Origin of the sequence: Desulfallas thermosapovorans DSM 6562, assembly GCF_008124625.1 — a bacterium.
Classification (GTDB): Bacteria; Bacillota; Desulfotomaculia; order Desulfotomaculales; family Desulfallaceae; genus Sporotomaculum; species Sporotomaculum thermosapovorans.
Genome location: NZ_VNHM01000003.1, coordinates 115,343 through 173,013, shown reverse-complemented (window position 1 = coordinate 173,013; position 57,671 = coordinate 115,343). Strand labels below are relative to the sequence as shown.

Annotated in this window: 61 protein-coding genes (1 of these 61 cut by a window edge); 55 read left to right on the top strand and 6 right to left on the bottom strand. The window is 51.0% G+C overall.

Annotation, left to right across the window (positions count from 1 at the left end; genetic code table 11):
* The 5 genes from LX24_RS04025 to LX24_RS04005 all read left to right on the top strand — a co-directional run.
* A protein-coding gene (locus tag LX24_RS04025; protein WP_166510857.1) for a TatD family hydrolase crosses the window boundary here: on the top strand, positions 1–705 show its 3' portion. The gene continues 120 nt to the left of window position 1, outside the view; only the last 705 of its 825 coding nucleotides appear in the window; its start codon lies off the left edge, out of view; the stop codon is at positions 703–705.
* 198 nt (positions 706–903) lie between these two features.
* Positions 904–1,449 carry a cob(I)yrinic acid a,c-diamide adenosyltransferase gene (gene cobO, locus LX24_RS04020; protein WP_166510856.1) on the top strand — a complete coding sequence of 182 codons (546 nt, stop codon included), beginning with the start codon at positions 904–906 and terminating at the stop codon, positions 1,447–1,449.
* A 433-nt stretch (positions 1,450–1,882) separates the two neighbouring features.
* Positions 1,883–2,800 (top strand): 3D domain-containing protein, encoded by a 918-nt coding sequence (locus LX24_RS04015; RefSeq protein WP_166510855.1) that lies wholly within the window; start codon positions 1,883–1,885, stop codon positions 2,798–2,800.
* Between the two features lie 98 nt (positions 2,801–2,898).
* Positions 2,899–3,768, top strand: coding sequence for a 16S rRNA (adenine(1518)-N(6)/adenine(1519)-N(6))-dimethyltransferase RsmA (rsmA, locus tag LX24_RS04010; RefSeq protein ID WP_166510854.1), 870 nt, complete (start codon positions 2,899–2,901; stop codon positions 3,766–3,768).
* Positions 3,769–3,788: 20 nt separating this feature from the next.
* Positions 3,789–4,259, top strand: a complete 471-nt coding sequence (locus LX24_RS04005) for a ribonuclease H-like YkuK family protein (RefSeq protein ID WP_166510853.1) — start codon at positions 3,789–3,791, stop codon at positions 4,257–4,259.
* A 60-nt stretch (positions 4,260–4,319) separates the two neighbouring features.
* On the opposite strand, the gene LX24_RS04000 is transcribed toward LX24_RS04005, so the two are convergent.
* The gene (locus tag LX24_RS04000; protein ID WP_166510852.1) at positions 4,320–5,102 is read right to left on the bottom strand and encodes a glycosyltransferase; all 783 of its coding nucleotides are present in this window, start codon (positions 5,100–5,102) and stop codon (positions 4,320–4,322) included.
* A 289-nt stretch (positions 5,103–5,391) separates the two neighbouring features.
* Between LX24_RS04000 and yabG the strand changes: the two genes are divergently transcribed.
* The 11 genes from yabG (at position 5,392) to LX24_RS03945 (ending at position 14,852) form a co-directional block, all read left to right on the top strand.
* Entirely contained in the window at positions 5,392–6,267 is an 876-nt protein-coding gene (gene yabG, locus LX24_RS03995; protein ID WP_166510851.1) for a sporulation peptidase YabG, read from the top strand.
* Between the two features lie 57 nt (positions 6,268–6,324).
* Complete coding sequence (locus tag LX24_RS03990) at positions 6,325–7,326, top strand: chymotrypsin family serine protease (protein ID WP_166510850.1); 1,002 nt, start codon at positions 6,325–6,327, stop codon at positions 7,324–7,326.
* 48 nt (positions 7,327–7,374) lie between these two features.
* Complete coding sequence (locus LX24_RS03985) at positions 7,375–7,767, top strand: hypothetical protein (protein WP_166510849.1); 393 nt, start codon at positions 7,375–7,377, stop codon at positions 7,765–7,767.
* Positions 7,768–8,241: 474 nt separating this feature from the next.
* Positions 8,242–9,762 (top strand): CAP domain-containing protein, encoded by a 1,521-nt coding sequence (locus LX24_RS03980; RefSeq protein WP_166510848.1) that lies wholly within the window; start codon positions 8,242–8,244, stop codon positions 9,760–9,762.
* Positions 9,763–9,939: 177 nt separating this feature from the next.
* Positions 9,940–11,496 (top strand): DUF3794 and LysM peptidoglycan-binding domain-containing protein, encoded by a 1,557-nt coding sequence (locus LX24_RS03975; protein ID WP_166510847.1) that lies wholly within the window; start codon positions 9,940–9,942, stop codon positions 11,494–11,496.
* Positions 11,497–11,524: 28 nt separating this feature from the next.
* Entirely contained in the window at positions 11,525–12,643 is a 1,119-nt protein-coding gene (locus tag LX24_RS03970) for an SPOCS domain-containing protein (RefSeq protein ID WP_166510846.1), read from the top strand.
* A 160-nt stretch (positions 12,644–12,803) separates the two neighbouring features.
* The gene (locus LX24_RS03965) at positions 12,804–13,100 is read left to right on the top strand and encodes a YbaB/EbfC family nucleoid-associated protein (RefSeq protein ID WP_166510845.1); all 297 of its coding nucleotides are present in this window, start codon (positions 12,804–12,806) and stop codon (positions 13,098–13,100) included.
* A 19-nt stretch (positions 13,101–13,119) separates the two neighbouring features.
* Complete coding sequence (locus tag LX24_RS03960) at positions 13,120–13,380, top strand: hypothetical protein (protein WP_166510844.1); 261 nt, start codon at positions 13,120–13,122, stop codon at positions 13,378–13,380.
* 84 nt (positions 13,381–13,464) lie between these two features.
* The gene (locus LX24_RS03955) at positions 13,465–14,067 is read left to right on the top strand and encodes a hypothetical protein (protein WP_166510843.1); all 603 of its coding nucleotides are present in this window, start codon (positions 13,465–13,467) and stop codon (positions 14,065–14,067) included.
* A gap of 31 nt (positions 14,068–14,098) precedes the next feature.
* Complete coding sequence (locus LX24_RS03950) at positions 14,099–14,332, top strand: heavy-metal-associated domain-containing protein (protein WP_166510842.1); 234 nt, start codon at positions 14,099–14,101, stop codon at positions 14,330–14,332.
* 73 nt (positions 14,333–14,405) lie between these two features.
* Positions 14,406–14,852, top strand: coding sequence for a DMT family transporter (locus LX24_RS03945; RefSeq protein ID WP_166510841.1), 447 nt, complete (start codon positions 14,406–14,408; stop codon positions 14,850–14,852).
* On the opposite strand, the gene LX24_RS03940 is transcribed toward LX24_RS03945, so the two are convergent.
* Entirely contained in the window at positions 14,841–15,560 is a 720-nt protein-coding gene (locus LX24_RS03940; RefSeq protein ID WP_166510840.1) for a ZIP family metal transporter, read from the bottom strand. The two genes, LX24_RS03945 and LX24_RS03940, sit on opposite strands and share 12 nt — an antisense overlap.
* Before the next feature lie 16 nt (positions 15,561–15,576).
* The gene (locus tag LX24_RS03935) at positions 15,577–16,146 is read right to left on the bottom strand and encodes a L,D-transpeptidase family protein (RefSeq protein ID WP_243131610.1); all 570 of its coding nucleotides are present in this window, start codon (positions 16,144–16,146) and stop codon (positions 15,577–15,579) included.
* A 265-nt stretch (positions 16,147–16,411) separates the two neighbouring features.
* Between LX24_RS03935 and ispE the strand changes: the two genes are divergently transcribed.
* From ispE to LX24_RS03905, 6 genes are all read left to right on the top strand, one after another.
* On the top strand, positions 16,412–17,263 hold the full coding sequence (ispE, locus tag LX24_RS03930) for a 4-(cytidine 5'-diphospho)-2-C-methyl-D-erythritol kinase (RefSeq protein ID WP_166510839.1): 852 nt from the start codon (positions 16,412–16,414) through the stop codon (positions 17,261–17,263).
* A gap of 75 nt (positions 17,264–17,338) precedes the next feature.
* Complete coding sequence (locus LX24_RS03925) at positions 17,339–18,025, top strand: GntR family transcriptional regulator (protein WP_166510838.1); 687 nt, start codon at positions 17,339–17,341, stop codon at positions 18,023–18,025.
* On the top strand, positions 18,018–18,776 hold the full coding sequence (locus LX24_RS03920) for a nucleotidyltransferase family protein (RefSeq protein WP_166510837.1): 759 nt from the start codon (positions 18,018–18,020) through the stop codon (positions 18,774–18,776). Before LX24_RS03925 ends, LX24_RS03920 begins: the two co-directional genes overlap by 8 nt.
* A gap of 166 nt (positions 18,777–18,942) precedes the next feature.
* The gene (gene spoVG, locus LX24_RS03915; RefSeq protein ID WP_166510836.1) at positions 18,943–19,197 is read left to right on the top strand and encodes a septation regulator SpoVG; all 255 of its coding nucleotides are present in this window, start codon (positions 18,943–18,945) and stop codon (positions 19,195–19,197) included.
* A gap of 178 nt (positions 19,198–19,375) precedes the next feature.
* The gene (gene glmU, locus LX24_RS03910) at positions 19,376–20,752 is read left to right on the top strand and encodes a bifunctional UDP-N-acetylglucosamine diphosphorylase/glucosamine-1-phosphate N-acetyltransferase GlmU (RefSeq protein WP_166510835.1); all 1,377 of its coding nucleotides are present in this window, start codon (positions 19,376–19,378) and stop codon (positions 20,750–20,752) included.
* A 28-nt stretch (positions 20,753–20,780) separates the two neighbouring features.
* On the top strand, positions 20,781–21,725 hold the full coding sequence (locus LX24_RS03905) for a ribose-phosphate diphosphokinase (protein ID WP_166510834.1): 945 nt from the start codon (positions 20,781–20,783) through the stop codon (positions 21,723–21,725).
* An 82-nt stretch (positions 21,726–21,807) separates the two neighbouring features.
* Here LX24_RS03905 and LX24_RS03900 read toward each other — a convergent pair whose 3' ends face one another.
* The gene (locus LX24_RS03900) at positions 21,808–22,569 is read right to left on the bottom strand and encodes a PRC-barrel domain-containing protein (RefSeq protein WP_166510833.1); all 762 of its coding nucleotides are present in this window, start codon (positions 22,567–22,569) and stop codon (positions 21,808–21,810) included.
* A gap of 107 nt (positions 22,570–22,676) precedes the next feature.
* Here LX24_RS03900 and LX24_RS03895 point away from each other — a divergent pair, with 107 nt between their 5' ends.
* The 4 genes from LX24_RS03895 to dtd all read left to right on the top strand — a co-directional run bounded on the left by LX24_RS03895 (position 22,677) and on the right by dtd (position 25,011).
* Positions 22,677–23,306 carry a 50S ribosomal protein L25 gene (locus LX24_RS03895; protein WP_166510832.1) on the top strand — a complete coding sequence of 210 codons (630 nt, stop codon included), beginning with the start codon at positions 22,677–22,679 and terminating at the stop codon, positions 23,304–23,306.
* A 63-nt stretch (positions 23,307–23,369) separates the two neighbouring features.
* Complete coding sequence (locus LX24_RS03890; RefSeq protein ID WP_207706524.1) at positions 23,370–23,669, top strand: hypothetical protein; 300 nt, start codon at positions 23,370–23,372, stop codon at positions 23,667–23,669.
* A gap of 198 nt (positions 23,670–23,867) precedes the next feature.
* Positions 23,868–24,161, top strand: a complete 294-nt coding sequence (locus tag LX24_RS03885) for a hypothetical protein (RefSeq protein ID WP_166510830.1) — start codon at positions 23,868–23,870, stop codon at positions 24,159–24,161.
* A gap of 397 nt (positions 24,162–24,558) precedes the next feature.
* A complete protein-coding gene (gene dtd / locus LX24_RS03880) occupies positions 24,559–25,011 on the top strand; it encodes a D-aminoacyl-tRNA deacylase (RefSeq protein ID WP_166510829.1) in 453 nt (150 codons plus the stop codon).
* On the opposite strand, the gene LX24_RS03875 is transcribed toward dtd, so the two are convergent.
* Positions 25,008–25,379, bottom strand: coding sequence for a DnaJ family domain-containing protein (locus LX24_RS03875; protein WP_166510828.1), 372 nt, complete (start codon positions 25,377–25,379; stop codon positions 25,008–25,010). The genes dtd and LX24_RS03875 overlap by 4 nt on opposite strands.
* Positions 25,380–25,638: 259 nt before the next feature.
* On the opposite strand from LX24_RS03875, the gene pth reads away from it, so the two are divergent.
* The 14 genes from pth to yabQ all read left to right on the top strand — a co-directional run bounded on the left by pth (position 25,639) and on the right by yabQ (position 37,864).
* On the top strand, positions 25,639–26,208 hold the full coding sequence (pth, locus tag LX24_RS03870; protein ID WP_166510827.1) for an aminoacyl-tRNA hydrolase: 570 nt from the start codon (positions 25,639–25,641) through the stop codon (positions 26,206–26,208).
* A 141-nt stretch (positions 26,209–26,349) separates the two neighbouring features.
* On the top strand, positions 26,350–26,505 hold the full coding sequence (locus LX24_RS14895; RefSeq protein WP_166510826.1) for an AbrB/MazE/SpoVT family DNA-binding domain-containing protein: 156 nt from the start codon (positions 26,350–26,352) through the stop codon (positions 26,503–26,505).
* A 221-nt stretch (positions 26,506–26,726) separates the two neighbouring features.
* Positions 26,727–27,092, top strand: coding sequence for a hypothetical protein (locus LX24_RS03860; protein WP_166510825.1), 366 nt, complete (start codon positions 26,727–26,729; stop codon positions 27,090–27,092).
* 55 nt (positions 27,093–27,147) lie between these two features.
* Positions 27,148–27,378, top strand: coding sequence for a hypothetical protein (locus LX24_RS03855; RefSeq protein WP_166510824.1), 231 nt, complete (start codon positions 27,148–27,150; stop codon positions 27,376–27,378).
* A gap of 276 nt (positions 27,379–27,654) precedes the next feature.
* On the top strand, positions 27,655–31,188 hold the full coding sequence (mfd, locus tag LX24_RS03850; RefSeq protein WP_166510823.1) for a transcription-repair coupling factor: 3,534 nt from the start codon (positions 27,655–27,657) through the stop codon (positions 31,186–31,188).
* A gap of 171 nt (positions 31,189–31,359) precedes the next feature.
* Positions 31,360–32,403 carry a peptidylprolyl isomerase gene (locus LX24_RS03845; protein ID WP_166510822.1) on the top strand — a complete coding sequence of 348 codons (1,044 nt, stop codon included), beginning with the start codon at positions 31,360–31,362 and terminating at the stop codon, positions 32,401–32,403.
* 132 nt (positions 32,404–32,535) lie between these two features.
* The gene (gene spoVT / locus LX24_RS03840) at positions 32,536–33,096 is read left to right on the top strand and encodes a stage V sporulation protein T (protein ID WP_166510821.1); all 561 of its coding nucleotides are present in this window, start codon (positions 32,536–32,538) and stop codon (positions 33,094–33,096) included.
* Between the two features lie 114 nt (positions 33,097–33,210).
* Complete coding sequence (gene yabN / locus LX24_RS03835; protein ID WP_166510820.1) at positions 33,211–34,689, top strand: bifunctional methyltransferase/pyrophosphohydrolase YabN; 1,479 nt, start codon at positions 33,211–33,213, stop codon at positions 34,687–34,689.
* A gap of 118 nt (positions 34,690–34,807) precedes the next feature.
* Entirely contained in the window at positions 34,808–35,083 is a 276-nt protein-coding gene (locus tag LX24_RS03830; RefSeq protein WP_166510819.1) for an HU family DNA-binding protein, read from the top strand.
* Between the two features lie 47 nt (positions 35,084–35,130).
* A complete protein-coding gene (locus LX24_RS03825; protein WP_166510818.1) occupies positions 35,131–35,394 on the top strand; it encodes an RNA-binding S4 domain-containing protein in 264 nt (87 codons plus the stop codon).
* Between the two features lie 198 nt (positions 35,395–35,592).
* A complete protein-coding gene (locus LX24_RS03820) occupies positions 35,593–35,871 on the top strand; it encodes a hypothetical protein (protein ID WP_166510817.1) in 279 nt (92 codons plus the stop codon).
* Between the two features lie 52 nt (positions 35,872–35,923).
* A complete protein-coding gene (locus tag LX24_RS03815; RefSeq protein WP_166510816.1) occupies positions 35,924–36,877 on the top strand; it encodes a SpoIID/LytB domain-containing protein in 954 nt (317 codons plus the stop codon).
* Between the two features lie 106 nt (positions 36,878–36,983).
* Positions 36,984–37,268, top strand: coding sequence for a sporulation protein YabP (yabP, locus tag LX24_RS03810; protein WP_166510815.1), 285 nt, complete (start codon positions 36,984–36,986; stop codon positions 37,266–37,268).
* Between the two features lie 59 nt (positions 37,269–37,327).
* A complete protein-coding gene (gene yabQ / locus LX24_RS03805; RefSeq protein WP_166510814.1) occupies positions 37,328–37,864 on the top strand; it encodes a spore cortex biosynthesis protein YabQ in 537 nt (178 codons plus the stop codon).
* A 158-nt stretch (positions 37,865–38,022) separates the two neighbouring features.
* Here yabQ and LX24_RS03800 read toward each other — a convergent pair whose 3' ends face one another.
* Positions 38,023–38,727 carry a stage II sporulation protein R gene (locus tag LX24_RS03800; RefSeq protein ID WP_166510813.1) on the bottom strand — a complete coding sequence of 235 codons (705 nt, stop codon included), beginning with the start codon at positions 38,725–38,727 and terminating at the stop codon, positions 38,023–38,025.
* A 122-nt stretch (positions 38,728–38,849) separates the two neighbouring features.
* Here LX24_RS03800 and LX24_RS03795 point away from each other — a divergent pair, with 122 nt between their 5' ends.
* From LX24_RS03795 to LX24_RS03725, 15 genes are all read left to right on the top strand, one after another.
* Positions 38,850–39,134: a transcriptional regulator gene (locus tag LX24_RS03795; RefSeq protein ID WP_207706523.1), complete on the top strand. Its 285-nt coding sequence runs from the start codon at positions 38,850–38,852 to the stop codon at positions 39,132–39,134.
* Between the two features lie 179 nt (positions 39,135–39,313).
* Positions 39,314–39,667, top strand: coding sequence for an FtsB family cell division protein (locus tag LX24_RS03790; RefSeq protein WP_166510812.1), 354 nt, complete (start codon positions 39,314–39,316; stop codon positions 39,665–39,667).
* Positions 39,668–39,770: 103 nt separating this feature from the next.
* On the top strand, positions 39,771–40,151 hold the full coding sequence (locus LX24_RS03785) for a S1 RNA-binding domain-containing protein (protein ID WP_166510811.1): 381 nt from the start codon (positions 39,771–39,773) through the stop codon (positions 40,149–40,151).
* Between the two features lie 65 nt (positions 40,152–40,216).
* On the top strand, positions 40,217–41,110 hold the full coding sequence (locus tag LX24_RS03780) for a Ppx/GppA phosphatase family protein (protein ID WP_166510810.1): 894 nt from the start codon (positions 40,217–40,219) through the stop codon (positions 41,108–41,110).
* Positions 41,111–41,199: 89 nt separating this feature from the next.
* Positions 41,200–43,641, top strand: coding sequence for a stage II sporulation protein E (gene spoIIE, locus LX24_RS03775; protein ID WP_166510809.1), 2,442 nt, complete (start codon positions 41,200–41,202; stop codon positions 43,639–43,641).
* An 87-nt stretch (positions 43,642–43,728) separates the two neighbouring features.
* On the top strand, positions 43,729–45,132 hold the full coding sequence (tilS, locus tag LX24_RS03770) for a tRNA lysidine(34) synthetase TilS (protein ID WP_166510808.1): 1,404 nt from the start codon (positions 43,729–43,731) through the stop codon (positions 45,130–45,132).
* Between the two features lie 119 nt (positions 45,133–45,251).
* On the top strand, positions 45,252–47,078 hold the full coding sequence (ftsH, locus tag LX24_RS03765) for an ATP-dependent zinc metalloprotease FtsH (protein ID WP_166510807.1): 1,827 nt from the start codon (positions 45,252–45,254) through the stop codon (positions 47,076–47,078).
* 14 nt (positions 47,079–47,092) lie between these two features.
* A complete protein-coding gene (gene ndk / locus LX24_RS03760) occupies positions 47,093–47,542 on the top strand; it encodes a nucleoside-diphosphate kinase (protein WP_166510806.1) in 450 nt (149 codons plus the stop codon).
* A gap of 316 nt (positions 47,543–47,858) precedes the next feature.
* On the top strand, positions 47,859–48,257 hold the full coding sequence (locus tag LX24_RS03755) for a thioesterase family protein (protein ID WP_166510805.1): 399 nt from the start codon (positions 47,859–47,861) through the stop codon (positions 48,255–48,257).
* A 191-nt stretch (positions 48,258–48,448) separates the two neighbouring features.
* Positions 48,449–50,209 (top strand): formate--tetrahydrofolate ligase, encoded by a 1,761-nt coding sequence (locus LX24_RS03750; protein WP_166510804.1) that lies wholly within the window; start codon positions 48,449–48,451, stop codon positions 50,207–50,209.
* Positions 50,210–50,492: 283 nt separating this feature from the next.
* Entirely contained in the window at positions 50,493–50,969 is a 477-nt protein-coding gene (locus LX24_RS03745; RefSeq protein ID WP_166510803.1) for a DUF134 domain-containing protein, read from the top strand.
* 341 nt (positions 50,970–51,310) lie between these two features.
* A complete protein-coding gene (locus LX24_RS03740; protein ID WP_166510802.1) occupies positions 51,311–51,748 on the top strand; it encodes a MaoC/PaaZ C-terminal domain-containing protein in 438 nt (145 codons plus the stop codon).
* 94 nt (positions 51,749–51,842) lie between these two features.
* Positions 51,843–53,135, top strand: a complete 1,293-nt coding sequence (locus LX24_RS03735; protein ID WP_166510801.1) for a DUF362 domain-containing protein — start codon at positions 51,843–51,845, stop codon at positions 53,133–53,135.
* 332 nt (positions 53,136–53,467) lie between these two features.
* Complete coding sequence (locus LX24_RS03730; RefSeq protein WP_166510800.1) at positions 53,468–55,114, top strand: long-chain-fatty-acid--CoA ligase; 1,647 nt, start codon at positions 53,468–53,470, stop codon at positions 55,112–55,114.
* A 284-nt stretch (positions 55,115–55,398) separates the two neighbouring features.
* Positions 55,399–57,561 carry an acetate--CoA ligase family protein gene (locus LX24_RS03725; RefSeq protein WP_166510799.1) on the top strand — a complete coding sequence of 721 codons (2,163 nt, stop codon included), beginning with the start codon at positions 55,399–55,401 and terminating at the stop codon, positions 57,559–57,561.
* The last annotated feature ends 110 nt before the right edge of the window (positions 57,562–57,671 follow it).

Genomic DNA, 57,671 nt, shown 5'->3' with positions numbered 1-57,671 from the left:
TTCAGCCGCATGGCCGGGGCCAGGGTCACCCGGGTGCTGTGCGTGGGCTTTGACGTAAATTCCTCGGAGCAGGCGCTGGCCATGGCCCAAAGCCGCCCCGGCGTGGTGGCGGCGGTGGGGGTGCACCCCCATGATGCTGCAGATGTGGCCCCGGATTACCTGGACCGTCTGGCCGGTTTGGCCCGCCATCCCCGGGTGGTGGCGCTGGGGGAAATGGGCCTGGATTACTACCGGGATCTTTCCCCGCGCCCGGTGCAGCGCCAAATCTTCCGGGAGCAGCTGGCCCTGGTGCGGGAACTGGTCATGCCGGTGATTATTCACGTGCGGGACGCCTTCGGGGATATGATGGATATTTTGCGTGCCGACGGTATCAGCCCCGCCGGGGGTGTGATGCACTGTTTCAGCGGTAGTTGGGAATGGGCCCGGCAGGCCATGGAGATGGGGTTTTATATTTCCCTGGCCGGGCCGGTAACCTTTAAAAAAGCGCCCAAGTTAAAGGAAATTGCCGTTAAGGTGCCGCAAGACCGGCTGCTCATAGAAACCGACTGCCCCTACCTGGCCCCGGAGCCTTACCGGGGGCGGCGCAATGAGCCGGCCTATGTAAAATACATAGCTGAGCATATTGCCCGGTTAAGGGATATGCCGCCGGGGGAACTGGCCCGGGTTACCACCGCCAACGCTAAAAAATTGTTCAATATGGAATGAAAGTAAGGTGCTGCTATTGGCGGGGTCTATGGTAGAATATGCTCATGGAGCTTGTTCAGGTAGTCAAGCCCGGCTATTAAAACGGGCTTATGTGTCGCGCAGGCTTTGGTGCCGGGGGCGCCATTGAACCTAAAATAGACAATGCGGGGACTGTTATCAGGCCACCGCGCCTGAAATTGGATCAAGGGGGTTGATTCGTTGGAACAGACACCGGGCAACACCAGGGGGTTGACGCTGGTATTTACAGGAAATGGCAAAGGTAAAACCACCGCGGCGCTGGGTATGGCCCTCAGGGCCTGGGGCCAGGGCATGAAGGTATTGGTTTTGCAATTTATCAAGGGCGGTTGGAAATACGGCGAGCTCAAGGCGGCGGAAAAACTGGGCCCCAACTTTGTGATGAGGCAAATGGGGGAAGGCTTTATCAAGGGGGCCGGTGACGATGGTTTGGAGGCGCACCGGGCGGCGGCCCAAAATGCCCTTCAAGAGGCCAAAAAGGCTGTGGTGGAAGGGGCCGCCGATATGATCATCCTGGATGAAATAAACTATGCTGTGCACTACGGGCTGGTGGACCTGGCGGAGGTGCTGGATATAATCCGCAGTAAACCGCCCGGTGTGCACCTGGTACTTACCGGGCGCAATGTGGCTGAAGAGGTGGCCAATCTGGCGGACCTGGTAACGGAAATGAAAGAAATAAAACATCCCTTTGCCGCCGGTATTCCGGCCCAAAAGGGTATCGAGTTTTAAAGTCAAATAAAGCAGTTGCTCTTGAGCAGCTGTTTTTTTGTTATATTTTTACTGGGGGACTTTTCAATAGCTGTAAAAAATGGTAAAGTAATAAAAACCGGGACAGGCCGCATAGAATACAATACAGGTGGGTATGTTTTACAACTTAGCCAGAGCGGCAGGAAAAAGACAATATGTGGCGAATATATTATAAGCTAAGTCACGGATAACGACCTTCCCACCAATCTTAACTAATTAAAGAGAACCGGCATAGTCTATAGTAACATGTATTTTAACGAACCGGATTTATGGTACAGTTGGTACCGGCAGGGTTTACATGTTGTGGTTTGTTTAGGGAGGGATAATTATTAGTTTATGGAACAAAAACGCCGCGGAGTATACCCCGACCGACAACTTCTTCAATGGCAGGGTTGCGGCGGCAGGGCTGGCTGTTTTGCTGCTGGTTGTGGCTATTATCTCAGCATACCGGGTGGCCCAAAAGGAAGTTAATCTGTTGGTGGACGGTAAGAAGTGGCAGGTGCATACTTTTTATAGTGACGTTGCCGGAGTGTTACAGGAAAACGGTATTGACCTGGCCGAAAAGGACCGGGTGAACCCGGGTTTGGATACCGCCTTGACTGATGGTATGACGGTTGAAGTGCGCCGGGCGGTGCCGGTACAATTGCAGGTGGGTAATGAAAAATATCATCTGCTCAGCTCTGCCAAAACCGTTGGTGAGGTACTTGAGGAAGAAGGCGTGGTGCTTGGGGAGCGGGATCAGGTGACCCCCGGCCTTGATACCCGGCTGGATAAGGAAACCAGTATTCAAGTGGACCGTATCACCACCAAGGTTGTTGAGGAAGAAGTACCCATCCCCTACCGGATACAGCGGGAGGCGGATAATACATTGTTTAGCGGTATTGTCCGGGTAATCAATAACGGCAAAGAGGGACTGGAAAAAAAGATATGGGAAATAGTATATAAAAACGGTAAAGAGGTGGAAAAGAAACTTTTGGCCAGCACTGTTATTGAGGAACCCGTGGACCGGGTGGTCCGGGTGGGCACCATGCGCACCGTTACCAGGGGTGGCAATACCATCAGGTTTTCCCGTGCTTATGATATGGTGGCCACCGCTTATACCTATACCGGAAACAACACTGCCACCGGGGTTAGCCCCCGTGTGGGAATTGTGGCGGTGGACCCGTCGGTAATTCCCATGGGCAGCCGGCTGTACGTGGAAGGGTACGGGTACTGCACGGCCATGGACAAGGGAAGAGCCATCAGAGGAAACCGGATTGATGTTTTTCTGGAAAGTCGCAGTCAGGCCTTAAGTTGGGGCAGGCGTACAGTTAAAGTATATTTGCTTGAATAAAGGAGGGAGGCTTTTTGCCTCTCCTTTTTATTTGTGGGGCTGAATTGGTATGATATAATGAAAAATCTTTATTAAACACCCGGAGGTATAGTTATAGTATGTTAGATCCTACATCACCCGGAGCAGTACGGGATTTGCTGCAGCGCCACGGCTTCAGAATTAAAAAAAATTTGGGGCAAAATTTCCTGATTGACGGTAATATTATAAATAAGATCATCATTGCTGCCGAGTTAAACAGTACCGATACCGTGGTGGAAATCGGCCCGGGGGTGGGTGCCCTGACCACCCGCCTGGCCCAAAAGGCGGAGCGGGTAATAGCCATAGAAATTGACCGCACTGTGCTTCCGCTGTTGGCCGAAACTTTGGATGGTCTGGATAATGTCACGCTGGTGGAGGCGGATGCGCTGAAGACGGACATTAACCGGCTGGTTCAAGACCAAACCGGTACTCTGGCGGGTGGGTACAAGGTGGTGGCTAACCTGCCGTATTATATTACCACTCCCTTGATCATGCATCTACTGGAAAGGCACACTGCCGCTCAAAGGATTGTTGTGATGGTCCAGGAAGAGGTGGCTAGGCGGCTCTGCGCCTCCCCGGGTACCAAGGATTACGGTGCCCTCACGGTGACCGCCAATTATTATGCGGTGGTCAAGACCGCCTTTAAAGTACCCCGCACTGTATTTCTACCGCGCCCGGAAGTGGACTCGGCAGTGGTAAGCATGACGGTAAGGAAAAGCCCGGCTGTGGATGTTGTAAATGAACAGGTTTTTTTTGCTTTGGTCAGGGCGGCATTTCAACAGCGGCGTAAAACACTGCTTAACGCGCTGGTCAGCATGGATAAAGGATTATCCAGGGATAGGTGGCTTGACATTTTGCAGCAGGCTGGAATTAACCCGGTGCGCCGGGGCGAGACATTAAATTTACAGGAGTTTGCCCGTCTGGCTGATGCCTATGCCAATTTAAGGTAACACAAAAGGAGATGGACTATGTGTTTTTTACCAGTCCTTCCAAGGGGAAGTTATCGTTTGAGGAAATGATGGATGATGTTACCGGTTATATCAGGGGTTTGCCCAGTTCATCTTACAAAATTATTATCGGTACTGATTCCATGGTCAGGGATGAAACCTGTTTTGTCACCGCCGTTGTAATACACCGTTTGGGCAAAGGGGCCAGGTACTTTTACCGTAAAAAAATACAGCGCAAAATAAAAAGCCTGCGGCAAAAAATATTTTATGAAACAGCCCTCAGCCTGGAACTAGGTGGCAAAATCGCGGAGTATTTTTCCGCCAGCGGTCTTGCGGAAATGCCCGTTGAGGTGCATATTGATGTGGGTAACCAGGGGCAAACCCGGGAACTCATTAAAGAGGTGGTGGGTATGGTGGTGGGCAGCGGGTTTGAAGCTAAGATCAAGCCCGATGCGTACGGTGCCTCCTCGGTGGCGGATAAACACACCAAGTAGAACTGCTGCTATTACAACCATAATAACCATGTACATGGTTATTATGGTTGTAATAAACTTTTAGCCTTGTTTCAATAAATCCCAGCGTCTTTCGTGATGGTAGCCGATGTAAGCACGCCCGTCCAGCATGCGGTGGCCAATTTGGTCGTTTTTGGCACGGAGGGCGGACAGGCAATCACCAATAATGGTTTCGGTAATTTTTCGGGTATGCTCCGCACCGCGCAGCGGTGAACCAAGGTGCAGGTGAGTGGTTTCGGCGGCTATACCGATGGCGAGTCCTGCCCGGGCGGCCCTGGCCAGCAGCAGTGGCGGTATGGCAAAATCAGTCGGATTAGCCAACCGGAGCAGCCGGCCGGAAACGGCATGGGGACCGTGGGAAGGAGTGGCGGTGCCGATGAGATGAAACAGTTGCAGGTGACGGTTGAGTTCTTCCCTCAATTTGAGCAGGCAAGCGGCCGGGGGGCGAATAGCATACCGGGCATTGTGCGGGTAGCAGTTGGTCAGGGCCAGGTCCAAACCCTGGTTTTGGACGGCCAGCACCAGCCTGGTAAGCATCTCTTCACTGGCTCCGGCCATATCACCGTCAATGAACAGTATCCCGTCCGCACCAAGCCGGGTCGCTTCCATTGCACCCACTGCCCGGGGAACGTCTATGCCCAGTGGTTCGTCAAACCACAGCGGGGCCAGAAGCGGGCAATTGAGATTTTCCAAAACCTCCAGTGAATTGTCGGTGCAGCCGTTGAGTACGGGGATAATGCAATCCAGGTAACGGGTGGGTAAATTGGCAATTACTTTACCCAGGCTTTTAGCTTCATTTTTTGCGGGTATTACAGCAATAAACATGTAACCATCCTCTCTTTCGTAGCTTAAGAACGCTGCTGTGTGCGTGTTTTCCATAATCCAACAGCGCACATATTTATCCTGAAGGGACGGGGGCAAGTTCTTTAAGACACCTTTGACAGCCCTTTGTTGTTGCCTTTTGGAGTATTATTTTTTTAATGTATTTTTAAGGTATGCCGCCCGGCGGTGAAAGTTTCTTCACCCCGTAAGCGGCATTTTTTTATGCGGCAGTGATTCACACCTGGGACCATATAACTCATAAATTATAGAAAAACACTGGAGGGGCTGATTGATGCCGGATATAAAAGTTGGTGATGTGGTGGGACGAAAGTCTTACGGGCTGGATATTTATTTTAAGGTGATAGATATTTACGATTGTGATGGCGGTAAGAAAATGGCTCGCTTGAACGGACTGGACATGAGGCTTTGTGCTAATGCTCCCATGGCCGATTTGGTAAAAATTGAACCGGGTAAAATAGCGGATTACTGGCGCATGACCATGAGCAAAAACCACGAAGCGATGCGCAGAGTATTTATGCGCCGCCAGAAGGACCGGGAAAGAACCTTGATGCGTTCAGTGCCCGGCGATCAGGGGGAATGGGAGGGCTTTGATGTACCGGGGAGGGTGTTGCACATTGACGGTGACGGTGAATATCTTGATTTATGTATGACCACTTACCGCCAGCTGCAGATACCGGCGGACGGTTTTAACATACCGGAGGAGCAGCAAGCGAAAAAAATATATAACTTATTGTTGGAGCACCGGCCCGATTTGCTTGTGCTTACCGGCCATGATGGTTTCAAAAAGGATACCAAGGATTTTTCGGATATTAATAATTACTACAATTCAAAACATTTCGTGGCTGCTGTAAAAGAAGCCCGTCGCTACGAAAAAAGCAAAGATGACCTGGTGATATTTGCCGGGGCTTGCCAGTCCCATTATGAATCACTGCTGGCGGCTGGGGCCAACTTTGCCAGCTCCCCCCAGCGGGTGTTGATACACGCCTTTGATCCCGTGTTTGTAATGGAGAAGATCGCTTACACCTCCATTTATGATCCCATCGGCTTGCGCGATGTCATTGCCTCTACAATTACCGGTTTTGACGGTATCGGAGGCCTGGAAACCAGGGGCAAGTACCGGATGGGGGTGCCCCGTTCTCCTTATTGAGCGGTAACCCTTTGGGGCCGGCATGCATAAAATGGCACCAGTAAGGGAGGTGTGACTGTGGAAAAACATTATCGCGTCCTTGATAAAGTGCGGGAACGCATGTTACGCATGCCTAATGTTGTTGGTATAGGAGTGGGGCACAAGCGGGTGGGCATGACCCGTACTGACAAGCCGGCTATAATTATTTTTGTGGAAAAAAAGGTCCCTGCGGCCAATTTGCGCCGCAGTCAAAAAGTACCGCAGAAAATTGACGGTTTAGACACCGATGTGGTTGAGATCGGCCGGGTGAGATTACTGGACAGGGTGATGAGAATACGCCCCGCCCTACCCGGCAGCAGTATCGGTCATTATAAAATCAGCGCAGGTACCTTTGGGGCCCTGGTTAAAGATAGTAAAACCGGTGAGAAACTTATTTTGTCCAATAACCATATACTGGCCAACGCCTCCAACGGGAGCGACGGCCGGGCCAGGGCAGGCGATGCAATATTGCAGCCCGGACCCCATGACGGGGGGAAGCCAAGTGACAAAATAGCGGAACTGGTCAGGTTTATTCCATTGATCAGAACCCCCCAGCAGTCTGATTGCCCGGTGGCGGCAGGAGTGGCCGGTATTGGCAACCGGTTTATCAGGCTGCTTCGCCCGGCTTATGAGATGCGTTTTTACAAATACACCCGGGACACTAATATTGTAGATTGCGCTGTGGCCCGGCCGTTGAATGATGGTTTAGTTGGCGAAGAACTGCTGGAATTGGGGCCGGTGGCCGGGGTGGGGGAAGCCCGGGAAGGTATGTGGGTGCAAAAAAGCGGCCGGACCACCGGAGTTACTTCGGGGTTGGTCACTGCCATGGGGGTAACTTTGAAGGTGAACCTTTCGGATGATGAGTCGGCCTGGTTCAGCGACCAGGTGGTGGCCGATGTTATGTGCCAGCCGGGTGACAGCGGTTCGCTGGTAATAGATCAAGAAAACAAAGCAGTGGGCCTGTTATTTGCCGGTTCGGATACCCATTGCATATTCAACCGTATACAAAATGTGCTGAACCTGTTGGAAATAGAATTTTAGTGCCGGTACGGGGGCAAAAAGCAAATGCTCGCGGGGGAGGTTTGATACGTGAAAGTTTACCAGACCAGAGATGTAGCCCTCACATTTTTTAATGATATTCCGGCTATCGGCCCCCGCCTGCCTAGCAAGGAGGACGCCCTGAAAGTGGCGGAGAGTTACCTGCGTTTAATTGATAAATTATCCCGGGAGAAAAAAGGCAATCCCCGCTGCAGTATTAGTTTTTTAAAACAAACCGACGGGCTTTATACATTGATATTAAGGGGCCCGGGTATGGCCCTGGAGACACTGTGTAACCTGGATGAGTTAATGCTGCAGAGGTTTAAAAGGGGACTAAAAAACAAACTGTTTATCTTAACCTGCTTCTTTGATGGCCCCGATGGCAAGGTCATGTGCCTGGCCCTGACGGAAGGAGTGGGCGCAGTGCTTTATTCGCCGGGGTAAAGGACCCCCCCCCGGGGGTGCTGCTATACGCCCTTTGGAGTAGCGCAAGCCCTATTGGTGCCGCCGCGCCTGCGTTGCTGCCTCCTTTTGGCGCTTTCGCTTTTTTATGGCCCACCCCTTTGGTGCCGGGTGCCTAACAGGTTGAAAGATTAAAAACTTTTCAACCTGTTAGGCACCCGGCACCGGTTTAATGGCACAGTCCAAGCGGTTATTTACCGTACAAACTGGCCTGTACCGGTTACCGGCGGCAATCTATACCATTTAACAGTTATTTTGCGTCAAAGTTAATCAAATTCCATAAACTATTATCTTGACATATTTTATGGGGGTTCACCTTGTTTTACCCAAATTGCTATACTTATCTCATCCTGGTATCATTAATGCCAGCCATCCATACATTGGACAGGCACACTGCGGGCAAGCGCAAGTGTGTTTGCAAAAAAATGGCATAACAGGAAAGGGGAGAGTAAACAGTTGCCGACACAAAAGAAATGGACAGTGCTGATTCCCTTGATGGCGGTATTAATGGCGTTTTCATTGCTGATGGGTCCGGTATCCGCCTCGGAAAGTGCGGAGGCGTTGGAAGGAACAGAATTATCCGCGGAAGGTGTTCAATTATTTAATTTGATTAATAATGAGCGAAGCAAAGCGGGTATCGAGCCCCTTAAGGCCGATGATATGCTCACCGTACTGGCCCGCCTTAAAGCCAAGGATATGGTGGAGAAAAAATACCTGGGGCCCCGCTCCCCCATTTACGGTACAGTGGAAGATATGCTGAAGGAGGCCAGGGTGGAATACCGGGCCGTTGGTGAAAACCTGGCCCGGGCCACCGGCGTCGAGCCCGCCCATGCCTCATTTATGCGTAATGGTACCTTGAAAAACCGCGTCTTAAATCCTGATTTTGACCGGGTTGGCGTGGCGCTGGTACCGGCGGGCAGTTACTGTTACGTGGTGGAAATCTTTATTGATGAAGAGGAGTCACCGGGTGAAGAGTCTAATCCGGGTAACGAAGAGAGTAACGGCGCCGGCGAGCAAACCGGTGCTAAGCCCGGTCAGGATACTAAACCGGCTTCCGAACCCAAGCCGCAGCCTGCCCCCGGCATGTCGGCCGATGAACAGCAGATGTTTAACCTGGTTAACCAGGAAAGAACCCGGCAAGGATTAAAGCCGCTGCAGTTTGATAGCGCACTGCAGCAACAGGCTCGCTTGAAAGCAGCGGATATGGTGGAAAAAAACTATTTCAGCCATACTTCACCGACCTACGGTTCACCCTTTGATATGCTGCAAAGGGCCGGTATCAAATATAATTACGCCGGCGAAAACCTGGCCATGGCACCATCGGTGCAGCAAGCCCATAGCGGCCTGATGAATTCCAGCGGTCACCGGGCCAATATATTAAACAGCAATTACGACCGTGTGGGTATTGCCGTGCAGAGCAAGGGCTACCAGAAATACTTTGTACAGATATTCACCGGGGGACAGAGCAGTACCAACCCGGCGCCAAAACCTGTACCTGCACCGCAACCTGTGCCTGCGCCGCAGCCCCAGCCGGTTCCCAACCCCGAGCCCAACCCGGCACCACAGCCCGGTGACGGTGATGTTGTTAATAGTTTGACGCCCGATGAGCAGAAAATGTTCCAACTGGTTAACCAGGAGAGAGCAAAATACGGGGCGGCTCCCCTCAAGGTCAATAATGAACTGGTCAAGCTGGCCCGGCTAAAAGCCCGGGACATGATAAACAAAAATTATTTCAGCCATACTTCACCCACCTATGGTTCACCCTTTGATATGATGAAGCATTTTGGCGTCCGGTACAGTTACGCCGGTGAAAACCTGGCCGGTGCCCCTGCGGTGTCAACCGCTCACCAAAACCTGATGAATTCTTCGGGGCACAGAAAAAATATCTTAAGCACCAACTTCACCGAGGTGGGCATAGGTATTGTGGATGGTGGGCCCTACGGAAAAATGTTCGTGCAAATGTTTATACGGCCGTAAATTAATACCGTAACTAACTAACCGCCTGAAAACCAGGCGGTTTTTTTATGCGGGCAGAGGCGGTTCCATTATATTCCTGGAAAGCCCGTCTTTTTTCATGGATAAACAATATTGTCTGCACATTTTAGACAGTCCCTCATATATTATTATAGAACTCTCATGAAAGGAGGAGATTGTATGGCTGCTGCCCAGACACCGGTTAAGGAAACCATAACCGTAAACCAGGTGGTCAGCGAAAATTCCAGGCAAACCGTGGTGCGCGGATCCTTCATGATACCTGACCCCAAACCGGACGTGGACCAGATTATCTCCACGGATAAAACGGTCAGCGTTAAAAAGACCAGACTTTTACCCGATAAAGTAGTGGTCGATGGAACACTTACTTTGCAAATTATATACGTGGCCTTTGAAAAGGACCAATCTGTACACCATATGCACGCGCAGGTTCCTTTTACCGCCTACGTTGATTTGCCGGGTGCGCTGCCCGGTATGGATGTCCGGGTGGATGTACTGGTGGAAGATGTGAAACTTAATCCCAGCAGCAGGGATGTTCGGCAGTATGATGTGATTGCTGTACTGGATGTAACCGCCAAGGTGACCGAGACCCGGGAGGTTGAGGTGCTCACTGCGGTACCGGACGGCATGGATGCCAACTATGATGTGATTCATATTGATGACGTGGTTGGCCGGGAATCCGCCCAGGTGATTGTCAGTGAAGATTTTGACGAACCGTACGAAAAACCGGAGCCGAAGAAGATTTTGGACGTGGATTCCAATGCAGTTATCACGGATGCCCGTATTGTGGCGGACAAAGTAATTGTAGACGGCGAATTGACTCTGCAGATCATGTATGTGGGCGCTGTGCCCGAGCAATCCGTGCATGATTTGCACAAAACCATCAAGTTTACCGACTTTATCGAGGTGCCCGGTGCTGACCCGGAAATGGATGTGGTAGTGGACGCTGTGGTGGAAGACTGCGATGTGGAGATTAAGGGTGATCCATTCTTCCGTGCCAGCTGTGTGGTAAGGTTGGATGCCCGGGTTACCGAACCCAGGGAGGTCCGGGTGGTTACCGAGTGTGCCGGTGAAACGGTGGAAACCATTGAACTTAACGTTGAACATATCGTAGGTGAAGATTCTTCCCAGGTGGTGGTGAGGGAAACCTTTGAAACTCCCGATTCCAAGCCTTGTCCGGAAAAGGTGCTCAATGTATCCATAGACGAGATTAAAATAACGGAAAAGAAAATCCTCAGGAACAAGGTAATTACCAAGGGTTTTGTGGACGTCAAGATTATTTACGTGTCCGCCAAACCCGACCAGGCAGTGCACGCCATGCACCAGCGGCTTGATTTCCGCACCTTTGTGGAAATTCCCGGAGCCGTAGATGGCATGGATGTGGATGTTAAGGCTATGGTGGAATACATCAATGCCGAAGCCGTGGGTTGTGATGTCAATGTAGAGGCGGTTATAAAAGTCAGAGCTCGGGTTACCGAAACCCTGCGCCGGACTGTTTGCGCCGACCTGGTAGTGGAAGAGGAAGAGGAACAGCCCGAAGAAGAATGTCCCGTTGGCCAGGTAATCGATTATACCATCAAGTCTGGTGATACCCTTTTCCAGTTAGCCCAGCGCTACAGCACCACAGTGAACAGAATACTGGCTGAAAACCCGGGGATAAATCCCAATAATCTGCAAGTGGGCCAGGTAATCAGAATCCCCTGTGGGGCCAAGGGTTAATTAATAAATAGCCTAAGGAGGTTGTGATATGCCAATACAATATTTCTACAGCGAGCCCGATAATGTTTTATGTGTAAAAATAAAAGTTCCGGTGGTTCTGGCGGAAGAGGAAGTGCAGGTGATTGTCGATAACATAGCCACTTTACCCGAACTGGCCCAGAAAATTGACCATATTGATGCCCGGTTGGATGACTTTGAGGCCCGGCCGGTATTCATCCATGAAAACGGCGACCGGTGGATCAGTGTCATTGAAGAAGAAGGCTGGGATCGTTTCGGCTGGCACTGGACACATCATCGCCAACCCGTGGTGAAAAAGGTACTGGTCAGCGGTACACTGCACAAGCAGATTTTTTATGTGGATAAAAATGATCACGTCAAGCACGTGGGTGAAGATATTCCCTTTGCCGATGATGTCACTTTGGATGTAGGCCAGCCCGTGGTTAATGAAAACGACGTTTTTGTTCAGCTACATCACAAGAAAATCGATATGCGCTGGGATCTGCGGCGGGGTTCCCGGCTGCACCAGACCGGGGTAATGATCTTCCAAATCAAGGTGGTAGAGGAAAGGCAGATATTTGTGCAGGTATGCCCGCAGCTTGACCGCAAGTGTGTCCGGGGCGTCAACTTACTAAAAGACGGTAGTTTTGAGGCTTGGGGCACCAACACCACTCCGGTATTCTGGGGGGCCAGCAATGTGCTGCGCTATAATAACGGGGCTTTAATGGGCAATATCCCCAATGAGGCAGCTTCGCTGTTCCAGACCGTCAACCGGGGGGGGGCCAACAACAACAATATTGTGCCCACCGGGGAATACCGGTTGTGCTTCGATGCATCGGAAATTCCCGGTTTTAGAGAGGTTTTAGGGGGTACGGCATCCTTTAACTTAACAGCGGAATTACTTTTCTACGACATGTTCGGCAATCTGGTCACCGGCGAAACCAGAACCTGGAATGCCGGAAACATAGCCGATGAATCCTTCACCAACTTGTGTCTCAACGCTGTTGCCCCTGAAGAAGCTAGAGAAGCGCTGGTAAGGTTCACCTTTGAGCCCAATGCGCTGAACACCAGCGCCGTGGTCATTGACAATGTCAAACTGGAATGCATGAGGGTGCAAAACAGATTCTTCGAACAGTTTACCCAGGGTTAAAATATATTGATAATGAATTGGATAAACACTTAGCTACAGGGATGGTTCAGGCCATCTCTTTTTTCTTAACAAAAAGGAATTTATTGTTATCGGGCAGCTAAACTATTTTAACTTTTCAGGCATATATTTGATTATAGCTTGAAAAGGAAGGGGGATATTTATGATGAACAATATGGGTCAATTTATGCCATTGATCCAGGAACTGCAAGAGCAGTTAAAAAATATGACCGTTAAGGTGAGTGCCGGTGAAGGGGCGGTGCAGCTGGTGATGAACGGTAATCAGGAGGTGGTGCAGCTGCACTTCAAGCCTGACCTGGTGCAGGACCCGGCCCGGTTGGCTCAGTTAACCGCCGAAGCTTTCAACGAGGGCATGCGGGAATCAAAAAAGATGGTGCGCGAGCAGTTGGCCAAGTTAACGGGTGGCCTGGCTATTCCCACCGTGCCGGGATTGATTTAACCAAGGTGGTGCAGAGGTTATGCCCGGCGTTGACCTGGAAAAAAGACTGGCTGGATTGCTGCAGTTGAAGGATAAGTATGGCCTTGACAATGACCAGTTGCTATTACTGATGGGCCTGTCTAATTTAATGGCTATAATTAATTTGCTGGAAATGCGGGTTGTCGGTGGTGCAAAGGGTAGCGGCACCCGCCGTCCCCCTTCGCCCCAGGAGGCGGTACCCTTTTTAGGTGTCTTTGGCGGCCCCAGAGTCAGGCCGCCGGTTGACGGTGCTGCCAAGTAGCCCCTGGCTATAAGTATAAAACAGGAGTGTAATTGACAGGGCAAGCTATTAGGGTTATAAGCCGGCCGAAGGGGGTTTTAATATATGGAGATTGATAATAAAATTGAACAGGCTTTATTCAGGATATTGGATTACCGCTCCGAACACAATGTAGATGATGACAGTATTTTAATCATGCTCAGTTTGTTGAATTTAATGGGTATGGTTAATGTGTTAAACGTCCAAAAGGGTAATGCCGCGGCCGGTACCGGCACAGGTTCCGGTCCCGGAAACATGGAAGCATTGTTGGGGCCGCTGGTGGCCTTAATGGCCGCCGGCATGGGTAAAGGTCCAACCGCCGGTGGTGAGCAGGCTGCCTTTAACCCGGCGGCGCTGCTGGGCTTACTGGGCAGCGGGCTCGGGGGCGGCCAGGGCAAAGGTGGTGCCCCCGATCTATCCGCGCTGCTTGGCCTTTTAGGGCCTCTATTGGGCTTGGCGGGGAACGGTCCGGCACCGGAGCAGCGGGCAGGCAACGCCGCCGGTGGCCCGGTGAATAAACCGCACCCGGTACAGCGGGAGATAAACTTGGATGAAAAAAATAAAGCTCCCGCCGCAGGCGCGGGCGATGGCGGGCGGGGTAACAAAGGCGAAAAAAATGAGCGCCCCCCCAAACCCGGAGAGGTATTGAAATGGAATTTCGGGACATGATAAACATAAATACTGACCGGGGGTGAAGTGTTTGGGCAGTAAAAAGGGTTCCATTAAGGAAACGGTTTGGGTGGGTGGATTACACGACTTGGATGGCAGCCGGGAAATTGAACACAATTTAATTCAGGTGGACGGGGTGCAGGATGTGCAGGTTTCCCTTGATGAAGGGCGGGTGACCATTGACTACGACCCCGCTGTAATCAGCGGGGAATACCTGCGCCGTACCTTGAACTCCCTTGGTTATTCGCCATATGTACGCTATTAAAGCGGGCTGAAGGAGGCCCGCTTTTACATATTGAAGCACCGATTAAAGCAACAAGTTAAAGGCGGGGATGTGGATGAGTACCAAACTGTTGGCTTTGCTGATTGCCGCCGGGTCGGGGTTGGCCATGGCGCTGCAGGGTTCCCTTAATGCTGCTCTGGGTAAAATAATCGGTTTATTGGAGACCACTTTTATTGTGCAGCTGGTTGGTCTGGTGGTGGTTTCCCTGCTGCTTTTTGTATTCCGGCTGGGCGACGGCAACTGGCAGCGTTATGCCGAAGCTCCCTGGTATGTTTATCTGGGGGGACTCCTGGGGGTGATTATTATCTATATGGTGGCACGTTCCATTCCTCCCCTGGGGGTGGCCGTAGCTACCACCGCCATTATTGTGGGCCAGGTGCTGACGGCTTGCCTTATAGATCACCTGGGCATGTTTGGCCTGGATAAGGTGCCCTTTACCTGGCACCGGGTGGCCGGTACCGCATTGATGGCCTCGGGGGCCTTTTTATTGCTAAAAAAGTGAGTTTACCCGCAGCATGAACACAAAACCCGCTGCCATTCCGCCCAGGGCAAAAATACCGTGGTTGCCCAGGGAGGCGGGTACCAGCTTCTCGGCAACGATGAATATCATAGCCCCGGCGGCCAGGGCTAAAAGCAGTGCATTTATGGCGGGCGCAGCTTGCAGCAGGCATAAACCCAGCAGAGTACCCAGGGGAGTTACCAGGCTGATCATGGCGTTGATGGCTATTACCTGCCCGCCGCCCATGCCACTGGCCCTTAAAGGGGCCGCGGTGGCCATGCCCTCGGGTATATTGTGCAGCCCTATGGCCAGGGCCAGCAGCGGCCCCAGCTGCGCGGACGCCGAGTAGCCCGCGGCAATGGCAATACCTTCGGGCAAATCATGCAGGGCTATCCCCAGGGCGATCAAATAGCCCATGCGCAGGTAAACCTGGCTGGTTTGCCGGCCGGGCATTAATTTGGCCAGCCAGTGGTCAAGGCCGGTTACCATTAGAAAGCCGCCGGCAAATCCCAGCAAACAGATACCCGGGCCGCCGTGGGTTAAGGAGGTGGGTAACAGGTCCGCCATGACCACTGCCGACATCACACCCGAGGCCAGCCCCAGCAGAAAGGCCAGCAGCCATTCTTTCATTTGCCCCAACAGCATGACCATTGCCGCACCCAGACAGGTGCCCAGCCCGGCGATGAGGGCATGGATCAATATATCATTCAATTAATCACCTTCCCGGTCAGGGAATAATAATGATTTGTCCCGGAGTTATCCGGTTGGGGTCGGGCAAATCATTGGCCGCAATGATCGCTTCCAGGGTTGTATTAAATGATCGGGCTATTTCCCACAGGGTATCCCCGGGCCGGACCGTATATGTTTTCCCGTTTCTTCCGGCGCCGGTGTCCCCTTTACCGGGGCTTGCGGCCGGGATGGCGTCTGGTTCGGTGTGGCCGTAAATATGTACCGGAGTACCGATGGGGATTTGGGGGAAAAGTTCTTCCACATGGTGGTTGTGCATGCGGATGCAGCCCAGTGACACCGCCCGGCCGATGGATGAAGGGTTGTTGTTGCCGTGGATGCCATAGTTACCGCCGGGTATGGTCAGACCCATCCAGCGGGTACCCAGTACACCACCGGGGTTTAAGATTTTGTTTTTTATTTTATATTGTCCCGGGGGAGTGGGTGTGGACGGTTTACCCACCGCCACGGGGTATTCTTTGACCAGCCGCTCCCCGCTGTAGTAATATAGTTTGCGGGTAACCGTGTTGATGGACAGGCGCTTACCGGTTTCGGACATGGAAGGTGTCAAAAAACCACGCTCCTTTCATGTTATATGTATGAGGGGTATTGGACAAAAATGTCTTGGTGCGGGTACTTGTCCCTCCGGCATTTTTTGGATATACTTTGAAGCAAGTTCATAATTCAAATGAAGATTTTTTTACTCTATCTGAATTTTATAAACTGCAAATGCATGACTCAGTCGGTGTAAGTCTCCCGCCTGTAGAGAGGGGAGACTTACACCCGGTTAGACGGGTTATACGTTAATTGTTTGTAAAGGATTCGGTGATTTTAATATGCTGGCGGGCGCTTATGCAAAAATTAATTTGGTACTGGATGTGCTGGGTACAAGGCCGGACGGGTATCATGAACTGGCCACGGTTATGCAGACTCTGGAGTTGCATGATAGCGTGGAAATTAAGGAAGCCCGGGAGATAGAATTGGTGGTGGAGGGGGCCGTGTTACCCACCGGCCCGTGTAACCTGGCCTTCCGGGCAGCGGATGTGCTGCGCCGCCGGGTGGGCTATACCGGGGGTGCACGCATTAAACTGGTGAAACGTATACCCCTGGCGGCCGGGTTGGCGGGGGGATCGGCAGATGCGGCCGCGGTTTTGCGTGGTTTAAATAATTTTTGGGGCCTGGGTATGCAAAGTGGTGAACTGGAGGAAATAGGGGCCGCCGTGGGCTCGGATGTGCCCTTTTGCCTGCGGGGCGGCACAGCCCTGGTACGGGGACGGGGGGAAAGGGTCGAGCCCTTGCCCGGTTTACCGCCCCTCGGTGTAGTACTGGCCAAGCCGCCCTTCGGGGTGAGTACGGCCCTGGTGTATAACCGGTACGACGATACCAAGGACCCGCTGCACCCGGATGTGCAGGGCATGCTGCAGGCTGTGCGTAGCGGTGATGTGAACGGTGTGGTGACACGCCTGGGCAATAGCCTGGAGGCGGTTACCCTGGCCATGCATCCGGAAATTGGCGAGATTAAAAGCGTCCTGGCGGCGGCCGGTGCTCTGGGTGTTTTAATGAGTGGCAGCGGCCCCACTGTATTCGGGTTATTCGAAAACCTGTCCACGGCGCGGCAGGCGGCGGATAGAATCAGAGGTGGCAATTTTGGCCTGTGGGTGACCAAATTATATACTCCCCCGGCCTGATTGGTGAAACCTTGCGGGTGAAAAAGAAATAATGGTAAAATATATAGTAACAAATGATAAGGGGGCGGGGGAAATTTGAGCGAACCGAGATTAATACCTATCAAACTGGATAATTATAAACCCCTGCGGGAAATAGTATTTGAAACTTTGCGGGAAGCGATTATTCAGGGTCGTCTTGAGCCTGGAGAACGGCTGATGGAGATTCAGCTGGCCGAGGAAATGGGCGTCAGCCGCACACCGGTGCGGGAAGCCATAAGAAAGCTGGAATTGGAAGGCTTTGTGGTTATGGTGCCCCGTAAGGGGGCCTATGTGGCCGGGGTTTCCGTTAAAGATATAGTGGATGTTTTTGAAGTGCGGGCCGCTCTGGAGGCTCTGGCCGCCGGCCTGGCTGCAGAAAGGGCCACTCCGGAGGAACTGGAAGAAATGGAGCGTGCTTCGCTGCAGATTTACGAAGCCAGTGACGGCCAGATAGACAGCATAGTGGAGCGGGACACGGATTTTCATAATTTAATATATAAAGCCAGCCGTAACCAGCGGTTGGTGCAAATTATAACCTTATTAAAAGAACAGATTCAGCGTTTTCGCACCACTTCCTTGTCCCAGCCCGGTCGCTTGAAACATGCTGTTGACGAGCACAAGGCCATTATTGAAGCCATTAGTGATCGTAATGTGGAATTGGCTAACAACCTGGCCCGTGAGCACATTGAAACTGCTGAACAAATTTTCCTTAACGCCATGGGGGAGGAAAAAAAAGGTGATTGATGCTTTAGTGCTGGCCGGCAGTCCCAATGACGGTCCCTTGAAGGAGTGCAGTTCCGCCAGGTATGAAGCGATGATTGATATTAAGGGTAAATTGATGGTGGAATACGTGGTGGATGCGCTTAAAAAATGTGACCGTATTGACCGGATAGCCATCGTGGGTCCCCGGAGGGAACTGGCGGAGCGCTTTAATGGCGGTGGGCGGGAAGTGCTGGTGGAGCATGTCGGCAATTTGACCGATAACGTGCTGCGGGGCCTGGGCGGGCTTCCCGGTGCCAAAAGGGTTCTACTGCTTACTTCGGATATACCCTTGATTACCACCCGGGCCATCGAAAACTTCATTGACCTTTGTGGTGACAGGCAGGCCGATCTTTACTACCCGGTGGTGCCCCGGGAAGTGGTGGAGAAAATATATACCACCAGCAAGCGTACCTATGTGCAATTAAAAGAAGGGGTTTATACCGGCGGTAATATTTTTTTGTTTAATCCCGGTGTTGTGGAAGAATGTCTGCCCCGGGGACAAAAACTGGTGGATGCTCGAAAAAGCCCGTTAAAACTGTGCCGGTTGGTGGGACTGTTGTTTTTAATTAAGTTTTTAATGAAAAATATCTCGTTGCAGGAGGCGCAGAAGAAGGTTTCCCGCTTGCTTGGCATCAAGGGTCAGGTAGTGATCAGCTTGTACCCCGAAGTTGGGGTGGATGTGGATAAACCCAGTGACCTGGAGTTGGTGAATAAACAATTGGAATTGGCTTGATATAACATCCCCGGTATGTTTATAACTACCGGGGATGTTAGGTTTATGTACAAAATCTTAATTAAATTTTCTAAAGGGTATGTAAATTGGCAGGGATTTTTATCTATTTGTAGAAAGATTTATGATAAACACTGGCATAAATGGTTAACCGGAAGGTGGTGATTTTATGAACGTTACCGATGTTCGGGTGCGCAAAGTGTTAACCGAAGGAAAAATGAAAGCTATTGTTTCGGTAACATTGGATGATATGTTTGTCATCCACGATGTCAAAGTGGTGGAAGGACAAAATGGGTTGTTTGTGGCCATGCCCAGCCGTAAAACACCCGGTGGTGAATTTAGAGATATAGCTCACCCCATCAATACCTTTGCCCGGGAAATAATCCAAGACGCGGTACTTAAAGCCTATAGCGAGGCGATATAATTTACTTGGAGCTATAAAATAATAAAAAGAGAGCATTGCTCTCTTTTTTAGTTTGGTGCGCACGGTTCGGCCAAAAATTTGTCATTGAGAAAGGGAAAAGCAATTTTTTGTTGAATTAAAACAGCGTGCGCCATAATATATGTAATGATAATTTAACCAACGGGAGGTTTTCTGCCACATGGGATTAGCGGCGGTAATACTGGCGGCGGGTAAGGGAACCCGGATGAAATCGAGCTTACCCAAAGTGCTGCACCGGGTATGCGGGCGGACCATGTTGGAGCATGTGCTGCTGGCGGTGCAACAAACCGGTGCCCAAAAAACTGTTTTGGTGGTGGGGCACCAGGGTGAGCTGGTGGCGGAGTCGGTCCGTGATAAAACGGAAACGGTCTACCAGGCCGAGCAATTGGGTACGGCCCACGCGTTGCTGCAATGCCGCCAGGTCCTTAAAGGATTTGACGGTGATATACTGGTAGTATGTGGAGACACGCCGCTCTTGAAGTCCCAAACCCTTTTACAATTACAAGCCGAGCATAGCCGCTGTGGATTCGCCGCCACTGTGCTGACAGCAGTTTTACCGGATCCCACCGGGTATGGCCGGATTATTCGCAACACCACCGGCGGTATTATGAAAATTGTGGAGCAAAAGGACGCCACCCCCGGTGAACTGGCTGTGACGGAGATCAATACAGGGGTATATTGCTTCAAAGCCGGGGGGTTGTTTGAGGCACTGTCGGAAATTCGCCCTGATAATGCCCAGGGAGAATACTATCTCACCGATATCATTGAGTATTATATTGCCCGGGGCAAACCCGTGGGTGCTGTTATCGCCGGTGACGCCTCGGAGGTTACAGGTATAAATGACCGGTGCCAGCTGGCCCTGGTGGAAAGTGTTTTACGCCGGCGCATTTTGGATAGGCTGATGATGTCGGGGGTAACAATTGTTGATCCCGCATCAACCTTCATTGACGATACTGTACATATTGGAGCGGATTCAATCATTTACCCGTTCACCTTCATTGAAGGAAAATCGAAAATTGGCGAGAATTGTGTTATAGGGCCTTCATCCCGGTTGATTGATGTAACCCTGGGGTGCCGGGTCAAGGTGCAAAATTCGGTAATTTCCGAAAGCCGGGTGGAAGATGGGTGCAACATTGGTCCCTTTGCCTATATCCGCCCGAATTGCGTGCTGGAAAAAAATGCCAAGGTGGGTGACTTTGTGGAATTGAAGAATACCCACCTGGGTGAAGGCAGTAAGGTGCCGCATCTGAGCTATGTCGGGGATGCCGAAGTGGGGCCGAAGACAAACATCGGCGCCGGCACCATTACCTGTAACTACGACGGTGTAAAGAAATCCCGCACCATCATTGGTGCCGGTGCCTTTATCGGTAGTAACACCAACCTGGTGGCTCCGGTGGAAGTTGGTGACGGGGCTGTAACCGGAGCGGGTTCCACCATCACCAGGGATGTGCCGCCCGGCGCGCTGGGCGTGGCCAGGGACAGGCAGAAAAACATTGAAGGCTGGGCCCAAAGAAAAAAAGCAACTGTAAAAGAGTGACCAATAATTTTTTGGAGGTACGCGCAAGATGTCATCCCGACAACGGCTGAAAATATTTACAGGAAACGCCAATGCCGCCCTGGCGGAGGAAATTGCCCATTATTTAGGCGTTTCCGTGGGAGCCGCCAAGGTTACCCGCTTTAGTGACGGGGAGATACAGGTCAAAATAAATGAAAGTGTGCGGGGCGCGGATGTTTTTATTATTCAACCCACCTGTGAACCGGTAAACGAGCATTTGATGGAACTGCTGGTGATGGTGGACGCCGTGCGTCGGGCGTCGGCCCGCAGAATTACAGCGGTAACCCCCTATTACGGGTATGCCCGGCAGGATCGCAAAGCCAGGGCCCGGGACCCCATCACCGCCAAGCTGGTGGCTAATTTAATTACCGCCAGCGGTGCCCGCCGGGTTATTACCATGGATTTACACGCCGGGCAGATCCAGGGTTTTTTTGATATACCGGTGGACCACCTGCCCGGCGTGCCGCTATTGGCCCAGTATTTTATGCAGCGGAAAGTAGATAATGTGGTGGTGGTGAGTCCGGATTTGGGCGGCGTGCAGCGGGCCCGTGATTTGGCGGAGAGAATTGGTGCCCCCATCGCCATTATTGATAAGAGACGCCCGGAACCCAATGTGGCGGAAATTATGAATATTATCGGTGATATTAGCGGTAAAAATGTCATTATGATTGATGATATCATAGATACGGCCGGTACCATCACCCAGGCGGCAGCCGCCCTTAAAAAATGGGGGGCCGGGGATATTTTTGTTTGCTGCACCCACCCCGTGCTCAGCGGCCCCGCAGTGGAACGACTGGCCGGTGCGCCCATTCGGGAAGTGCTGGTGACCAATACCATTCCTCTGCCCGAGAGTAAAGTGATCGATAAGATTAAAATACTTTCGGTGGCACCCCTTTTGGGAGAAGCCATTATCCGCATTCATGAAGATTTGTCGGTAAGTAAACTTTTCGACTAAAACAAGCCCCGCTGAGGCGGGGCGTTTCCACTTTTACTTATGGATTATGGGCCGGCCTGCGGAGGCTCTCTTATGCGGCCGCTTAATCAATGCGGGGCTTGTTTTCCGGTGTTGCCTGCCCTTCCGGTGGCTTTTGCCCCAATGGCTCCGTTTGCTCACCGGACCGGGGTATTGATTCCTTTACCGGAGGTTTCGGGGTTTCGTTTTCTTTTTTACTGCGTTTTATTCTGGTGATGGAGTTGTTCACGTTGGAGCCCAGTTCCCGGGTTTTTTGTAAAGTTGACTCCCACAGGTGACTGGTGGAATCCTTTACGCTGCGCAATCTTTCCTGCAGACCCCCGTCAAGTTTGACTGCTTCTTCCGGGGACTTATCGGAGCAAACCACCATATCCTTCCCGATGGTAAGGACATGATTTATATCTAAAAAGGCTTTGCCGCTAAACAGGCCATTTATAAAACTGCCGCTGAATTCCAGGCCGATCATTTCACCCGAAGCAAGGTTGACATAGTAATCATCAGCCTCGCCAAGCACAGTGCCGCTCTCGGTTACCATGCGGGCACCGCTTATTTTGACTTTGTTTTTGGCCAGGCTGATTATTTCCGGCAGGTTACCGCCCTTTTGTACCATAGTGCCGTGTTTTATCGTGACTGCGTCTTCACCGACACTATGTACATTGCTGTAGGGGATAAACTTCTGATCGTTAAACCATCCCTTTTGTTCTATGATCAGGGCGGCCACCCTTTTTAACCCGGGATCAACCACCAGCCCTTTAACGGTGCCGATTTGCCGGCCTTCTTCCAGGCTTATTACCGGCATGGAAATAAATTGTTTACTTTTGCGCAATATTAACACACCCCCTGTGCGCCTTTCAATATTCTACTTAATGTTATGTTGCTGGCGGGCATGATATAACCTTTAAAAGGGAATATTATCCTTAAGGGGGTTTAAAAATGTCAAATGTTAATTTGCAAGTTAACGTAAGGCAGCGAAAGGGTAAAAGCTATCGTAAAGAACTGGCCCGCCGGGGCATGATACCCGGTGTGGTTTATGGCAAAGCGGTGGGTAGTATCCCGGTGGAAGTGGAATTAAAGCCGCTGCAAAAAATTTTATCCAGCAATCCCAATGCGATTATTGACTTGACCATCAAGGGGTCGGGGCTGGAGAAAGAAAAGCAGTACAAAGTGTTAATCAAGGACGCGCAGTACGGTATCATTCAGCATGATTTGATCAGTGTGGACCTGCACCAGATTTCCCTTGATAATAAAATTGATATGACGGTACCGCTTAAATTCACCGGTGAGGTTGGCGATGGTATTGCACAATTTGCCCTGCGGGAATTGCAAGTATCCTGTTTGCCTGTTGATATTCCCAAAGAAATTACCGTTAACATAGAGGGTTTGTCGGTGGGGGATACCATAGCCGTGCGGGATATCGCCGTTCCGGACAAGGTGGAAGTTTTGGACGAGCCTGGCGCTACAGTGTTAACAGTGGTTGCCCAGGGAGTCGAGGAATCACCGGATATTGAAGCCGAGGCCGGGGAGGGTGAGGCCGGCACGGCCGGGGATGAAACACCGGCCTAAAAAGATGCACAATTGCCCCTGGTATTGCATATTTTGGGATATGCAATGTATTAGGAGGCGATAATGATGGCTGATACACAAGGAGCCGGGTATCCTCCCGGTGGGTATTCGCCCGGGTATCCGCCCGGCGGCGGGATGGGGGGATCCTACAGCCCCGGGCATGGTATGACCCTGATGGAACGATTGCACAAATCGGTGGGAAGGAACGTTACCGCCTATGTGGGCGATGCTTCCACCCCGGTGACGGGTATGCTGCATGGTGTGGGTTCCAATTACATTGAGGTGCACCGGACAGTTAATAATACCAACGATTCTGTGTTAATACCCATGCATGCCTTAACAGCTGTTTCCGTTCCCAGGTAAACAATCCTATACAGCTATTCCTGGTACCCTCTCTTTTTTAGGAGAGGGTTATTTGTGTGTACAGTTTCAAAAGAGTTGTTGTTATAAACTTGAAATAATTTATAATAGCGGGTAACAGCAGTTATAACACTTTTGTTCCGCGGGTGTCCAAAGCGGTATCATGTTAAAGGATATGCCTGACATGGGGGGATTAATAACATGAAATACAAAAACCCTTATTATAGGAAAAGACGAAACACCTTTCCGCTGGAAGTTTCCTGTGGAAATTGTAAAACACCCGTGGTGATATATGCCAAAGGGAGCAAGGGGAACTTAATAAAGCTGCAGTTGCCCAGAATCATAGCATCTGAAGTAAATCTTGAAGAAAACGAGGGTAATTTATTCTGTTCCAATTGCCGGGAAGAGCTGGCCAGGAAAGGTACTTATGATAATAATGTAACTTATTGGATTATCAGGGGAAAGGTCAATAGCAAAAGATTAAATAATTATTAAGCCCTTTACCTATACATGGAGGGAGGCTTGCGTTAGCCTATTGGGGCGGAAGGCCAACGCCATAGGCGTGGCCTCCCAGCCAGGATTTCCGGTGGTGGATACCAGGACCGGGAATTTTTCCAATAGATTATAATCAAACATCAAAAAACCTCTTTCATATCAATGATAAAATTTTCAAAAATTCCGACCCTTATTTCACTATCCTTGACGCTTACATTTAAAATGAACCCCCCGCTCACACCCAGGGGGGCTTTCACTTTTTTTATGTTTAAGTGTACAATTATTCCATAGGTATTTGTCAACTTAAAGGAGAATGCTAATATGGGATTCATTAGTAAACTAACCCGATACGGATCTAAGTTAATACAAATTCTATGGCAAAGGGAGATTTGATTGTATGCGCGCAGTTGTGCAGAGGGTAACCAGAGCTCAAGTTCTTATCGATGGACAAGTTATATCGAAGATATCCAGGGGATTACTGGTGCTTGTTGGTATTGGAATCGATGATACCAATAGCGCAGCGGATTACCTGGCCCAAAAAATTGTAGATTTAAGGATTTTTGAAGATTCCGCCGGCAAAATGAATTTGTCCCTTAAAGATATAAACGGTCAGTTGCTGGTTGTATCGCAATTCACGTTATATGGAGATTGCAGGAAAGGGAAGAGGCCATCCTTTTCAAGTGCCGCCAGGCCGGAAACAGCCAGTGAAATTTACAATTATTTAATAGACAAGTTTCACAAATTAGGTGTTTCCAAAGTGCAAACCGGTGTTTTTGCCGCCCATATGGAGGTGGAACTGGTAAACGATGGTCCCGTTACTATTCTGCTGGATAGCGATAAAAAATTTTAATCCGAAAGTAGCTTTTGTTCAATTTTATCCTGGTAAAACTGCAGTGCTGGGGTTGCGCCCCGTTTTTCCATCAACAGGTTGAACCTGAGCATTTTTTCGTTTAATTTTTTTCGCAAGGCGGTTTTCTCTTCATCACGGTAGCAGCAATTAACCAATCTTTGTAGCGTTACAATTTCCTTGGCCAGCTCCATCTCGGGTGGTAGCGCTCCGTAGTTTTTCAAAATAATGTAAGACGCCCGCAATTCTTCGGGCACGCCGGAAAGGTCCTCCACTTTCAGGGGTTTTCCCCGGCCGGAAAGATTATCAAAATCGCCCTTCTTGATGGCCTCGCGGATTTTATTTTCGGCAATTACCGCCACAATATCCACCCGTTATTCCCCTCCCGGTATAGATTATTAAATATATAACATATTTTAAATGACACTGATAATACGGTAAAGTGTACTTCAGGTTTTTGATTACTTGCCCAGTGAACTCCCGTTTTACGTGGCGGGAGTGATTTTTTGCATGAAGTAATGGCGAAATTAAAGTTCGCAAATCCATTATATAACGGGTGGTCGTGGTATATTTATATATAAATTAATTACGGCATATCGAGGCAAAATTTTAAAGCGGAGGTAATGCATTTTGAAACTGGTGGTGGGTTTAGGTAACCCGGGACCCAGGTACGCGCTGACCAGGCACAATGCCGGTTTTATGGCGGTGGACCGGCTGGCGAAGCGGCTGGAAACGCCGGTGGACCGTATTTTTTTCAACTCCCTGGTGGGACAAGGGGTTTTGGCGGGGGAGAAAATTATCCTGGCCAAGCCCCAGACTTATATGAATTTAAGCGGGCAGGCGGTGGTTGCGCTGCTGAACTGGTACAAACTGGCCCCTGCCGATTTGATAGTTATTTACGATGATTTGGACCTGCCCCCCGGCCGGCTGCGCATTCGGGATCGGGGCAGCGCCGGCGGGCACCGGGGGATGGCTTCAATCATTAGCCTCTTGGGAACCGGAGATTTTATCCGGGTGCGCATCGGCATCGGGCGTCCTCCGGTGCCCGGCCCAGAGGTGGCGGACTGGGTGCTGGCCCGCCCCGCCCCGGAGGATATGGAGGCCATCTGCCGGGTACTGGAAACCGTGCCCGGGGTGGTGGAGGAGATCGTCCGGGCCGGGGTGGTGTCCGCCATGAACAAGTTCAACGGGTGGAGGTGAACTTTGCTCCGGGTAGCAATTGCAGCGGCCCTGGGTAAGAGCCATGTCTTATAATTATGATGAAATGCTGTCAATAATCAAAACAGAAAAGATTGAAATTAATAAAGTAAGGAATTAAGCTTCGTGTAAGGAAGTGCCGCTATGATTAAGGCAAAGCTAACAAGTAAGGGCCAAATAACAATTTCTGCAGCCATCCGGCGCAAGCTTAACCTGCAACCAGGTGACGAACTTTTATTTGAATTTAACCGGGACGATGAAGCCAAACTGCGGGCAATCAAACGCAAGCCATTGACCTAACTTTACGCGTCTTTACCCGCAAATAGGCCCTTCCGGAATAAGCAACAAATCCGTGAGGAAGTAGCCGCCGGAATTGCCCGACGAATTACAGAGAAAGTGAAAAACAAATAATGATTTCATAAAACTAAATGTCAGCCTGGTTGTACCGCCTGAACCAGCTAAATAACCAGGATGGTATAAGCTTGCCTCCAAAGGTCAATATTATAAGCAGGGGAATCTACTTGTTTGTGCTGGCAGGTTTATTGTCCGCGGTAACGGCCCGCGGGATACTGGGTTTAGCCGGCCGGGACGGAGGCCTTGCCCTGATCGTGCTGGTGGCACCGGTTGCGGAGGAAGTAACTAAAACGGGGCTGGCGCTTCTTTTGGGCGCCGACATATTTTTAACCCACGTGGTGTTTGGCGGTGCCGAGCTGCTGGCGGATTTATCGGGCGGGCGCGGGATCTGGCCGGGGCTTGCGGCACTGGCGCTGCACAGCCTGCTGGGGTTCGTTACCGCCTGGTTTCTGGCCTATGCCGGTGTGGCGGCCGTGGTGCCGGCGGTGATGCTCCACGCAATGTGGAATTATACAGCGGTGCGGATCTGGTAAAGTTTTTGACGGGCAATAAATTCTCCAGGCTATTTGAACACGGTAGGTGAAAAGTATGAAAATTTACCACGTCTGTGAATGCTGCGACCGGTTGTTTAAGGTTACCGAATCAGGCGGGCGGGCCATCGAGGTTGACCTGGACGGCTTGACGGTGGACAATAGCGGGGATATAATGATGGTGGAGCCTGAAAATGGAAGCGGTGTGGCTTCGGGCCTGTGTGATGAGTGCCGCGAAGAGATATATGGTGCTCCAGATGGTTTTTTCTATGCCACAAGAATAAATTAAGCTAGATTTTGGATTAAAGAAAAAGGTAAAAGGGGCTGTTCTAAAAAGTCCGCGCGAGATTCACTGGTGAAATCTCTACGTTGGCTGTTCTTTGTGGTGCCCACTTAAGTGCCGGGTGCTGCCAGGGTTGAAAGATTTTGCTCTTTCAACCCTGGCAGCACCTGACACCTAAGAATACTTCTACTCCAACAGACTCAAAAATAAAAAGGCCTTACAGCTTTAGCCTGGTGGCGCTAAAGCTTTTTTTGTGATGCCTTTTTACGGCTGGTGATACAATTGCAAGGTTTATTAAAATTAATCAAGGAAACTCCGGAGTGCGTTGCCCTGGTGAGGGGTTTGGCGGCCCACCGAAGCCAGCAGCAAGTGTTCGGGTTAACCGGTTCCCAGCGCAATCTGCTGATGGCGGCCATGGTAACTACCGGTTACCCGGTGGTCCTGGTGGTGACGCCGGGTGAGTTGGAGGCAGGGCGGGTGGTGGATGATTTATCCGCGCTGCTGCCGCAATTGCGGGTGGTGCAATTCCCGGTGCACGAGCAGCTTCCTTACCAGGTGCTGGCCCACGGTATGGAGGTGACGGCCTCCCGGCTAAGGGTGCTGGAGGCCCTGTGTCTGGGCGAGCAGGTGGTGGTGGTGGCCCCGGTGGAGGCACTACTGTCCCGGCTCAGCCCGCCGGGCGTGTTTGCCGGCGCCCGGTTGGAGTTGGCCGTAGGTATGCGGCAGGAAATTGGGGAACTGGTACGCCGCCTGGTAGCCATGGGCTATGAAAGGGTCGACTTGGTGGAAAGGGCCGGGCAGTTCAGCGTACGCGGCGGTATTGCAGATATTTTCCCCATGACCCGGGAGTTGCCTGTACGTTTGGAATTTTTCGATGACGAAGTGGATTCCATCCGCCAGTTTGAAGTCCAGTCACAGCGTTCCGACCAAAAGATCGACCGGCTGGTGGTTTTTCCGGCCCGGGAAACCGTGGCCGGCCGGGAGTTGTGGGCCATGGGATACAGTGCCGTTAAGGCGGAGTACCTGGCCTCGCGGCGCAAATTGGCCAAATCCGGCGATCAAGCGGCCCTGGGCTTTTTGGAAGAGCATTTCGGGCAATTGCTGGATATGCTTAATGGTGAAGTTTATTTTCCCGGGCTGGAACAATTTACCCCTTATTTTTATCCCCGGCCGGTAAGCCTGCTGGATTATCTTCCAGCAGGAACACCCGTATTTATAGACGAGCCGCTGAAGATTAAGGAAGTGGTGCAAAGCATCCAGCGGGAGCGGGCCGAGATTTATGCCGACCTCCTTACCAGGGGTAAGGTGTTGCCCGGGCAAGTAAAATGTTACCTTAACTGGGATGAATTGCATGAGGACATTGCTGAACACGAGGCGGTTTACTTTTCCTTTATGCCCCGCCAGGCCCCCTTTATCCGGCCCCAGAAGATAGTCAATTTCGCGGCCAAGTCCATGCATAGCTTTTTAGGCCATACCGATATACTGGCCGATGAAATACGCCAGTGGCGCCGCAACGGCAACGCCGTGGTGCTTTTGGTGACGGGGCCGGACCGGGGGCGCCACCTGTTGGATGCCCTGCGGGATGAAAAGGTGGACGCCTTTTATTTATCTTCTTTGGATCAGGAGGTTAAACCGGGCCATGTGGTCATTACCCACGGGATATTATCCGGGGGTTTTGAACTGGTCAACGCCCGGTTAGTGGTGATCACCGAGGCTGAAATATTTGGCCAGCGCAAAGTTAGAAAACGGGAGCAACCCCGGGAGGCGGGCAACCGGCTGGAGCCCTTCACCGACCTCAAGGCCGGGGATTACGTGGTCCATGTGAACCACGGTATTGGCCGGTACCTGGGCATTGTGCCGCTGGAAATAGGGGGTATTCGCAAGGAATACCTGCAGGTTAAATATGCCGGTGAAGATAAACTGTACGTACCCACCGACCAGGTTTCGTTGCTGCAAAAATACCTGGGCGCCGAGGCCGATAGCCCGCGACTTTCCAAGCTGGGCGGTGCGGAATGGAACCGGGTGAAAAACCGGGTCCGGGAAGCGGTGCGGGATATGGCCCAGGAATTACTGGCCCTGTATGCTGCCCGGGAAACGGTGCAGGGTTACGCTTTCGGGCCGGATACGGTATGGCAGAAGGAATTTGAGGACGCCTTCCCTTACGAGGAAACGCCCGACCAGCTGCGGGCCATCAGTGAAGTGAAAAGGGATATGGAAAGGCCGCGGCCCATGGACCGGTTGCTTTGCGGCGATGTGGGCTATGGCAAAACAGAGGTGGCGCTGCGGGCGGCCTTTAAGGCGGTGATGGAAAGCAAACAGGTGGCCGTGCTGGTGCCTACCACTATCCTGGCCCAGCAGCATTATAACACCTTCAGGGAACGGTTTGCCGGTTATCCCGTGACAGTGGAGATGCTCAGCCGCTTCCGGACGCCCAAAGAGCAGCGCTTGATTATCCAGGGACTTAAAGAGGGCAGCGTGGATATAGTTATCGGCACCCACAGGCTGGTTCAGGAGGATGTTGTCTTTAAGGACCTGGGTTTACTGGTGGTGGACGAAGAACAACGTTTTGGTGTGGCACACAAGGAAAAGTTGAAAAAATTACGTACCAGCGTAGATGTTTTGACCCTGACCGCTACGCCCATTCCCCGTACGCTGCACATGTCGCTGGTGGGGGTGCGGGATACCAGCCTGCTGGAGACGCCGCCGGAAAACCGGTTTCCGGTGCAGACCTATGTGCTGGAGGAAGATCCGCTGTTGATTCGGGAGGCCATTCGCCGGGAACTGGGCCGGGGGGGGCAGGTTTATTATGTACACAACCGGGTGGCCGACCTGGATAACGTTGCCTCGTGGGTTAAAGGACTGGTACCCGAGGCCCGCATTGTTACAGCCCACGGGCAAATGCGGGAAGAAGAGCTGGAACAGATCATGCTGGACTTTATTGACCGGGAATATGATGTACTGGTGTGCACTACCATTATCGAAAGCGGCTTGGATATTTCAAATGTCAATACGTTAATTATAAAAGAAGCTAACAACTTTGGCCTGGCCCAGCTTTACCAGTTACGGGGCCGGGTAGGCCGCGCCAACCGGTTGGCCTATGCGTATCTTACCTTCCGTAAGGACAGGGTGCTCAATGAAGTGGCCGAAAAAAGATTGGCGGCCATCAGGGAGTTTACCGAATTTGGTTCGGGTTATAAAATTGCCATGCGCGACCTGGAAATCAGGGGTGCCGGCAACTTGCTGGGGGCGGAACAGCATGGCCATATCGCAGCGGTGGGCTTTGATATGTACTGCCGGCTATTGGAGGAGGCGGTACGGGAAGCCCGGGGACAACAGGAGGAAAAACCCGTGGACACCGTGGTGGAATTACCCGTGGAGGCGTATATACCAAACCAGTATATCGCCGACGCCAATCAAAAGGTGGAAATATACCGGCGCATTGCCTCACTGCAAAGTACCGGCGGCATTGCTGATTTGGAAGAGGAATTGGTGGATCGTTTCGGTGATTTACCGCAGGCGGTGCAAAACCTGTTAAGGGTATCCCGAATCAGGATTATGGCCGGGCATTTAAAAATAAAGTCAGTGAATAAACAACAGGGTTTTTACCGGTTGACCTTCGCCCCGGGACATACCCTTACCGGTGAAAAACTGGTACAACTGGGCGAACACTATCGTAATAAGGTAAAATTCAGCCATGCCGACGGTGATTTTGAAATCCGTTATAAAGTACGGGAGGCCGGGCGCCTGCCTGCAGAGCAGATGGATGAACTGGAAAGGTTTTTGAAAAATTTGGCGGGTAAAACGCACACTTTTTAAAAATATGGCGGGCATGCTAAAGAATGCCCTGTATCCTTTTACTTGGTCCAAAATAGCCTGCAGGTTATTATGAGGGCCTGGCTATTGTCCGGTACGTTTCTTTACTATATAATTAAATGAGTTGACACCGCCTTTTTTAAGGGCGGTCTATTATTAGGGAGGAGATAACTTTTGCGTAGAAATACCATAATTCTTTTAAGTTTAACGCTTTCACTGGCGCTTGTTTTTCTCGGAGGCTGCGGCAGCAATGTGGTGGCTACTGTGAACGGTGAAAATATTACATCCCAGGAACTGGACGAAGCGGTAGCCACCCAAATGGACACTCTGGCCCAACAAGGTTTCGTGCTGGAGGGTGAACAGGCCAGGGAAATGGAAAAGATGTTGCAGCAGGACGTGTTAAACCAGTTAATCGACCAGCGCTTAGTGCTGGCGGAAGTGGAACGTTTGGGGCTTATGCCCACGGATAAAGAGGTGCAGGAAGAAATTGCCACTCTTAAGGAGCAACTGGACAGCGAAGGGGAGTTTAAGAAATTTTTGGCGGCCTATGGGATAAACGAACCCAAGCTGGGAGATTTTATGAAGGAGCAGCTGGCTGTTAATAAACTGTATGAAAAAATAAGTTCCGAGGTGCCCCAGCCCACCGAGACCGAAATAAGTGATTATTATGCTAAAAACAGTGCCCAGTATACTGACCCGGAGCAGCGGCAGGTCAGCCATATCTTAATCGGTGTGGGCGATTATTCCAATGGTAAAAACCGCAGCGAAATGGATGCCAAGGTGCTGGCGCTGCAGATTGTGGATAAGGTGGCCTCAGGTGCCGACTTTGCCCAATTGGCCAGGGAGTACAGTGATGACCTGGGCAGTAAGGATAACGGCGGCCAATATCCCGCCTTTAGCAAAGGGAGTGGCTTTGCCGAAGAATTTGAAAATGCCGCCTTTGCCCTGCAGGAGGGTAAATATACAGTGGAGCCCGTCAAGACTACCTTTGGTTATCACATTATTCGTCTGGACAAACTTATTCCCGCGAAAACTTATACCCTGGACGAAGTTAAGGATCAAATTATCACCAGCCTGCGTAATGAGCGGGTCAACCAAAAAGTAGCGGAATATATGCAGGAACTGCGGGATAATGCTGATATAGTAAACAAGCTGGCGGAGCAGCCTGCGGAGCAACAATCCGGTACTGAGCCGGAAAATCAATCGACAAAAAAATAGACATTACCTGGTAAGGTGAAAATAATTTTACTTTGGATTGGAAAAAAATGAATAAATGCCGTCCTCCGGTTATATACTAACATAGAAAGTTTTATCGTGATCATCCACTGGTAAAGGAGGGAAGGGCGGCCCATGAAGGCAACGGGTATAGTGCGTCGTATTGATGATCTTGGCAGGGTGGTTATACCTAAAGAGATAAGGCGAACATTAAGAATCCGCGAAGGCGATCCGTTGGAAATATTTGTTGATCGGGAAGGCGAAGTAATTTTAAAGAAATATTCGCCAATAGGTGAACTGGGTGATTTTGCCAAGGAATATGCGGATTCATTGTATGAGGCGCTGGGACACATATCCTTAATTGCTGACCGGGATGCCATTATTGCTGTTTCCGGAGCACCAAAAAAGGAATTTTTAAATAAACCGATAGCAAGTGCCGTAGAAAAGGTGATGGAAGAACGCAAAGCTGTGGTTATCAATAACCAGGGTGCTGATCCGCACGGTCTGGATGGCATGATCGTGGCGGACGGTGATAACAGGTACACCGAGGTGGTCATCGCACCGATCATTTACGAAGGTGATCCCATTGGTGCGGTAATACTGGCAACACGCGAAACCGGTGTGCATATGGGAGAACTGGAGTTAAAGCTGGCTGAAACCGCGGCAGGCTTTCTGGCCAAACAAATGGAGCAATAACGGCCCAAGTTGGGGGCCGTTTTTTTTTTCCCGGGGGAGAGGATTTACGATAATGCGTGCATAATTGGTAAGAATAGCAGTAAGGTTATCACATGTTACGGGGGGTTTTAGGTATTGACAGCCAAAATAACTTTGGTGGGGCTTGGCCCCGGCAGCCGGGACGCCCTGCCCGCGGTTAACCTGGAGATTCTCAAGGGCGCGGCGCGTCTTTTTTTGCGCACCGAGGTGCACCCCGTGGTTGACTGGCTTAAAGAGCAGCAAATTGCCTTTAGTTCATTCGACAGTTACTATGAGCAGGGGGACAGTTTTGATGAAGTTTACCGGCAAATTGCCGAAGATGTGCTGACGGCTGCCGCTCAGGGACCGGTGGTATACGCTGTGCCCGGCCACCCGCTGGTGGCGGAAACAACGGTTGATATGATCATAAGCCGGGCCCGAAAACAGGGTATAGATATTGATCTGGTACCGGCCATGAGTTTTTTGGATGAGCTTTATGCGGCTTTGCAGGTGGACCCCATTCAGGGGATACAAATCGTTGACGGGTTGCAATTGGACGAGCACCAGCTCAGCCCGACCCTGGCAGTGGTGGTGGTGCAAGTCTATAACCGCCTGGTGGCGGCAGATGTAAAACTATCCTTAATGGAGGTATATCCTCCGGAGCACCCGGCGGTGGTGGTGCGGGCAGCGGGCGTGCCCGGCCGGCAGAGAATTGAAAATGTACAGTTGTATGAGATAGACCGCCTGGACTGGCTGGATCATCTAACCAGTTTATATATACCGGGGTACAGCAAGGCTGCCAAGGTAACGTCCCGGTTTCCCCTGGACCCGCTGGTGGACATTATGGGCCAATTGCGAGGAGAGCAGGGCTGTCCCTGGGACCGGGAACAGGACCACCATACCCTGACCACATACCTGCTGGAAGAAACATATGAGGTGCTGGAAGCTATCCAACAGGAAAACATGTATAATATTTGTGAAGAATTGGGAGACTTATTATTACAAATAGTATTCCATGCCCAAATAGCACGGGAAAACGGTTTTTTTGACATCAACGACGTAATAGATAGTATTTGCCAAAAAATGATTCGTCGTCACCCGCACGTTTTTGGGAATATACATGTTAATAACAGTGATGAAGTGCTGGTCAATTGGGACAAAATCAAACAGGGCGAAAAGGAGTGTGGTGCGGAAAAAAGGAAGTCGGTATTGGATGGGGTTCCCCGTGGGTTACCGGCTCTGTTGCGCGCTTATAAAATACAGGCCAAAGCCGCCCGGGTCGGTTTTGACTGGCCCGATTACCAGGGGGCGCTGGATAAAGTTGATGAGGAATTGGTTGAATGGAAGGAAGCTCTGGCCGGCGGGCAAAGGGAAAAAATTGAGCTGGAAGCCGGCGACATGCTTTTTGCGGTGGTAAATGCCGCCAGGTTATCGGGCGTTGACCCCGAGGCGGCCCTAACAGCCACTGTGGATAAGTTTATACGCAGGTTTTCTTTTATAGAAAAGGAAGCCGCTTCGAAGGGGACCACTCTTGCCCGGATGTCCCTGGCCGAGATGGACCAGTTGTGGGAAAAGGCCAAAAATAGTGAAAAATGAGGTAAAAAATGTGGTAATAATCAATTACAAAGCAGGAACCTGTTGGATAAACAGCGAATACGAATAGCTTAGTAAGTAATTATGTTATAATCACGTTACATTTCTGAGGGGGGTATTTATGAATAAGGCAGAGCTGATTGCCAATGTGGCCGAGAAGTCCGAATTAACCAAAAAGGACGCCGAAAAGGCCGTAAGTGCGGTACTGGCAAGCATTGAGGAGGCACTGGCCAATGGCGACAAGGTCCAGTTGGTTGGTTTCGGTACTTTTGAAATCAGGGAAAGGGCTGCCCGCAAAGGCCGTAACCCGCAAACAGGCGAGGAAATCAATATTGCCGCCGCCCGTGTTCCGGTATTTAAAGCGGGCAAAGCCTTACGGGAAACCGTTTCTTCGTAAAAGACTTGTTTCTTTATAAATACCAGTGGAACCGAGTGGTTTAAACATTGAGACTGGATAAATTTTTAAAAGTTTCCCGGATTATTAAACGGCGTACCCTGGCCAAGGAAGCTTGCGACCGGCAGCAGGTCAAGATCAATGGCCGTGTGGCTAAAGCCGGAACAGAAGTTCAGCCTGGCGATATATTGGAACTTTCCTTCGGACAACGCCGTTTAAAAATTAAAATTACCGCGGTGCAGGAGACTGTACCCGCCAAGCAGGCGGCGGGTTTGTATACAGTTCTGGAAGACAAACGTCTGGAAGACAGTTGAAAAATCATTGCAACAAAGGTCCTAAAGGGGCCTTTCTTTTATTTTAATTTGTATAGCTTGTTAAAACGGTCTAAATAATACTATTAGTGAGTATAATAGTTATATTTATTGTATACAGCCCCTTAATGGCTAATATGGGATTTGCCCGTACGTGGTAATATTTACAGTAAATGGCAAACAAGTTAAAGGGGTGTTGCAATGATGTGGATGGAACAGTTGCTGGATAAATTGGTAAATGCCTGGGGGTTGTTGCCCTGTCGCGGGGTCTGGTGCAAGCTCAGGCAGTCCGGCTGGCAGATTTGCCCGGATGGCACTTTGCAGGCGGTTTTCAGCGGGTCACATGCACCGGTGCTGTCCATTACGGGTTATGCGGGTATAGTGGAACAGTCCTTTGCCGGGGGTTTAAGGCCCGGGGGCGCGGGCAGGTTGACGGGAGTACTGCATTACTTCACCAGGGGGCCCGATAAACAAAATTAACCAGCGCATATTTTAATATCATCCCACAAAAGATAATAAAAAATCGGGAGGGATGATATTGCGCCTAATTAAAATAGCGCTGGTGGCCCTAGTTATAGCAGGGCTGATATGGGGCTGCGCCAGAGCACCGCAGCGTAAACCGGATGAGCCGGTCCCGGGTGCTCCTAAAGAGGAGCCTACCATTAGTCTTTACATTAAAGAGCGGGACATCAAGAAGAATATTAAACTTGAAGAATACCTGGCCGGAGTCGTGGCGGCTGAAATGGAGCCCACCTGGCCGGAAAATGCCCTGGCCGCCCAGGCGATATTGGCCCGCACCTTCACCATGGAAAATATTCAGGCCGGGCGGGTAAGAAAACTGCATGGTACGGACGCGTCCACCGACATAGAGGAGTTCCAGGCTTATGATCCTTCACGAATAAACGATAAAGTACTCCGGGCCGTAGCTTCCACCAGGGGTCAGGTAATTACCTATCGCGGCGATTATGTGAAAGGATGGTTCTCGGCATGTGACGGAGGGATTTCCGCCACGGCGGAAGAGGGGCTGGCCTATACAAAGGAGCCCACACCGTATATTAAAGCCGGAGCGCGGGATGGCTGCCTTGAGGTTACTGTGCCGGAAAATCGCCATTGGAGTGTGACCATACCCCTGGAGCAAGTGCGGGCGGCAGTAAGGGAAATCAGTGGTCAGGATCCGGGTAATATTAATACCGTGGAAATTGTGGAAAGGGGGCCTTCGGGACGAGCCACCAGAATACAGGTTGGTTCTGCCACGGTGGGCGGCCCGGATTTGAGACTGGCTTTGGGCAGTGACAAAGTACGGTCAACATTAATCTCCAGTGCCCGGATAGAAGGATATAATTTAGTACTGGAAGGTAAGGGATTCGGGCACGGAGTTGGGTTGTGCCAGTGGGGGGCGAATAAAATGGCTTCGGAAGGAAAGAGCCCCCAGGAGATTATTAAATTTTATTACCAGGATGTCGACATACAAAAGCTATGGGATTAAAAAGGATGATCCGTCTTTAACGGGTCATCCTTTTTTTGCATAATGCTGAATTACCGGCATAGATATAGAACGAAGGGTTTACCCGTGCCCACGGAGGTGAAACAATATGGAGTTTAAACAGGACTTCAATAACCGGATAGTCCTCACCGACCGCAAACATTTACTGGTGGACGGGGTGGAGCATGTAGGCAATTTTAACGAAAAGGAAATCAGCCTGGTCACCAACATGGGGATGCTTGTACTGCGGGGTGAAGGGCTGCATATCACCCAGTTAAATTTAGAAAGCGGTAATTTGGCGGTGGAAGGAAGAATTAACACTATGGAGTTCACGGAACATAAAGGCACCGGTGGTTTCAGGGGCAAGGGCATGCTGAACAGGATTTTCAAGTAAATTTAATATTTTTGTTCGGCTTTTCGGGTTGTCCGGGCTGAAAATCGGAGGTATATACTTTGGCGGAGCCGGTAACCAGTCAGTTCATGGTATTTTTGTGCACGGTTTTGACCGGGGCGCTGGCCGGGTTTTTATATGATGTTTATGCCGGTACCGGTCAAGTTTTGGGGTTGAAAAAAACAGGCACATTTTTCGGTGACGTTATCTACTGGCTTTGCGCAACGGTAGTGGTTTATGCCTTGTTATTGCAATACAACCAGGGTGAGGTTCGGTTTTATGTGCTCCTGGGCTTGGGCATGGGTGCGGTCTTTTATTACCGGCTCAGCCGGCGCCGGATGAGAAGGTTGGTGATAAAAACTATTCAGTTGTTGATTTGGCTGGTTAAGTGGATAATAGTAATATTGTTGTTCCCCCTACGTATTATTTATATCATCTTAACCTACCCCTTTAAAATAACCGGCCTGGTACTGGGCAAGGCCGGTGGTATGGCCGGTAAAATGTTGAAGCGCCTGGTACCTGCCCCGGTCAAGGTATTATACCGCCGCTGGAGAAAATGTGGCCTTGGCGTCATCGGTAAACTAAAACGAAAGAAATAGGCCCCGAAAACAGGCTTTGGGGCTTTTAACTTTGGTGCCGGGTATTCTCAAGGTTGAAAGATTAAACCTTCCAACCTTGAGAGCACCCGGAACCTGCGTGAGTATCACCGGAACCGGCTGGCCTGGCAATATTTAGCGCGGACCTTGCGGACAGGCTTTTAAAGGAAATTGAGGGTCTTTTTAAATACTTCCATAATGCGAAATCGATAACTTATATATGGTTTCGGGCTGTCTTCTTCGACCTTTTTATTCACTTCCTCCATATCATGTTCCATGCCTTCTTCACCATGTTCCATGCCTTCTTCATCATGTTCAATGCTTTCTTCCTGTGCAGCCGATGCCACCGGCATGATTAGAGGCGGAGCGGCCTGCTGCAGATCCACGAAACACAGCGGTGGATAAAGTACACACCACCAGTTGGCCCCTTCCCCCGAACCTATGATTACCCGTACTGCCTCGTAGCGTCCCGGAGGTAATGTAAAGGATGCCAGGCGGCTTTCTTCTTGGACGGTGTACTTTTTGGCGGGGAAGTAATAATCTCCCCGCACCACCTGCACCGGATAATCAAATCCCCGGCGCTTTATTTCATCTTCGGCTATGCTGCGGATATTTTCCACATTGGCGTCGGCGACCTGCCTGGCTGTTTCTATATCGGAGGCCTCACTAAAGGCGGGCGCCATTTCCCGGACAATCCGGTCCCTTACCTGGTACTTGAGGTTTTGGTCGTAAAAGGTGTTGCTGTTGGCAATAATGTGCAGCCTGATTAAACCCGCAGGTTTGTTCCTTTGCTGTTCATAAATACAAAACCCGGTACTTGCTAAAAGTAAAAGTGCGGTTAAAAGGATGCCAATTTTTCTGTGCACGAGATCACCTGCTTTTATTAATTGATTGGTAATATTGTTTCCAAATTTTTATAGTATAAACGCTTATTAATTAAGAAAAAAGTGTTAACAATATAGATAGATAAAGGAGGAGGAATTGATAAATGATTGGTACTACAACGTTAGCGGATTACTTGGTTAAAGCAGGTGATCGCTTGCCCGAGGAGGCCAACCGGGTGCTGGAAGCGCTGATCAATGAGGGTAACATGAATAAGGAAGATTTGTCGCTGCTTTCCCGGGTCAAAAGGGCTGTACTGGATCATGTGATTATGCAGTTGTATGCCCTGGGATTGGTGGATGTATCCACCGAGGGAAAAAGTAAAATATGCAGCCTGACCAAGCTGGGTGAAGAGTATATCAGCTTGCTGGCGGAAAGAAAAGCCGGTTAAATGACAACCGGCTTATTTTTTTTGGGGTGCGGTGTCCATAGACCCGACGTGCTGCAAAGCAGGTCCGGGGCGGGAAAAATGACTTGTTGGTGAAAAAACACCGGCAAGCAGGAAATAAAAGCCTGATATAGAATGGTTTGTACAGGGTAAAAAAGGAACCGTCGAGGAGGAACAAAATTATGGACATTGGTGGTCCCGTCGAAAAGGAATTTAACAGGGAATCCAAACGGTGGACTTTCAAGCTCTCCCGCAGCAAAATACCGGTGTTCGTTATTGTGCTCTTAATGCTGTATATATCCTTTTCCCTGGGCTCCCGGCTCGATCAGCTGTATAACATGCAGAAAAACATTGAGGCTATGCGGGCCGAGATTGAAGAGTTGCGGGACAAGAATGCCGCATTATATGAAGAGTTGGAAAGGTTGCAGTCCAATGATTATATTGAACAGGTGGCCAGGGAAAAGCTGGGGCTTGTCAAACCCGGCGAGGCCAGAATAGTACCGGTGCCGCCCGGTACAGGGGAGGCCCAGCCGTAAACGGTAGTTTGTTGAATTAAAGGACTAATTAACGCTTGACAGGCCGTATGGCTTTGGTATAATTAATCAAGCCACTCGGTAATGGGAGGATATATTTGCAGTTATGCCAGTGCAAGCAGGAAAAATTGTTGAAGGGAAAGTAACAGGGATTACAAACTTTGGTGCCTTTGTTGAATTGCCGGACGGGGAAGTCGGTTTGGTGCATATTTCTGAAATAGCCGAGGAATATGTAAAAGACATTAACGATTTCCTTAAAGTAAATGACCTGGTTAAAGTTAAGGTTATTTCCGTGGACCCCAAGGGAAAAATCGGGCTATCCATCAAGCAAACGGTGGAAAAACGCCGGCCCGCACCGCGTAAAAAGTTCGAAATTTCATTCGAGGAAAAGTTAAGCCGTTTTTTAAAGGACAGTGAAGAGAGACAACAGGGCTTGCGCCGCAACGCCGATGCCAAGCGTGGAGGTCGCGGTAACCGGAGATCATAAATTAAAGTGGTATACAAAAGCATTTCCAGTGGGAGATGCTTTTTTTATGGGTAGGTGATTAATCAGTGCTGGTTGCGGCAATTGATGTAGGTACCAATTCCACCAGGTTATTGGTGGCCGAGGTGTCCCGTGAGGGTATACTGCGGCCGGTTCTAACGGACCTGGCCACCACCCGCCTCGGGCAGGGTATTCAGGGGGGTCGACTGCTGCAGGTTGCTATGGATAGAACGCTGGCCGCAATTGTGGATTTTGTGGTGCGTGCAGAACGGGCCGGAGCCGGGAAAATCGTTTTGGCGGCCACCAGTGCGGTACGGGACGCCGCAAATCGTGACCAGTTTATTAACGCGGTGCGTTCCGCAACGGGGCGGGAGTTAATGGTGCTCCCGGGTCCCGAGGAAGCCCGGCTGAGCTACCTGGGCGTGACCAGCGCCCTGGGTGATGTGGGTGGGGCGCTGGTAATCGACATTGGAGGCGGTAGTACCGAATTTATCTGGCGCCGGGCCGGAAAAACCAGACTTGCCAGCATAAATGCCGGGGCTGTCCGGATGACCGAGGTTGGCTACGACGGCGGGCAAATTAACAACGCTATCGGTGACATAATGCAGGATGTCCTGTTGGACAACCCTGGTGAGGTAATCGGTGTGGGGGGAACGGTGACCACCCTGGCGGCCATGGCCCAGGGGATGCGCCGGTACGACCCGCGGAAAATCCACGGTTTTCGCCTGGCCACGGCCAGGGTCGATGAATTATATCGTTTGTTAAGCAGCTTGACCATCGAGGAACGCCGGCAATTACCCGGCCTGCAGCCCCAGCGGGCCGATATTATACCGGCCGGTGCCCGCATATTGAGTACAATTTTACACGGCCTGGCCCGGGAGAGTATACTGGTTAGCGAGGCGGACATACTGCACGGTTTAATAATGGATATTGCCGGAACAGGCGGAAAGTTGTCGCAATAAAACTGGGATAAAATACCAAAAAACTCCTTTTGAATCCACTTATTTGTAATATAATGGAAACAGCATTATGTCGCAAAGGGGTGGATTTGTTGTTTGAAAAGGCCGGTGTTTATCTGCAACAGCGCAGCCAGGCAAAGGAAGAAAATTTTTATCATAATTTAAACGCCGGGCGTCCAAAGGCCTCCCGGCTGCATATTTTTACCGGGTGGCGACTTAAGGACGGCACCGGACTGGTCGCCCTGCTGGCGGCTGGTTTTTTACTGGGCAGGGCTTTTTTGCTGGGTGAGTTGCTGCCCTTTGGGGTGGCGCTGGTGGCGGCCGGTTTTGTTTGTTACCGGAAATATGCTCTGGCGGCTCTGGCCGGGGCGGTGCTTGGCTTGTATGCCGTGGTGCCGGGTTGGGAGTTTGCTGTGCGGGTGGCGGCGCTGGTGGCGGTAAGTGTGGCCGTTCTGTCGCTGCCGCAGCGCCCCGGGGGGCAGCGCCTATGGCTGGGCGGATTGGTTTTTGCTGTGCAGGTGGTTGTGGGTACCGGTTATGTGGCCATTACCGGGCCTACCACCTATGAGTATATCAGGGTGCTTTTTGAGGCGATTTTTGCGGCGTTGCTGGCGGTGGCCTACTGGTCGGCCTTTGGCGGCCTGCGGGGACATGCCGCCGGTGAGCGGGTGACGGTGGAGCAAATTTTTTGTTTCGTAATCTTGCTGGTAAGTATAGTGGCCGCGGCCGGGCAGATGCGCTGGGGCATGGTTAGTCCCGGTGGTATTTTGGCCGCTTTAACGGTGCTTGCGGCCGGGTATGCCGGGGGTGCCGGTCTCGGGGCGGCTGCCGGGGCCATTATCGGGGTGTTGCCCGGCCTGGTATTCACTGTTTCCCCTGCGGCGCTGGGTGCATTTGCCTTTGCCGGTTTCCTGGGCGGCTTGTGCCGGGGTATGAAGCGGATAGGGGTGCTGGCCGGTTTCTTGCTGGGTAGCACGCTGCTTACCGTTTACCTGGGCAGCGGCCGGGATATAGCCGGCCTGATGGTGGAAGCGGCGTTGGCGGGGCTGGTATTTTTACTGCTGCCCGAAACCGTTTTTGCAGCGATGCAAAAAAATATGCCCCTGGCCGGTCCCTGGGTAGCGGCAACCCGGTCGAGCCAGGATGAAACCGATAACATGGAAGGCCGTTTAAAGCAATTGGGGGCAATATTTGAGGAAATTTCCTGTATCTATGACCAGGTTGGCGGTGCCCTTGAGCCCGGGGGGCATGAGGCCGGGTGGCAGGCGTCGATTAACGAAGTAAAAAACATGGTCTGTGATGGCTGCGCCATGTATAAGGTGTGCTGGGAGCGGGAATACCAGCTCACCTATCGAAACGTGGAAAGCTGTTTTGCGGCAGCCCAAATTAACGGGCGGGTGACACCGGAAGACCTGGATAAACGGTTGCGCCTGCGCTGCTCGTGCCCCCGGGAATTGGTTACGGCCATAAACTGCAGTTACCGATTATGGCGCATGCAGCAATTCTGGTACCAGAGCATGCAGGAGAGCCGGGAACTGGTATCCGTGCAACTGCAGGGTATGCGCGGGGTAATTGATAATATAGCCCGGGAGCTCATGGCGGGAAACGAAAACTGGTGGCGCCGCGGGGAATATTTAAAGCAGAGTTTAAAGCAGTCCGGTATATCCGTGGCTTCCCTGTCGTTATATCCTGGCATTCATGGCCTGGAGGTGGAATTAACTATACCTGACTGTGCCGGGAAAAAAAGATGTGTTTATGATGTGGCACCCCTATTAAGCCAATTGACCGGAGAAAACCTGGTCTGTTCCGTTAGAGATTGCGTCAATTGGGAACAGGGTGATTTTTGTACCTTTCGGCTTTACCCGGACCCGGTTTACCAACTGGGCATTGGCCTGGCCCGGTGTCCCGGTAAGGGCAATGAAATATCCGGCGACAGTTGCGCTTTAATGCCCCTGGCCGATGGCCGGCTAGCATTATTTATCAGCGATGGTATGGGATCGGGGGCGGGTGCGGCGGCGGAAAGTAAAACCACGCTGGCGTTGCTGCAAAAACTGCTCAAAGCGGGGTACAGCCGGGACCTGGCCATCCGCATGGTTAACGCTGTGATGATGCGCCATATGCCCGGGGATAACTTTGCCACGGTGGATATGAGTGTGATCGACCTGTATGACGGAAAACTGGAAATGGTAAAAATCGGGGCGTCGCCCAGCTTTTTGGTGCGCCAAAACCGGGTGCGGGTTGTCCGGTCCAGTTCATTGCCGGTGGGCATTGTTGATGATATAAATATTTTTGTCGAACAGGGTGCTATAGATCGCGGTGATATGCTGGTGATGGTTACGGACGGGGTTAGCGATGCTTATCCGGGCAAAGGGGAAGATGAGGAATGGATTGCTTCCGTGCTGGAGGAAATAATAGACCTGCCGCCCCAGGAAGTGGCGGAACTGATTTTGCGCCTGGCTATCAGCGGTAATAGCGGACAGCGGGCAGCGGATGATATGACTGTGCTGGTGGCGCGGCTGGAAAGCAGTTTTTGATAAAAATATAATAAAAAACAATATGGAGAAGGAAAATTTTTTACCGGTGTGGAAGTTTAAAAAAATAGGAATATTGTGGGTGAAAGAATGCCTCTACTTCAGCCGGTCGCGGAGCAAATCGATAAATACCATATGATTACCCCCGGTGAAACAGTGGTGGTGGGAGTATCCGGGGGACCGGATTCCATGGCCCTTTTGCATATCCTTTGCAGATTACGGGATACTCTGAAAATAAAACTGGTGGTCGCCCATTTAAATCATTGTTTTCGCGGCGCCGAAGCGGATGCCGATGCCCGGTTCGTTGAAGATACCGCCCGGCGGTTGCAATTGCCCGCCTTTGTGGAGGCCCGGGATGTTCCGGCATACATTGAGGGGCGCGGCATTTCCCCCCAGGTGGCGGCCCGGGAAGTGCGCTACAACTTTTTAGACGAAGTGGCCGTAAAAACCGGAGCATCCCGGGTGGTCCTGGGGCACCACGCGGACGACCAGGCCGAAACAATATTATTGCACATTCTAAGGGGTACTGGTGCCGGCGGTCTAAAAGGCATGCTGCCTGTGCGGGATGATTTTTACATTCGTCCCTTACTGGCAGTCAGGCGCCGGGATATCGAGGAATACTGCAGGCGGCATAACCTGCCCACCAGGATGGATTCAAGCAATATGCAGGCCAAGTATATGCGCAACCGGGTTAGGTTGGAATTGTTGCCTTTATTGGAAAGCAAATACAATCCCAATTTGGTTGAAGCCCTGAACCGCTTGGGTGAAATATGCAGGGATGAAGATGATTATATGGAACAGCAGGCTACGGAGATATTTTGCCGGACCAGGCTGTTATCCGGCGGTAATACTTTAAGGCTTGATATGGAAGGGCTCACAGCTGTTCCCCGGGCTTTACTGCGTAGAGTAATACGCCGGGCCTGGGCCGAAATGTGCGGTGACCAGGCGGAAATTAGCTACCGGCATATTGAGCAGGTTTTAGCAATAATAAATGGTGGGGGTGGTTTCAGGCAAGTTAATTTGCCACGGGGCATTGCTTGTAAAAAATATTACGGGGTGCTGGAATTTACCCTGGACCGTGAATATAAAGAGATCCCATTTTACCAGTATTTCCTCAAGGTGCCGGGTATCACTTTTATTCCCGAGGTGGGTATTTCCATAGGCGCTGAAATATTAACCGCCGGTGAGGCCGGGGATCCGTCCGGTTATGGTCCCTGGCAGGTGCTTTTGGATTATGACCTGTTAACCGTCCCTCTAGTTGTGCGGCGCCGGTTATCCGGTGACCGGTTTTGCCCCCTTGGGTTGGAAGGCACTGTGAAGCTGAAAAAATTTTTCATTGACCAGAAGATTCCCCGTCACGCAAGGGATTGCATTCCTTTAGTGGTGTCCGGAAATGATATTGTGTGGGTGGTGGGCATTCGCCCCGGTGAAAAGTGGAAGGTCACGGATCATACAGTAAATTATTTACGGTTATATAAGGTTGATTACGATTAATAACTCTGTGCAAAACTTATATTGTATAGCCTAATTAATACTATTGAAAAATAATTCTTTGTTTGTTAAAATTATCTTTATTGGCTTAGGTACCACCGTCACTGAGAGGAGTGGCTTATTTGAGCAAGGTCATCAAAAACCTTAGCATATATTTACTAATTGTATTGGTTACTATAGCTTTGATCAAGTGGAATACCCAGGAAACCACGGCCATTAAGGAAATGCGCTTTGATGAATTTTACGCCGCCCTGGGTGAAGGCAAGATAAAACAGGTAACTATCCAGCCTAATGATTATACTACGCTAATTTCCGGTGAGCAGGTGGGCGGTACGCAGTTTCAAGTACGGGGTACCGTGCCGGGTGCCGAGAAGGTGGAGGCTATCCTGCAGGATAAGGCGGTTCAATATAACGTCGAGGATCCCCCCAAGCCTAGCTGGTGGACCGGTCTTTTGACCACGATGTTACCTATTTTAATCTTTGTTTTGTTGTTCTTCTTCCTTATGCAGCAGACCCAGGGCGGGGGCAACCGGGTCATGTCCTTCGGCAAGAGCCGCGCCAAATTGCATACCGATGATAAGAAGAAGGTTACCTTCGCGGATGTGGCAGGTGCCGATGAGGTCAAAGAAGAACTGCAAGAAGTTGTGGAGTTCCTTAAGAATCCTAAAAAGTTTAACGAGTTGGGCGCCCGTATTCCCAAGGGGGTATTGCTGTTCGGGCCGCCCGGTACCGGTAAAACGCTTTTGGCTCGCGCCGTGGCCGGTGAAGCGGGAACACCTTTTTTCAGCATCAGCGGCTCTGATTTTGTGGAAATGTTTGTGGGGGTGGGCGCTTCCCGGGTCAGGGATTTATTTGAACAGGCCAAGAAAAACGCCCCTTGCATTGTATTTATAGATGAAATTGACGCCGTGGGGCGCCAGCGGGGCGCCGGCCTTGGCGGCGGTCACGATGAGCGGGAGCAGACCCTGAACCAGTTGCTGGTGGAAATGGACGGCTTCGATGCCAACGAAGGTATCATTATCATTGCCGCCACCAACAGACCCGATATTCTTGACCCGGCTCTCTTAAGGCCGGGACGGTTCGACCGCGAGGTGGTGGTGGGTATTCCCGATATCAACGGTAGAAAAGAAATATTACAGGTGCATGCCCGGGGCAAACCTCTGGCCCCCGGCGTGGATATTGAAATACTGGCCCGGCGTACGCCCGGTTTTACCGGTGCCGATTTGGCCAACCTGATGAATGAAGCTGCTCTGCTGGCGGCCCGCCGCGGTAGAAAGGATATCGGCCAGAGCGAGTTGGAAGATTCCATTGAACGGGTTATCGCCGGTCCCGAGAAAAAATCGCGTGTGATCAGTGAAAATGAGAAAAAGCTGGTTTCCTACCACGAGGCCGGCCATGCGGTGGTGGGCTACCTGCTGCCCCATACCGATCCGGTACACAAGGTTTCCATTATCCCCCGGGGGCGGGCAGGCGGTTATACACTGTTATTGCCCAAGGAAGACCGTTATTATATGACCAAATCGCAGCTGTTGGACCAGGTAACTATGCTGCTGGGGGGCAGGGTGGCCGAGGACCTGGTGTTAAAGGAAATTAGCACCGGTGCCCAAAACGATCTGGAGCGTTCCACCGAGCTGGTGCGCAAAATGGTGATGGAATACGGCATGAGCGAAGCACTGGGCCCCATGACCTTCGGTAACAAGCAGGAAGCCGTGTTCCTGGGCCGGGACATTGCCCGGGATCGCAACTACGGCGAAGAGGTGGCCGGGTCCATAGACCGGGAGGTCCGGGGTACCATTGAAAGAAGTTACAAACGGGCCAAGGACATACTTAATAAACATATTGAGATATTACATAGAATTGCCCGTGAACTGATGGAGAAGGAAACCCTCGAAGCGGAAGAATTTGCAAGTATTATGAAGGAAGCAGGTATTGAGGCCAATAAAGCTTAAGGAGGTTTTATTTGTTGGAGCGGACTTATGTAATGGTAAAGCCGGACGGTGTACAGAGAAATTTAATCGGGGAAATCATATCCCGCTTTGAAAAAAAAGGGCTCAAAATTGTGGGCCTGAAAATGCTGCATATATCCCGGGAATTGGCCGAGCGTCACTACGGGGAACATCGCGGCAAGCCGTTTTTTGAACCACTGGTGGACTATATCACTTCCGGCCCGGTGGTGGCCATGGCTTTGGAGGGTAAAGATGCAGTGAGCACGGCCCGGGAAATGATGGGGGCAACCAACCCCCTTAAAGCTGCCCAGGGAACTATCCGCGGCACCTTTGGCATGGATATCGGCCGCAATGTGGTACACGGCTCGGACTCTGTCGAAAGTGCAGCCAGGGAACTGGCATTGTTTTTTGCGCCGGGAGAAATAATAGAATACAAACGGGACATAGATAACTGGATTTATGAATAAAAAGCGGCCTCCAGGGGCCGCTTTTTGCTTTGGGGAAAAGAAGAAAAATTTATGAAATTAATAATGCAAGATTCTTTTTAGCAGGAAATAAAGTCACTTATGTAGAATAAATTCCATTTAATCTGGCTAACCCGAAGGACTGGTAGTTCCAACATTACAAAAGCCGTATTATAAGAACTACCGGCGTAAGTTTCCCGCCTCTACATGGGGGAGTCAAACGCCAGCCAAGTCATGCATTTGCAGTTCTAAAATTCAGATGGAGTAAAAGAATTCCTGTCTGAATTAAGAACTCGCTGCAAAGTTGAGGTGATACCTGTTGTCTTTAACCGGTCAAATTAGCCCCGGCTTAACCGGTACGGCTCAAGCGGAAGTTAATGAGGGAAACACCGCCATTGCCTATGGCAGCGGTGATATTAACGTGTTTGCTACTCCCGCCATGATTGGTTTAATGGAAAAGGCTGCCTTAAGCTCCGTAGATCCACTGCTGCCCCGGGGTTATACCACCGTGGGTATCAAGGTGGAGGTGGAGCACATCGCCGCCACCCCTGTGGGTGGTCGTGTACGGGCCCAGTCCAGGTTGCTGGAAGTGGACGGGCGGCGACTGCTTTTTGAAGTGGAGGCCTATGATGAAATGGAATTGGTTGGGCGGGGAACTCACCAGCGGTTCATCGTCCGGGCGGATAGCTTTCTGCAGCGGGTGGCCGCCAAAAAATAGTATAATTTTATTAAATTTTCAGCAACATAAAAAGCAGTATCCCGCTGTTGTTTTTTCTGTTATTGTCAGAGTATTGCGGTTATTGCCCAATACTTGTAAAAAAACAATCATAGTAAAGGGGGTTTACAGGGGGGTTAGTAACAGAGAATCAATCAGGTTGAAAAAGGATTAATCGAGAGGAGAGGAAAAAATTGGCATACGATGCAACTAAATTAAAGGATTTTGAAATCGCCGAACTGGCGGAGAAAAATATGCCCACGCCCGACGAGTGGCGAGAGAAGCTGAACTTGCAGAAGGATGAGGTTATTCCTTACGGCAGAATCTGCAAGCTGGACTTCATGAAGATTATTGACCGTTTAAAAGACAAGCCCGATGGCAAATTCATCGAAGTTACCGCCATTACCCCCACCCCGCTGGGTGAAGGTAAGACCACCACATCCATGGGTTTGGTGGAAGGCCTTGGTAAACGCGGCATGAACGTAGGTGCGGCTATTCGCCAGCCCTCCGGCGGCCCCACCATGAACATCAAGGGCACCGCTGCCGGCGGCGGCAACGCGCTGGCTATTCCCATGACCGAATTCTCCCTCGGCCTCACCGGTGACCTGAACGATATTATGAACGCCCACAACCTGGCCATGGTGGCCCTCACCGCCAGGATGCAACACGAAAGAAACTATGACGATGCCGAACTGGCCAAGCGGAACCTGCGCCGCCTGGATATCGATCCCACCCGGGTAGAGATGGGCTGGATTATCGACTTCTGTGCCCAGGCCCTCCGGAACATCATTATCGGTATCGGCGGCCGGATGGACGGCTACATGATGCAGTCCAAGTTCGGTATTGCTGTGAGCTCCGAAATTATGGCCATCCTGGCCGTGGCCCGGGATCTAAAAGACATGCGGGAACGCATTGGCAAGATCATCGTGGCTTATGACAAGAAGGGCAACCCCGTAACCACCTCCGACCTGGAAGTGGCCGGTGCCATGACCGCTTTTATGCGTAACGCCATTAACCCGACCCTGATGAGCACTGCCGAATACCAGCCCGTACTGGTACACGCCGGCCCATTCGCCAACATTGCCATCGGCCAATCCTCCATCATCGCCGACCGCATTGGTCTGAAAATGTTTGACTATCACGTTACCGAGAGCGGATTCGCCGCTGACATCGGATTTGAGAAGTTCTGGAACGTCAAGTGCCGCTTCAGCGGGCATATACCCAATGTTTCCGTGCTCACCGCTACTATCCGGGCCCTCAAGATGCACGGTGGCGGCCCCAAAGTTGTTGCCGGTCGCCCGCTGCCCGAGGAATATGTTAAGGAAAACGTCGAGCTGGTTGAAAAGGGCTGCGAGAACATGGTGCACCACATCAACACCATCCGCAAAGCCGGTATCAACCCGGTGGTTTGCATTAACTCCTTCCATACCGATACCAAGGATGAAATCGCGGCGGTACGCCGTGCCGCCGAAGCAGCCGGGGCTCGTTGTGCCGTATCCGAGCACTGGCTCAAGGGTGGCGACGGTGCCCTGGAGCTGGCTGATGCAGTTATCGATGCCTGCAACGATGAAGTCAACTTCAAGTTCCTGTACCCGCTGGAAATGCCTCTGCGCCAGAGGGTGGAAGTCATTGCCAAGGAAGTCTACGGTGCTGACGGCGTAAGCTGGACACCGGAAGCCGAAGCCAAGGCCAAGGCCTTTGAAGAAAATCCCGAGTATAAAGATTTCGCCACCATGATGGTTAAAACACACCTGAGCTTGTCCCATGATCCCACCCTCAAGGGTGTGCCCAAGGGATGGATATTACCGGTGCGCGACGTGCTGATCTTCGCCGGTGCCAAGTTCCTGTGCCCCATGACCGGTACCATCAGCCTGATGCCCGGTACCAGCTCCGACCCGGCTTACCGGAGAATCGATGTGGACACCGAAACCGGCAAAGTGCTGGGCTTATTCTAATAAAGCATATAGCTGAAAAAGACTCCCCCGGTGGGGGTCTTTTTTTTTTACATCGCTGTACCGGCTTGGGTTTTATTAAAAAATTCACATATAAAATCAGGTCATGGTGGCATTTAGTCATAATTATATATTATAATAAAAATAAGTAAGATATTTAACAATCCCCGCGGCAGGAGAAATGCTATTGCATATAGAACTTTTTCGCAAATGGAACTTTTGTGGAAGCAAAGCCTGACTGCATCGGGTGAAATCCCATTATTTGATATATGAGGAGTGCATTAATATGTCCAGACCGCCTAAATGTCGCCGGGTTGAGTTTATGCCCGAGCTGACTTTTTTTAAACCCGCAGGTATACCGGTAAGTGAACTGGATGTTGTACAGCTCACGGTGGAGGAATTAGAAGCCATCAGGCTAAAGGATCTACTTGGTTTAGAGCAGGAGGGCTGTGCTGAAAAAATGGGTGTATCCCGCCCGACCTATCACCGTATACTTTCCTCTGCCCGGGGCAAGGTTGCCGTAGCCCTGGTGGAAGGAAAAGCTATCCGTGTGGAGGGAGGTCACTTTGAAATGGTGGTTCGCCACTTTAAATGCTTTGACTGTGACCACCAGTGGGAGTTGCCCTGCGGTGTGGGGCCCCGAGGCTCCGAGATAACCTGCCCTCAGTGCCAGAGCGGTGATGTGTCCAGGGTGAACAAAGATGGCCGCCCTTATGGCTGTCATGCGAAAAAATTAGGCCGGGGTAATAACCAGGATAACTAACAGCTGCATTTATCAGGGGTCCCGTCCACTTCTACCATTTCCAGATTCTATACATTGCCGGGCAACTTGTTGTATAATTATGGTATTGTGGCAATTGTAATTAATAAAATATTCATATAAAACAGTTTATTTAATCACAAATAATCTAGTATTTACCTAACTGTAAAGGTTTGTTTGAAAAAAAGGCTTGGTGCCAGGTGTTCCCGGGGTTGAAAGATTAAATCTTTCAACCCCGGGAACACCTGGCACCTGCGTAAGCACCGCAAAAGCCGGCCCGGGGAGATTATAAGTGGATCTCGCCCGAAATTTTCGAACAACCTCTGTAATGAGGGGGAATTTAAATGCTCAGCAATTATTTTGATGATTTAAAGGTTGGCGATCGCTGGGTGTCCCGGGGACGAACCATAACGGAAACTGATATCGTAATGTTTGCCGCCTTCAGTGGTGACTGGTATCAGCTGCACACGGACCGGGAATGGGCGGCCGAAACTTCCTTTGGGCAGAGGATTGCCCACGGGTTACTGGTGCTTTCGGTGTCTTCAGGTTTTTGGGATCTTTCGGGAGGAACGGTAATTGCCTTTTATGGTATGGATAAAGTGCGCTTTACCGCCCCCACCTTTATCGGTGACACTATTCACGCGGAGTTGGAGGTGGTGGGCAAACAGGATAAAGGGCCGGACAGCGGAGTGGTTGATATCAAACAGGAGATTAAAAACCAGCGCGGTCAAGTTGTGGCGGTGGCAGTATTACGGCTGTTGCTCAAAAAAAGAACAGGTTAGACATTAAGAAAAAATAAATAGATTTATTAGAATTAATAAATATATGTTTAGATTACTTTTAGGGAGTATTTTATGGAGGTGTACATATATCATAATGTCTAAACCGGTTGTTTCCGTAGTCAAGTTTAATGACCCGTATCAATCATTGCGCCAATCGCTGGACTTAAGCGAGGGGCTAAAAGGGTTCAGCAAGGAAGATAAAATACTGATCAAGCCCAACCTGGTGTCCTGGGATTTTGATTTGCCATTTCCCCCTTATGGGGTGGTGACCACATCGGCGGTTATGGCCGCCCTGGTACGTATCCTGGCCGAGGAGGGTTTTACCGACCTGACCATCGGGGAAGCCCCGTTAATGGTACCTAAAACTGTGGGTCAAGCCATGTTCAAGGTGCTGGGCTACCAAAAATTAAAGGAGCAGTACGGCGTAAAACTGGTGGACTTTAACGAAGAAAAATTTGTTAAGGTGGACTGCGGTGGTTTTGAGCTGTCACTGGCGGAGAAGGCGCTGGAGGCGGATAAAATTATCAACGTGCCGGTGCTCAAAACCCACAACCAGACCAAAGTTTCCCTGGGTATTAAAAACCTGAAGGGCTGTCTGAACCGCAAATCCAAAATGTTCTGTCACGGGGCCCAAAACGACCTTAATCATACCTTCCCGCATATAATCGAAAAGCTTCCGGTGGCTCTTACCATTATAGACGGCGTATTCGGCATCGCCAAGGGACCCGGACCCACCGGTAAGGCCGAGCGGCTGAACCTGCTGGTGGCTTCCAAGGACCCCCTGGCCGCCGATGTGGTGGGGGCCGCCCTTTTGGGTTACAGCGCATCGGATGTTGAGCACCTTGTTTACTTCGCCAAACGCAGCGGCGGCAGTATCAACCTGGCTGATATCGATGTGCAAGGGGAAGATGTGGCCGCCTGCGCTAAATTCCTGGATTACGACTGGGAATGGACTCCCGGCGACACAGGCCCTTTGGGTTATGCCAAACGCGGCATTAAGGGTTTGGCGGTGCGCAAGTACGATAATACCATGTGTACGGGCTGCTCCATGTTATTCAATCCCCTGCTTATTATGCTTATGTCGGCATATAAGGGTGAGCCCTTCCCCAACGTGGAAGTGGTCAGCGGCAAAGTGCAGAAGGCCTCCCCGGGCTTCGACAAAACAGTACTCTTTGGCCGCTGCGCCTGTGCACTGAATAAAGACAACCCCAACATTAAAAAGGCCATTGCCATTAAAGGATGCCCGCCCGACTTGAAGGAATTTGAACAAATGATGCGGGAAGAGGGCATTATGTGTGATTATAATGAGTATGTAAAGTATCGCCACTATATTTACCACCGCTACAAAGCCGGGGATGGATTTGATATGGGACTGTACAGTATATAGACTTCATTTAATTGATTGTATTGGATTAGTGGTGTGGTCAAGACGCTGGCACACTAAAGAACAAATCAGCAATTAACTACAAGTTGTATAAAGTTGTATAAAGGGGAGCCGGACGTTTTTGCTTGACGCCCGGCTTTTTGTTCCGGTTGCGCAGGGTATACCAGGCAACCCGGCTAGGTGGAATCGGGTGGTTTAATGTGAACTGTTATATTGGCCTGAAAATTATTCCAAGTTTTAAATATTTCTATTGTTTTTAAATTTCGGATTAGATATAATATTCTAACAATATAGATAACTAGAGTGGTCAAAAACAAAAACTGGGGGTGTCGCGTTTGTTAAACTTTCCTAAACCATACTTAAAAATCTACGAATCGGGAGGGGTAGACTGGCAAATCAATATTGAACCAAAGCCATTACATACCCTGGTATTTGATTCGGCCAGGAAAAACCCGGAAAAAACCGCCATGATATTTTACGGGCATAAAGTAACCTATGCCCAGTTAGCCGGCTGTGTGGTCAGGGTAGCAGCGGCCCTTTACGAACTGGGCCTGCGCAAGGGTGATAGAGTCGCGCTTATGCTGCCCAACTGTCCCGACTTTGTATTTGCTTATTATGCCGCCATGAGCCTGGGGGGCATAGTGGTAAACACCAATCCCATGTATGTGGAAAGGGAAATTGAACACCAGGTAAACGACTCGGGCTCCAAGATGATTATAACCCTGGTTGATTTATATCCCCGGGTTAAAAACGTGCGGGACAATACGCCCCTGGAGAAGGTTTTATTAACCGGGTTTACCGGCAAGCCCGAAGCGTTGCCCGGTGATACAATTTGGTTTCCGGACCTTTACGCGGTGGACAGAACCCCGGCCCCGGCGGTGGAAATAGACCCGGCGCGGGATTTGGCAGTGCTGCAGTATACCGGCGGCACCACCGGCGTGTCCAAAGGGGCCATGCTGACCCATTTGAACCTGTACGCCAACTCCATGCAAACCAACCATTTTTTTAATAACGATGCAAAGAAACAGTTAATTATGAGTGTGCTGCCCTTTTTCCATGTTTATGGTATGACCTGTTGTATGAACCTGGCTGTGGCGTCAGCTACCACCATGCTTCTGGTGCCCCGGTTCGTGCCCGGGGAAATAGCCCAACTGATTAGCCAGTATAAGCCCACCTTTTTCCCCGGGGTACCCACCATGTTTGTGGCCATGTTAAACAGCCCGGAATTTAAGGATTATAAGGATTACGCCAGTGTAATGGCTTATAATTCCGGGGGTGGGCCGCTGCCCCTTGAAATAGGGTACAGCTTTGACAAACTGTTGGAGGGCACCGGCTCAACAATGACCGAAGGATACGGGCTGTCCGAATCATCACCGGTGACCCACTGCAATCCCGAATTTGGCCCGAACAAACGGGGTTCCATAGGGGTGCCCTACCCGGGGACCCACGCTGCGGTGGTGGATATCGAAACCGGCACCCGGGTGCTGCCCGTGGGCGAAGTGGGGGAACTGGTGATCCAAGGTCCCCAGGTAATGGCGGGTTACTGGAACCGGCCCGAGCAAACCGCCCAAACCCTGAAAAACGGCTGGCTGTATACCGGAGATATGGCCAGAATGGATGAAGACGGGTATTTTTATATCGTGGACCGGAAAAAGGATCTGATTATTGCCGGTGGTTATAATATTTATCCCCGGGAAGTGGAAGAGGTTTTGTTTGAACATGCCAAGGTACAGGAAGCGGTGGTGGCCGGTGTGCCGGACGCCTACCGCGGGGAGACGGTGAAGGCTTATGTGGTATTGAAGGAAGGCCAGACTGCTACGGAACAGGAACTGATTGCCTTTTGCCGGGAAAGGCTGGCTCCTTATAAAGCACCCAAAGCGGTTGAGTTCAGGCAAGAACTGCCCAAGTCGGCGGTGGGTAAGCTTTTAAGGCGCAAGCTGGTGGAAGAGGAATTAAAGAAGTTGGAGCAGTCCGGTAAATAATTGAATGCAACCACCCTCCGGGGTGGCTTTTTTGTGCTGTCTAAAAGGCGGGATGGTAAATGACAGGTTTTTTTTCAACATATTGCATTATATGGATAACAATTAACCGGTACTTCTTGTTTTTCTATAGGTCCCGTGATATTATCTAAATATTCGAACGCGTTATTGTCTAAATATTCGAAATCCTGTACTATGCATAATTCGAGGCTGGCCAAAGCCCATACTTGGTCGCCAACAATGCCCAAAGGAACAATACAAATAAAGGCATATAGGAGTGATTTGCATTGACACAAACAGCCCAACAGTTAATTGACGAATTAAAGCCGCTTTTTGATCCTCAATCCATTGCCCTGATCGGTGCCTCCACTGATTTTAGCAAACCCAATGGCCGTCCTTTGGAACTTCTATTAAAGCACGGTTACCGGGGGCGCATTTATCCCGTTAATCCCAAATATAACGAGATAGCCGGAATTAAATGTTATTCTTCCCTGGATGAAGTCCCCGGGGAGATAGATATGGCCATCATTGCGGTGGCGGCGGCCAGTGTACCAGGTATGTTACGGGCCTGTGGTGTCAGGGGGGTGCGCTCGGCAGTGGTTTTCAGCTCCGGTTTTGCCGAAGTGGGAACTAAAGGGGTAGCGCTGCAGCAGGAAATTGCAGCCATTGCCCGGGAATATAATATCAAAATGTGCGGCCCCAACTGCCTGGGTTTGCTTAATGCCGCCAACGGAGTGATGGCCACCTTTGCCACGGTGCCCATACATGCGGGGCAGGTATCTTCGCGGCTGCTGGGGTTTATCACCCAGAGCGGGGCCTTCGGTGCCGTCATTTATATGCTGGCCACCCAGCGGGGCGTTGGTTTTAATTATTTTGTCAGTGTCGGCAATGAGGCCAGCCTGGAGTTCAGCGATTTTTTGGAATACATGTTATCGGATCCGGAAACCAGGGTAATTGGCGGCTATATGGAAGGGGCCAAGGATGGCGCCAAACTGCGCCGGGTTGCCGAGAAAGCCCTGCAGGTGGGCAAGCCCGTTATATTGATTAAAGTGGGCAAATCCGCTGTGGGTGCCAGGGCCGCCAGTTCCCATACCGGGTCGCTGGCCGGTGCGGACCGGGTTTACGATGCCTTTTTCCGCCAGACCGGTATTATACGCATTGACAGTATGGAAGAATTGGTGGCCCTGGTGGACCTTTTTGCCGGTGGTAAACTGCCTGCAGGTAACCGGGTGGGTATAGTAAGCACCTCGGGTGGGGCCGGGGTGCTGATGGCGGATAAATGTGATGAATTGGGGCTGGTGGTGCCGGAAATATCGCCCCCAAACCGGGAGCATCTGGAAAGTATGCTGCCGGGGTTTGCCTCGGCGCAAAATCCCGTGGATATCACCGGGCAAATAATGAATGACCCGGGATTGCTAAAACAGTGTCTGGAAACAATAGTTAAGGACCCCGGGATACATTCTATACTATCCTTTTTTGCCCTGTCCGGCCCCCGGGCCGAAGAAATGGCCCGTGATATCGTCGAGGTATATAATAGCACCGGTAAACCCATGGTTATGATCACCTGGTGTTCCGAGGGCAATGAATCCAACGTGCATGCCTATAAAATATTAAAACAGGCCGGAATACCCATCATAGAGGAACCCGTGCAGGCGGTGCGGGCACTGGCTTCGCTGGTACAATTCTCCCAAACCCGGCAAAAACGACTGAATGAGGCTCAGTCCGGGCCATACCGGCCGGCCTATGACCGGGATAAAGCGAGGCTGTTGCTGCAACAGCACCCCTTTGGGGAGCGGGAGTCCAAGGCCCTGCTGGCCCACTGCGGTGTTCCGGTGGCCGCGGGGAAAACTGCGGCCACCCCGGAACAGGCCCTGCAAGCAGCCCGGGAGATAGGCTATCCGGTGGTTATGAAGGTGGACGCGCCGCAAATCAAGCATAAAACAGAGGCCGGGGCCGTCCGGTTAAATATTGCTTCGGACGAGGAATTAGTGGCCGCCTTTGCTGAAATAACGGCCAGTGCCCGGCGCTATGCCCCGGATGCCGGGGTGCGGGGCGTGCTGGTGGAGGAAATGCTGCCGCCGGGCACCGAAGTGATTGTGGGCGCGGTGCAGGACCCGGTTTTCGGCCCCACGGTAATGGTGGGTCTGGGAGGGATATTTGTGGAGGCGCTGGAAGATGTGGCTTTCCGGGTAGCCCCCATCACCCGGCAGGACGCCCGGGATATGCTGGCCGAGCTCAAGGGCGGGCGTATCTTACAGGGTCTCAGGGGACGCCCGGCGGCCGACATTGATGCCCTGGTGGATGTGTTGCTCAAAGTATCGGCCCTGGCTGTGGATTTTAAAGAAGAAATAGTGGAGATCGATATCAACCCCCTGCTGGTGTACCCCGCGGGACAGGGTGTCCGGGCCGCGGACGCGCTACTGGTTAAGAAGAACAGTGACGGCATTTAAACAGCTTGTTCGAAAATAACCCTGGTGCCCGCGTGCGCACTGCAAAAGCCGGCCGGCGCGGAGATTATAAACCGAACCCACGCTTTTATAAAAGTCTTTTTGAACACTTT

Excerpts from the sequence above, each read along its gene's own strand:
- rsmA (WP_166510854.1), top strand. The coding sequence starts at position 2,899 with ATGTTAGATCCTACATCACCCGGAGCAGTACGGGATTTGCTGCAGCGC.
- LX24_RS04000 (WP_166510852.1), bottom strand. The coding sequence starts at position 5,102 with ATGTTTATTGCTGTAATACCCGCAAAAAATGAAGCTAAAAGCCTGGGT.
- yabG (WP_166510851.1), top strand. The coding sequence starts at position 5,392 with ATGCCGGATATAAAAGTTGGTGATGTGGTGGGACGAAAGTCTTACGGG.
- LX24_RS03975 (WP_166510847.1), top strand. The coding sequence starts at position 9,940 with ATGGCTGCTGCCCAGACACCGGTTAAGGAAACCATAACCGTAAACCAG.
- LX24_RS03970 (WP_166510846.1), top strand. The coding sequence starts at position 11,525 with ATGCCAATACAATATTTCTACAGCGAGCCCGATAATGTTTTATGTGTA.
- LX24_RS03965 (WP_166510845.1), top strand. The coding sequence starts at position 12,804 with ATGATGAACAATATGGGTCAATTTATGCCATTGATCCAGGAACTGCAA.
- LX24_RS03960 (WP_166510844.1), top strand. The coding sequence starts at position 13,120 with ATGCCCGGCGTTGACCTGGAAAAAAGACTGGCTGGATTGCTGCAGTTG.
- LX24_RS03955 (WP_166510843.1), top strand. The coding sequence starts at position 13,465 with ATGGAGATTGATAATAAAATTGAACAGGCTTTATTCAGGATATTGGAT.
- LX24_RS03945 (WP_166510841.1), top strand. The coding sequence starts at position 14,406 with ATGAGTACCAAACTGTTGGCTTTGCTGATTGCCGCCGGGTCGGGGTTG.
- ispE (WP_166510839.1), top strand. The coding sequence starts at position 16,412 with ATGCTGGCGGGCGCTTATGCAAAAATTAATTTGGTACTGGATGTGCTG.
- spoVG (WP_166510836.1), top strand. The coding sequence starts at position 18,943 with ATGAACGTTACCGATGTTCGGGTGCGCAAAGTGTTAACCGAAGGAAAA.
- glmU (WP_166510835.1), top strand. The coding sequence starts at position 19,376 with ATGGGATTAGCGGCGGTAATACTGGCGGCGGGTAAGGGAACCCGGATG.
- LX24_RS03905 (WP_166510834.1), top strand. The coding sequence starts at position 20,781 with ATGTCATCCCGACAACGGCTGAAAATATTTACAGGAAACGCCAATGCC.
- LX24_RS03895 (WP_166510832.1), top strand. The coding sequence starts at position 22,677 with ATGTCAAATGTTAATTTGCAAGTTAACGTAAGGCAGCGAAAGGGTAAA.
- LX24_RS03890 (WP_207706524.1), top strand. The coding sequence starts at position 23,370 with ATGATGGCTGATACACAAGGAGCCGGGTATCCTCCCGGTGGGTATTCG.
- LX24_RS03885 (WP_166510830.1), top strand. The coding sequence starts at position 23,868 with ATGAAATACAAAAACCCTTATTATAGGAAAAGACGAAACACCTTTCCG.
- dtd (WP_166510829.1), top strand. The coding sequence starts at position 24,559 with ATGCGCGCAGTTGTGCAGAGGGTAACCAGAGCTCAAGTTCTTATCGAT.
- LX24_RS14895 (WP_166510826.1), top strand. The coding sequence starts at position 26,350 with ATGATTAAGGCAAAGCTAACAAGTAAGGGCCAAATAACAATTTCTGCA.
- LX24_RS03855 (WP_166510824.1), top strand. The coding sequence starts at position 27,148 with ATGAAAATTTACCACGTCTGTGAATGCTGCGACCGGTTGTTTAAGGTT.
- spoVT (WP_166510821.1), top strand. The coding sequence starts at position 32,536 with ATGAAGGCAACGGGTATAGTGCGTCGTATTGATGATCTTGGCAGGGTG.
- LX24_RS03830 (WP_166510819.1), top strand. The coding sequence starts at position 34,808 with ATGAATAAGGCAGAGCTGATTGCCAATGTGGCCGAGAAGTCCGAATTA.
- LX24_RS03820 (WP_166510817.1), top strand. The coding sequence starts at position 35,593 with ATGATGTGGATGGAACAGTTGCTGGATAAATTGGTAAATGCCTGGGGG.
- LX24_RS03815 (WP_166510816.1), top strand. The coding sequence starts at position 35,924 with ATGATATTGCGCCTAATTAAAATAGCGCTGGTGGCCCTAGTTATAGCA.
- yabP (WP_166510815.1), top strand. The coding sequence starts at position 36,984 with ATGGAGTTTAAACAGGACTTCAATAACCGGATAGTCCTCACCGACCGC.
- LX24_RS03795 (WP_207706523.1), top strand. The coding sequence starts at position 38,850 with ATGATTGGTACTACAACGTTAGCGGATTACTTGGTTAAAGCAGGTGAT.
- LX24_RS03790 (WP_166510812.1), top strand. The coding sequence starts at position 39,314 with ATGGACATTGGTGGTCCCGTCGAAAAGGAATTTAACAGGGAATCCAAA.
- LX24_RS03785 (WP_166510811.1), top strand. The coding sequence starts at position 39,771 with ATGCCAGTGCAAGCAGGAAAAATTGTTGAAGGGAAAGTAACAGGGATT.
- tilS (WP_166510808.1), top strand. The coding sequence starts at position 43,729 with ATGCCTCTACTTCAGCCGGTCGCGGAGCAAATCGATAAATACCATATG.
- LX24_RS03745 (WP_166510803.1), top strand. The coding sequence starts at position 50,493 with ATGTCCAGACCGCCTAAATGTCGCCGGGTTGAGTTTATGCCCGAGCTG.
- LX24_RS03740 (WP_166510802.1), top strand. The coding sequence starts at position 51,311 with ATGCTCAGCAATTATTTTGATGATTTAAAGGTTGGCGATCGCTGGGTG.
- LX24_RS03735 (WP_166510801.1), top strand. The coding sequence starts at position 51,843 with ATGTCTAAACCGGTTGTTTCCGTAGTCAAGTTTAATGACCCGTATCAA.